The 55,774-nt window shown below is 59.5% G+C and carries 54 protein-coding genes; 31 read left to right on the plus strand and 23 right to left on the minus strand.

The window, feature by feature from the left end; all coding sequences use genetic code 11:
* Positions 1–47 precede the first annotated feature (47 nt).
* Genes gatB through gatC form a run of 3 tightly spaced genes read right to left on the minus strand, consistent with a single transcriptional unit; the run spans position 48 to position 3,259 of the window.
* The gene (gene gatB / locus PMI30_RS19055) at positions 48–1,493 is read right to left on the minus strand and encodes an Asp-tRNA(Asn)/Glu-tRNA(Gln) amidotransferase subunit GatB (protein ID WP_008008595.1); all 1,446 of its coding nucleotides are present in this window, start codon (positions 1,491–1,493) and stop codon (positions 48–50) included.
* Between the two features lie 10 nt (positions 1,494–1,503).
* Positions 1,504–2,955 carry an Asp-tRNA(Asn)/Glu-tRNA(Gln) amidotransferase subunit GatA gene (gene gatA, locus PMI30_RS19050; RefSeq protein WP_008008597.1) on the minus strand — a complete coding sequence of 484 codons (1,452 nt, stop codon included), beginning with the start codon at positions 2,953–2,955 and terminating at the stop codon, positions 1,504–1,506.
* A gap of 16 nt (positions 2,956–2,971) precedes the next feature.
* A complete protein-coding gene (gatC, locus tag PMI30_RS19045; RefSeq protein WP_007901429.1) occupies positions 2,972–3,259 on the minus strand; it encodes an Asp-tRNA(Asn)/Glu-tRNA(Gln) amidotransferase subunit GatC in 288 nt (95 codons plus the stop codon).
* 210 nt (positions 3,260–3,469) lie between these two features.
* Here gatC and mreB point away from each other — a divergent pair, with 210 nt between their 5' ends.
* From mreB to tldD, 8 genes are all read left to right on the plus strand, one after another.
* The gene (gene mreB / locus PMI30_RS19040; protein WP_002555108.1) at positions 3,470–4,507 is read left to right on the plus strand and encodes a rod shape-determining protein MreB; all 1,038 of its coding nucleotides are present in this window, start codon (positions 3,470–3,472) and stop codon (positions 4,505–4,507) included.
* 143 nt (positions 4,508–4,650) lie between these two features.
* Positions 4,651–5,796, plus strand: coding sequence for a rod shape-determining protein MreC (gene mreC, locus PMI30_RS19035; protein WP_081501268.1), 1,146 nt, complete (start codon positions 4,651–4,653; stop codon positions 5,794–5,796).
* Positions 5,796–6,287, plus strand: a complete 492-nt coding sequence (mreD, locus tag PMI30_RS19030; RefSeq protein ID WP_008008600.1) for a rod shape-determining protein MreD — start codon at positions 5,796–5,798, stop codon at positions 6,285–6,287. Before mreC ends, mreD begins: the two co-directional genes overlap by 1 nt.
* Positions 6,288–6,376: 89 nt before the next feature.
* Positions 6,377–6,973, plus strand: a complete 597-nt coding sequence (locus tag PMI30_RS19025; RefSeq protein ID WP_008008602.1) for a Maf family protein — start codon at positions 6,377–6,379, stop codon at positions 6,971–6,973.
* A 57-nt stretch (positions 6,974–7,030) separates the two neighbouring features.
* Positions 7,031–8,488, plus strand: a complete 1,458-nt coding sequence (rng, locus tag PMI30_RS19020; RefSeq protein WP_008008603.1) for a ribonuclease G — start codon at positions 7,031–7,033, stop codon at positions 8,486–8,488.
* A gap of 75 nt (positions 8,489–8,563) precedes the next feature.
* Positions 8,564–12,367, plus strand: coding sequence for a YhdP family protein (locus tag PMI30_RS19015; RefSeq protein ID WP_008008605.1), 3,804 nt, complete (start codon positions 8,564–8,566; stop codon positions 12,365–12,367).
* A 179-nt stretch (positions 12,368–12,546) separates the two neighbouring features.
* Positions 12,547–13,401, plus strand: coding sequence for a carbon-nitrogen hydrolase family protein (locus PMI30_RS19010; RefSeq protein WP_008008607.1), 855 nt, complete (start codon positions 12,547–12,549; stop codon positions 13,399–13,401).
* 12 nt (positions 13,402–13,413) lie between these two features.
* Positions 13,414–14,856, plus strand: coding sequence for a metalloprotease TldD (gene tldD, locus PMI30_RS19005; RefSeq protein WP_007901504.1), 1,443 nt, complete (start codon positions 13,414–13,416; stop codon positions 14,854–14,856).
* A gap of 48 nt (positions 14,857–14,904) precedes the next feature.
* Here the strand turns inward: tldD and yjgA are convergent, their stop codons facing one another.
* On the minus strand, positions 14,905–15,429 hold the full coding sequence (gene yjgA / locus PMI30_RS19000) for a ribosome biogenesis factor YjgA (protein WP_007901505.1): 525 nt from the start codon (positions 15,427–15,429) through the stop codon (positions 14,905–14,907).
* A 108-nt stretch (positions 15,430–15,537) separates the two neighbouring features.
* Between yjgA and pmbA the strand changes: the two genes are divergently transcribed.
* The 6 genes from pmbA (at position 15,538) to PMI30_RS18970 (ending at position 20,909) form a co-directional block, all read left to right on the plus strand.
* Positions 15,538–16,884: a metalloprotease PmbA gene (gene pmbA, locus PMI30_RS18995; RefSeq protein WP_008008609.1), complete on the plus strand. Its 1,347-nt coding sequence runs from the start codon at positions 15,538–15,540 to the stop codon at positions 16,882–16,884.
* Positions 16,885–17,127: 243 nt separating this feature from the next.
* Positions 17,128–17,523 (plus strand): hypothetical protein, encoded by a 396-nt coding sequence (locus PMI30_RS18990; RefSeq protein WP_008008612.1) that lies wholly within the window; start codon positions 17,128–17,130, stop codon positions 17,521–17,523.
* Positions 17,516–18,892: a class II fumarate hydratase gene (locus tag PMI30_RS18985; protein ID WP_008008614.1), complete on the plus strand. Its 1,377-nt coding sequence runs from the start codon at positions 17,516–17,518 to the stop codon at positions 18,890–18,892. The genes PMI30_RS18990 and PMI30_RS18985 overlap by 8 nt, the downstream gene beginning before the upstream one ends.
* A 27-nt stretch (positions 18,893–18,919) precedes the next feature.
* On the plus strand, positions 18,920–19,357 hold the full coding sequence (locus tag PMI30_RS18980; RefSeq protein ID WP_008008616.1) for a hypothetical protein: 438 nt from the start codon (positions 18,920–18,922) through the stop codon (positions 19,355–19,357).
* A gap of 1 nt (position 19,358) precedes the next feature.
* Positions 19,359–19,970 carry a superoxide dismutase gene (locus tag PMI30_RS18975; protein ID WP_008008619.1) on the plus strand — a complete coding sequence of 204 codons (612 nt, stop codon included), beginning with the start codon at positions 19,359–19,361 and terminating at the stop codon, positions 19,968–19,970.
* A gap of 45 nt (positions 19,971–20,015) precedes the next feature.
* Entirely contained in the window at positions 20,016–20,909 is an 894-nt protein-coding gene (locus tag PMI30_RS18970; protein WP_008008620.1) for a ZIP family metal transporter, read from the plus strand.
* A gap of 105 nt (positions 20,910–21,014) precedes the next feature.
* On the opposite strand, the gene PMI30_RS18965 is transcribed toward PMI30_RS18970, so the two are convergent.
* The 10 genes from PMI30_RS18965 to PMI30_RS18920 all read right to left on the minus strand — a co-directional run bounded on the left by PMI30_RS18965 (position 21,015) and on the right by PMI30_RS18920 (position 28,043).
* Positions 21,015–21,290, minus strand: coding sequence for an HPr family phosphocarrier protein (locus PMI30_RS18965; protein ID WP_008008621.1), 276 nt, complete (start codon positions 21,288–21,290; stop codon positions 21,015–21,017).
* A gap of 15 nt (positions 21,291–21,305) precedes the next feature.
* Entirely contained in the window at positions 21,306–22,163 is an 858-nt protein-coding gene (rapZ, locus tag PMI30_RS18960) for an RNase adapter RapZ (protein WP_008008622.1), read from the minus strand.
* A gap of 2 nt (positions 22,164–22,165) precedes the next feature.
* A complete protein-coding gene (gene ptsN, locus PMI30_RS18955; RefSeq protein ID WP_007901530.1) occupies positions 22,166–22,630 on the minus strand; it encodes a PTS IIA-like nitrogen regulatory protein PtsN in 465 nt (154 codons plus the stop codon).
* Positions 22,631–22,642: 12 nt separating this feature from the next.
* The gene (hpf, locus tag PMI30_RS18950) at positions 22,643–22,951 is read right to left on the minus strand and encodes a ribosome hibernation-promoting factor, HPF/YfiA family (RefSeq protein ID WP_003178005.1); all 309 of its coding nucleotides are present in this window, start codon (positions 22,949–22,951) and stop codon (positions 22,643–22,645) included.
* 74 nt (positions 22,952–23,025) lie between these two features.
* Positions 23,026–24,519 carry an RNA polymerase factor sigma-54 gene (locus PMI30_RS18945; RefSeq protein ID WP_032835202.1) on the minus strand — a complete coding sequence of 498 codons (1,494 nt, stop codon included), beginning with the start codon at positions 24,517–24,519 and terminating at the stop codon, positions 23,026–23,028.
* A gap of 185 nt (positions 24,520–24,704) precedes the next feature.
* Positions 24,705–25,430 (minus strand): LPS export ABC transporter ATP-binding protein, encoded by a 726-nt coding sequence (lptB, locus tag PMI30_RS18940; RefSeq protein ID WP_007901537.1) that lies wholly within the window; start codon positions 25,428–25,430, stop codon positions 24,705–24,707.
* Positions 25,430–25,978 (minus strand): lipopolysaccharide transport periplasmic protein LptA, encoded by a 549-nt coding sequence (gene lptA / locus PMI30_RS18935; protein ID WP_008008623.1) that lies wholly within the window; start codon positions 25,976–25,978, stop codon positions 25,430–25,432. The genes lptB and lptA overlap by 1 nt, the downstream gene beginning before the upstream one ends.
* Positions 25,965–26,537, minus strand: a complete 573-nt coding sequence (gene lptC, locus PMI30_RS18930; RefSeq protein ID WP_008008624.1) for an LPS export ABC transporter periplasmic protein LptC — start codon at positions 26,535–26,537, stop codon at positions 25,965–25,967. Before lptC ends, lptA begins: the two co-directional genes overlap by 14 nt.
* Before the next feature lie 7 nt (positions 26,538–26,544).
* Positions 26,545–27,069, minus strand: coding sequence for a KdsC family phosphatase (locus tag PMI30_RS18925; RefSeq protein WP_008008625.1), 525 nt, complete (start codon positions 27,067–27,069; stop codon positions 26,545–26,547).
* A complete protein-coding gene (locus PMI30_RS18920) occupies positions 27,069–28,043 on the minus strand; it encodes a KpsF/GutQ family sugar-phosphate isomerase (RefSeq protein WP_008008626.1) in 975 nt (324 codons plus the stop codon). Before PMI30_RS18920 ends, PMI30_RS18925 begins: the two co-directional genes overlap by 1 nt.
* A gap of 278 nt (positions 28,044–28,321) precedes the next feature.
* Between PMI30_RS18920 and PMI30_RS18915 the strand changes: the two genes are divergently transcribed.
* From PMI30_RS18915 to hisC, 10 genes are all read left to right on the plus strand, one after another.
* The gene (locus PMI30_RS18915) at positions 28,322–29,131 is read left to right on the plus strand and encodes an ATP-binding cassette domain-containing protein (protein WP_008008627.1); all 810 of its coding nucleotides are present in this window, start codon (positions 28,322–28,324) and stop codon (positions 29,129–29,131) included.
* Entirely contained in the window at positions 29,131–29,928 is a 798-nt protein-coding gene (mlaE, locus tag PMI30_RS18910; protein ID WP_008008628.1) for a lipid asymmetry maintenance ABC transporter permease subunit MlaE, read from the plus strand. The genes PMI30_RS18915 and mlaE overlap by 1 nt, the downstream gene beginning before the upstream one ends.
* Positions 29,928–30,395, plus strand: a complete 468-nt coding sequence (gene mlaD / locus PMI30_RS18905; protein ID WP_007901560.1) for an outer membrane lipid asymmetry maintenance protein MlaD — start codon at positions 29,928–29,930, stop codon at positions 30,393–30,395. The genes mlaE and mlaD overlap by 1 nt, the downstream gene beginning before the upstream one ends.
* A gap of 11 nt (positions 30,396–30,406) precedes the next feature.
* Entirely contained in the window at positions 30,407–31,060 is a 654-nt protein-coding gene (locus PMI30_RS18900; protein WP_008008629.1) for an MlaC/ttg2D family ABC transporter substrate-binding protein, read from the plus strand.
* Entirely contained in the window at positions 31,057–31,362 is a 306-nt protein-coding gene (locus tag PMI30_RS18895) for an STAS domain-containing protein (protein WP_008008631.1), read from the plus strand. Before PMI30_RS18900 ends, PMI30_RS18895 begins: the two co-directional genes overlap by 4 nt.
* Before the next feature lie 114 nt (positions 31,363–31,476).
* Positions 31,477–31,716, plus strand: a complete 240-nt coding sequence (locus PMI30_RS18890) for a BolA family protein (RefSeq protein ID WP_007901566.1) — start codon at positions 31,477–31,479, stop codon at positions 31,714–31,716.
* Positions 31,717–31,738: 22 nt separating this feature from the next.
* A complete protein-coding gene (gene murA / locus PMI30_RS18885; protein ID WP_007901567.1) occupies positions 31,739–33,004 on the plus strand; it encodes a UDP-N-acetylglucosamine 1-carboxyvinyltransferase in 1,266 nt (421 codons plus the stop codon).
* Between the two features lie 128 nt (positions 33,005–33,132).
* Positions 33,133–33,768: an ATP phosphoribosyltransferase gene (hisG, locus tag PMI30_RS18880; protein WP_007901570.1), complete on the plus strand. Its 636-nt coding sequence runs from the start codon at positions 33,133–33,135 to the stop codon at positions 33,766–33,768.
* A gap of 124 nt (positions 33,769–33,892) precedes the next feature.
* Entirely contained in the window at positions 33,893–35,230 is a 1,338-nt protein-coding gene (hisD, locus tag PMI30_RS18875) for a histidinol dehydrogenase (protein ID WP_008008633.1), read from the plus strand.
* A gap of 2 nt (positions 35,231–35,232) precedes the next feature.
* Entirely contained in the window at positions 35,233–36,285 is a 1,053-nt protein-coding gene (gene hisC, locus PMI30_RS18870; RefSeq protein WP_008008634.1) for a histidinol-phosphate transaminase, read from the plus strand.
* Positions 36,286–36,403: 118 nt separating this feature from the next.
* Here hisC and PMI30_RS18865 read toward each other — a convergent pair whose 3' ends face one another.
* From PMI30_RS18865 to algW, 3 genes are all read right to left on the minus strand, one after another.
* Positions 36,404–37,123, minus strand: coding sequence for a DUF4198 domain-containing protein (locus tag PMI30_RS18865; RefSeq protein ID WP_008008635.1), 720 nt, complete (start codon positions 37,121–37,123; stop codon positions 36,404–36,406).
* Positions 37,124–37,136: 13 nt separating this feature from the next.
* The gene (locus PMI30_RS18860) at positions 37,137–39,242 is read right to left on the minus strand and encodes a TonB-dependent siderophore receptor (RefSeq protein ID WP_008008636.1); all 2,106 of its coding nucleotides are present in this window, start codon (positions 39,240–39,242) and stop codon (positions 37,137–37,139) included.
* Positions 39,243–39,352: 110 nt separating this feature from the next.
* Complete coding sequence (gene algW, locus PMI30_RS18855; RefSeq protein WP_008008637.1) at positions 39,353–40,513, minus strand: Do family serine endopeptidase AlgW; 1,161 nt, start codon at positions 40,511–40,513, stop codon at positions 39,353–39,355.
* A 103-nt stretch (positions 40,514–40,616) separates the two neighbouring features.
* On the opposite strand from algW, the gene PMI30_RS18850 reads away from it, so the two are divergent.
* The 3 genes from PMI30_RS18850 (at position 40,617) to cysN (ending at position 44,459) form a co-directional block, all read left to right on the plus strand.
* Entirely contained in the window at positions 40,617–41,375 is a 759-nt protein-coding gene (locus PMI30_RS18850) for a Nif3-like dinuclear metal center hexameric protein (protein WP_008008638.1), read from the plus strand.
* A 258-nt stretch (positions 41,376–41,633) separates the two neighbouring features.
* A complete protein-coding gene (gene cysD / locus PMI30_RS18845) occupies positions 41,634–42,551 on the plus strand; it encodes a sulfate adenylyltransferase subunit CysD (protein WP_008008639.1) in 918 nt (305 codons plus the stop codon).
* A gap of 9 nt (positions 42,552–42,560) precedes the next feature.
* Positions 42,561–44,459: a sulfate adenylyltransferase subunit CysN gene (gene cysN / locus PMI30_RS18840; protein ID WP_008008640.1), complete on the plus strand. Its 1,899-nt coding sequence runs from the start codon at positions 42,561–42,563 to the stop codon at positions 44,457–44,459.
* Positions 44,460–44,611: 152 nt separating this feature from the next.
* Here the strand turns inward: cysN and PMI30_RS18835 are convergent, their stop codons facing one another.
* The 3 genes from PMI30_RS18835 to PMI30_RS0129620 are packed head-to-tail and all read right to left on the minus strand — an operon-like array spanning position 44,612 to position 48,019.
* Positions 44,612–45,520 carry an acyltransferase gene (locus PMI30_RS18835; protein WP_008008641.1) on the minus strand — a complete coding sequence of 303 codons (909 nt, stop codon included), beginning with the start codon at positions 45,518–45,520 and terminating at the stop codon, positions 44,612–44,614.
* Positions 45,521–47,620 carry a phosphate acetyltransferase gene (gene pta / locus PMI30_RS18830; protein WP_008008642.1) on the minus strand — a complete coding sequence of 700 codons (2,100 nt, stop codon included), beginning with the start codon at positions 47,618–47,620 and terminating at the stop codon, positions 45,521–45,523.
* A 60-nt stretch (positions 47,621–47,680) separates the two neighbouring features.
* On the minus strand, positions 47,681–48,019 hold the full coding sequence (locus PMI30_RS0129620; protein ID WP_032835205.1) for a DUF3565 domain-containing protein: 339 nt from the start codon (positions 48,017–48,019) through the stop codon (positions 47,681–47,683).
* On the opposite strand from PMI30_RS0129620, the gene PMI30_RS18825 reads away from it, so the two are divergent.
* The 3 genes from PMI30_RS18825 (at position 47,988) to PMI30_RS18815 (ending at position 50,409) form a co-directional block, all read left to right on the plus strand.
* A complete protein-coding gene (locus PMI30_RS18825; RefSeq protein ID WP_007901600.1) occupies positions 47,988–48,473 on the plus strand; it encodes an FKBP-type peptidyl-prolyl cis-trans isomerase in 486 nt (161 codons plus the stop codon). The two genes, PMI30_RS0129620 and PMI30_RS18825, sit on opposite strands and share 32 nt — an antisense overlap.
* Before the next feature lie 124 nt (positions 48,474–48,597).
* The gene (locus tag PMI30_RS18820; RefSeq protein WP_008008643.1) at positions 48,598–49,080 is read left to right on the plus strand and encodes a glutathione peroxidase; all 483 of its coding nucleotides are present in this window, start codon (positions 48,598–48,600) and stop codon (positions 49,078–49,080) included.
* Between the two features lie 225 nt (positions 49,081–49,305).
* A complete protein-coding gene (locus PMI30_RS18815; RefSeq protein ID WP_008008644.1) occupies positions 49,306–50,409 on the plus strand; it encodes an NADH:flavin oxidoreductase in 1,104 nt (367 codons plus the stop codon).
* 114 nt (positions 50,410–50,523) lie between these two features.
* Here the strand turns inward: PMI30_RS18815 and PMI30_RS18810 are convergent, their stop codons facing one another.
* The 3 genes from PMI30_RS18810 to cysZ form a co-directional block, all read right to left on the minus strand.
* The gene (locus PMI30_RS18810) at positions 50,524–51,723 is read right to left on the minus strand and encodes a glycosyltransferase family 4 protein (RefSeq protein ID WP_008008645.1); all 1,200 of its coding nucleotides are present in this window, start codon (positions 51,721–51,723) and stop codon (positions 50,524–50,526) included.
* Positions 51,724–51,831: 108 nt separating this feature from the next.
* Positions 51,832–53,415 (minus strand): family 20 glycosylhydrolase, encoded by a 1,584-nt coding sequence (locus PMI30_RS18805; protein ID WP_008008646.1) that lies wholly within the window; start codon positions 53,413–53,415, stop codon positions 51,832–51,834.
* 235 nt (positions 53,416–53,650) lie between these two features.
* Positions 53,651–54,409, minus strand: a complete 759-nt coding sequence (gene cysZ / locus PMI30_RS18800) for a sulfate transporter CysZ (RefSeq protein WP_008008647.1) — start codon at positions 54,407–54,409, stop codon at positions 53,651–53,653.
* 315 nt (positions 54,410–54,724) lie between these two features.
* On the opposite strand from cysZ, the gene trxB reads away from it, so the two are divergent.
* Entirely contained in the window at positions 54,725–55,681 is a 957-nt protein-coding gene (trxB, locus tag PMI30_RS18795) for a thioredoxin-disulfide reductase (protein ID WP_008008648.1), read from the plus strand.
* Positions 55,682–55,774 lie beyond the last annotated feature (93 nt).

Consider the following 55,774-nt stretch of genomic DNA (forward strand, 5'->3'; position numbering starts at 1 on the left):
GCTCCCACAAGGGGTAGAGCCAGGCTTTAAAACTGGCTCCATTGCGGTCAGCCTTCGAGCTTGCTTTTCAGCAGTTCGTTGACCTGTTGCGGGTTGGCCTTGCCTTTGGAGGCTTTCATGGCCTGGCCGACGAAGAAACCGAACATCTTGCCGCGTTTGGCTTCGTCTGCCGCGCGGTATTGTTCGACCTGCTCGGCGTTGGCCGCGAGCATTTCGTCCAGCACTGCCGAGATTGCGCCGGTGTCGGTCACTTGCTTGAGGCCGCGCTTGTCGATGATCTCGTCCGCGCTGCCTTCACCGTTGGCCATGGCTTCAAAAACCACCTTGGCGATCTTGCCGGAGATGGTGTTGTCCTTGATGCGCAGCAGCATGCCGCCCAGTTGCTCGGCCGAAACCGGCGACTGGTCGATGTCCAGGCCTTGCTTGTTCAACAGGCTGCCCAGTTCAACCATCACCCAGTTGGCCGCCAGTTTGGCGTCGCCACCGATGCTCACGACTTTCTCGAAGTAATCGGCTTGCTCGCGGCTGGTGGCCAGGACGCTGGCGTCGTAGACCGACAGACCGAACTGTTCCTGGAAACGCTCGCGTTTCTGCGGTGGCAGTTCCGGCAGGGTGGCGCGCACATCGTCGAGGAACGAGTCTTCGATGACCACCGGCAGCAGGTCCGGATCGGGGAAGTAACGGTAGTCGTTGGCTTCCTCTTTACTGCGCATCGGACGGGTTTCGTCCTTGTTCGGATCGTACAGGCGGGTCTGCTGGATCACCTTGCCGCCGTCTTCGATCAGCTCGATCTGGCGCTGCACTTCACTGTTGATTGCCTTCTCGATGAAGCGGAACGAGTTGACGTTCTTGATCTCGCAGCGCGTGCCGAATTCAACCTGGCCCTTTGGACGGATCGACACGTTGCAGTCGCAGCGCAGCGAGCCTTCGGCCATGTTGCCGTCGCAAATGCCGAGGTAGCGCACCAGCGCGTGGATCGTCTTGACGTAAGCCACGGCTTCCTTGGCGCTGCGCATGTCCGGTTCGGACACGATTTCCAGCAGCGGCGTGCCGGCACGGTTCAGGTCGATGCCGGTGGCACCATTGAACTCTTCGTGCAGGCTTTTACCGGCGTCTTCTTCCAGGTGCGCACGGGTCACGCCGACACGTTTGATCGTGCCGTCTTCCATGGCGATGTCCAGGTGGCCCTTGCCGACGATCGGCAATTCCATCTGGCTGATCTGGTAGCCCTTGGGCAGGTCCGGGTAGAAATAGTTTTTGCGGGCGAACACGTTGTGCTGACCGATCTCGGCATCAATGGCCAGACCGAACATCACCGCCATGCGCACCGCTTCCTGGTTCAGCACCGGCAATACGCCGGGCATGCCGAGGTCTACCAGGCTGGCCTGGGTGTTCGGCTCGGAGCCGAAGGTGGTGGAGCTACCGGAAAAGATTTTCGACCGGGTGGTGAGCTGGGTATGAATCTCCAGCCCGATCACGACTTCCCATTGCATGTGTTTCTCCTCAGAAGCCGGTTGGGGTGCGGGTATGCCAGTCAGTGTTCAACTGATACTGGTGCGCAACGTTGAGCAAGCGGCCTTCCTGGAAATACGGGGCGAGCAACTGCACGCCGACCGGCAGGCCATCGACAAAACCTGCAGGCATGGACAAGCCCGGCAGACCGGCGAGGTTAGCGGTGATGGTGTAGACGTCTTCCAGGTACGCAGCGACCGGGTCGCTGTTCTTGGCGCCGAGCTTCCAGGCCGGGTTCGGCGTGGTTGGGCCGAGGATGATGTCGACCTCATTGAAGGCCGCCATGAAGTCGTTCTTGATCAGGCGACGGATTTTCTGCGCCTTCAGGTAGTAGGCGTCGTAGTAACCGGCCGACAGCGCGTAAGCACCGACCATGATCCGGCGCTGCACTTCCGGGCCGAAACCTTCGCCACGGGAACGCTTGTACAGGTCTTCCAGGTTTTTCGGGTCTGCGCAGCGGTGGCCGAAACGCACGCCGTCGAAACGCGACAGGTTGGAAGACGCTTCCGCCGGGGCGATCACGTAGTACGCAGGAATTGCGTGCTGCATGTTCGGCAGGCTGATTTCCTTGATCACGGCGCCGAGCTTTTTCAGCTCTTCAACGCTGGCCATGACCAGGTCGGCGATGCGTGGGTCCAGACCTGCGCTGAAGTATTCCTTCGGCACGCCGATGCGCAGGCCTTGCAGCGAGCCGTTGAGGCCGGCGCTGTAATCAGGCACGGGTTCGTCGATGCTGGTGGAGTCCTGCGGGTCGAAACCGGCCATGCCTTGCAGCAGGATCGCGCAGTCTTCGGCGGTGCGGGCCAATGGACCGCCCTGATCGAGGCTGGATGCGTAAGCGATCATGCCCCAGCGCGAAACGCGACCGTACGTCGGTTTCAGGCCGGTGAGGTTGGTCAGCGCGGCAGGCTGACGAATCGAACCGCCGGTGTCGGTGCCCGTCGCCGCTGGCAACAGACGAGCGGCAACCGCAGCCGCCGAACCGCCAGACGAACCGCCCGGGACGTGTTCCAGGTTCCACGGGTTTTTCACCGCGCCGTAGTAGCTAGACTCGTTGGCCGACCCCATGGCGAATTCGTCCATGTTGGTCTTGCCCAGGGTCACGGCCCCGGCAGCAGCCAGTTTGGCGACCACGGTGGCGTCGTACGGTGCTTTGAAGTTGTCGAGCATCTTCGAGCCGCAGCTGGTGCGGATGCCCTGGGTGCAGAACAGGTCTTTGTGGGCGATCGGCGCGCCGAGCAGGGCGCCGCTCTCACCGTTGGCCCGACGAGCGTCAGCGGCTTTCGCCTGCTGCAGCGCCAGGTCTTCGGTGAGGCTGATGAAACTGTTGAGCTGCGGGTCAAGCTGGGTGATACGCGCCAGCAGGACTTTGGTCAGCTCTTCGGAAGAAAACTTTTTATCGGCGAGTCCGCGGGCGATCTCGGCCAGAGTCAATTGATGCATTGCAGGCTCTTTCCCTTTAGTCGATGACTTTCGGAACCAGATACAGGCCGTTTTCGACCGCTGGTGCGATGGACTGATAGGCCTCGCGATGATTGGTTTCGGTCACGACGTCTGCACGCAGGCGCTGGCTCGCTTCCAATGGGTGGGCCAGCGGCTCGATACCGTCGGTATTGACCGCTTGCATTTCGTCGACCAGCCCGAGAATGCTGTTCAGGGCCGAAGTGATGTGTGGAAGATCGGCATCATTGAGACCAAGGCAGGCCAAATGAGCGATTTTTTCCACGTCGGAGCGTTCAAGCGCCATGGGATTCTCCAGTGGAAAACAGAACGGACGGCGTCCGTGTGTTAGATTGTCGGAACACTACCGCATTTCTACGGTCTCAAGGCCGCGATTGTGGGGCTTGGTGCACAGAAAAGCCGCCAATTTAACATATTGGCGCCTTGCCCAAAATCCCTGTCGTTGTTAGAGTTTGCCGCACTTTTTTACCCACGCGTTGCCTAGGGTCCCTTTCCCATGTTCAAGAAACTGCGTGGCATGTTTTCCAGCGATCTCTCCATTGACCTGGGCACTGCCAACACCCTTATTTACGTGCGCGAGCGCGGTATCGTCCTGAATGAGCCCTCCGTTGTGGCTATTCGGACACACGGTAACCAGAAAAGTGTCGTTGCTGTCGGCACCGAGGCCAAGCGCATGCTCGGCCGTACGCCGGGCAACATTGCTGCCATTCGTCCGATGAAGGACGGTGTGATCGCCGACTTCAGCGTCTGCGAAAAAATGCTGCAGTACTTTATCAACAAGGTTCACGAAAACAGTTTTCTGCAGCCTAGCCCTCGTGTGCTGATCTGCGTTCCATGCAAATCCACCCAGGTTGAGCGTCGTGCCATCCGTGAATCGGCCCTTGGTGCCGGTGCCCGTGAAGTGTTCCTGATCGAAGAGCCGATGGCTGCTGCGATCGGTGCCGGCCTGCCAGTCGAAGAAGCTCGTGGTTCGATGGTTGTCGATATCGGTGGCGGTACCACTGAAATCGCGCTGATCTCCCTCAACGGTGTGGTTTACGCTGAATCCGTACGGGTTGGCGGCGACCGCTTCGACGAGGCGATCATCACCTACGTGCGTCGCAACTACGGCAGCCTGATCGGCGAATCCACCGCCGAGCGCATCAAGCAGGAAATCGGCACGGCCTACCCGGGCGGCGAAGTTCGTGAAGTCGACGTTCGTGGCCGTAACCTGGCCGAAGGCGTTCCACGCGCATTCACCCTGAACTCCAATGAAGTGCTGGAAGCTCTGCAAGAGTCCCTGGCCACCATCGTTCAGGCTGTGAAAAGTGCGCTGGAGCAATCGCCTCCGGAGCTGGCATCGGATATCGCCGAACGTGGTCTGGTACTGACCGGTGGTGGCGCCTTGCTACGCGACCTCGACAAGTTGCTGGCCCAGGAAACCGGTCTGCCGGTGATCGTCGCCGAAGACCCGCTGACCTGCGTTGCTCGTGGCGGTGGCCGTGCATTGGAAATGATGGATAAACACACCATGGATCTGCTTTCCAGCGAATAAGTCGCCGGATCGCCTCTATGCTGTTGAGCGCGCAGGCAGCACTTTGCAGTGCTGCCTGTTGGCGTTTATCTTCTGTCAGTCTGCATCCAGGCCGGTTTGATGCCGTATGAATAAAGAGAACATTTGCCTGGGAGGAGCGGCTTATTAAACCGCTTTTCACCAAAGGCCCCTCACTGGGCGTGCGCTTGTTGGTGCTGGCCGTGCTATCGGTCGCGCTGATGGTGGTCGATGCCCGCTTCACACTGCTCAAGCCAGTGCGTAGCCAAATGTCGCTGGTGCTGATGCAGTCTTACTGGATCACCGACCTGCCGCAGCGGCTATGGCAAGGTGTGGCCAGCCAATTTGGCAGCCGTACCGAACTGGTCGCCGAAAACGAAAAACTCAAAACCGAAAACCTGCTGTTGCAGGGCCGCATGCAAAAGCTGGCAGCCCTCACCGAGCAGAACGTTCGGCTGCGCGAGTTGCTCAACTCTTCCGCGCTGGTCAACGAAAAGGTCGAAGTGGCCGAGTTGATCGGCATGGACCCCAACCCCTTTACCCATCGCATCATCATCAATAAAGGTGAGCGCGACGGTGTGATCCTTGGTCAGCCGGTACTCGATGCCCGCGGCCTGATGGGTCAGGTGGTGGAGTTGATGCCGTACACCTCCCGCGTACTGTTGCTGACTGACACCACTCACAGCATTCCGGTGCAGGTGAACCGTAACGGTCTGCGAGCGATTGCCAGCGGCACCGGTAACCCGGAACGCCTGGAGCTGCGTCACGTGGCCGATACCGCCGACATTAAAGAAGGCGATCTGCTGGTCAGCTCCGGCCTGGGCCAGCGTTTCCCGGCGGGCTACCCGGTGGCGACGGTCAAGGAAGTGATTCACGATTCCGGTCAGCCATTCGCCATCGTTCGTGCGGTGCCGACCGCCGCGTTGAACCGCAGTCGTTATCTGTTGCTGGTGTTCACTGACGGTCGCACAGCCGAGGAGCGCGCCAACGAAGCCGCGCAGGCTCAGGAAGCTCTGGACCAGCACGGCGGTGGCCCGATCATTCCAGCGACCGTGCCGAAACCGGCCGCGTCGGTGATACCGGCTGCTGTCGCTGCTCCGGCCGTTCCAGCGGCTGCACCTGTTGCTGCGCCTGCTGCCGCGACCCCGGCAAAACCTGCCGCTGCCCATGCTGCCAGCAAGCCACCGGCATCGGCACCCGCCGCCAAACCACCGGTGGCCCAACCTGCTACCGTGAAGCCTGCTGCCAAACCGCCTGTCTCCGCGCCGGCCACCACTGGGGGAAGAGAATAATGGGCGGTACTACTTCATCCCGAAATGGCTGGATAGTCTGGTTGACCTTCGCCATCGGCATGCTGCTCAGCGTCTCGCCGCTGCCGCAATTCATGGAAATCCTGCGTCCTCTATGGCTGGCCTTGCTGTTGGCCTTCTGGGCGTTGGCCCTGCCGCAGAAAGTCGGCATGGTGACCGCCTGGTGCCTGGGGCTGGCCGAAGACGTGCTGTATGGCACGTTGCTGGGTCAGAACGCGTTGATCCTCACGCTCATTACGTTCCTGGTGCTGTCATTGCAACAGCGCCTGCGCATGTTCCCGATGTGGCAACAGAGCCTGGTGATTCTGGTGATCTTCGGCCTCGCCCAACTGGTTCAGTTGTGGCTGAGCGCCCTGACCGGCAATCGTCAGCCGACCCTGGCGCTGGTGTTGCCGGCACTGGTCAGCGCGTTGCTCTGGCCATGGATCAGCTACGGTTTGCGCGGTTTGCGTCGACGCTACAAAATCAATTAATTCGGTCAGGCATGTGCTCGCACCGGTGCCCTGTCTCGACAAAAAGGAACAGTATTTGTGAGACAGGGCGCTAGCAGGGAGATGTCTTGATGAAACAGCTGTACCTCGCCTCAGGCTCGCCGCGTCGGCGTGAACTGCTCACGCAAATCGGCGTGTCGTTCTCCGTCATCAGCGCGGACATCGATGAAACCCCTTTACCTGAAGAATGCCCATTGGCCTATGTCGAGCGTCTGGCGCGCGGCAAGGCCGAGGCCGGGCATGGCACAGTCGTGTCCGACGCCGATTTCTGCGTGCTGGGTGCCGACACCGCCGTGGTGCTGGACGGGAAAATTCTCGGCAAGCCGGTGGACGAAGCCGACGCATGCGCCATGCTTATGCTGTTGTCCGGGCGCGAACATGAAGTGCTGACCGCGATTGCGGTGCGCAATGGCGAGCGTTGCGAGTCTTTGGTGGTGCGCAGCCTGGTGCGTTTTCGCAACATCGACCCCGACGAAGCAGCGGCCTATTGGGCCAGCGGCGAACCCCGGGACAAGGCCGGCGGCTACGGGATTCAAGGGGTGGGCGCGGTGTTCGTCGCCGGGCTCAATGGCAGCTACTCGGCGGTGGTCGGATTGCCGTTGTGCGAAACCTTCGAGCTACTCGGCCATTTCGGCATACCCTGTTGGCAAACCCTTAACGCGCGCTGAGCGTCGTACTGACAAGATGCGGCCATTATCGTGAACATGCCTGAACGAGACCCTGCCATGAGTGAAGAGATCCTGATCAACATCACGCCGATGGAATCGCGCGTGGCGGTGGTCGAAAACGGTGTCCTGCAAGAGGTCCACGTCGAGCGCACGCAAAAGCGCGGGATCGTCGGCAACATCTATAAAGGCAAGGTCGTGCGGGTATTGCCGGGCATGCAGGCAGCCTTCGTCGATATCGGACTGGACCGTGCCGCGTTCATTCATGCCTCGGAAATTTCCCTGCGCGAAGGCCCTGCGGTGGAGAGCATCAGCGCGCTGGTTCATGAAGGTCAGAGCCTGGTGGTACAAGTCACCAAGGACCCGATCGGCTCCAAAGGCGCACGCCTGACGACGCAACTGTCGATTCCATCGCGCTATCTGGTGTACATGCCGCGCACCGCCCACGTCGGCATTTCCCTGAAGATCGAGGACGAAGCCGAGCGCGAACGCCTCAAGCAAGTGGTCACCGACTGCGTCGCCAAGGAAGGCATCAAGGAAGCCGGCGGTTTTATTCTGCGTACCGCTGCCGAAGGGGCCGGGGCCGATGAAATCCTCATGGACATCCGCTACCTGCGCAGGCTCTGGGACCAGATCAACGAACAGATCAAGACCATCAGCGCGCCGAGTGTGATTTACGAAGACCTCGGCCTGGCGTTGCGGACCTTGCGTGACCTGGTGAGCCCGAAGATTGAAAAGATCCGCATCGACTCCCGGGAGACCTTCCAGAAAACCACGCAGTTCGTCGCTGAGCTGATGCCGGAAATCGCCGACCGTCTGGAGCATTACCCCGGCGAACGGCCGATCTTCGACCTGTACGGTGTCGAAGACGAAATCCAGAAAGCCCTGGAACGCAAGGTGCCGCTCAAGTCCGGCGGCTATCTGGTGGTTGATCCGGCGGAAGCCATGAGCACCATCGACGTCAATACCGGGGCCTTTGTCGGTCATCGCAACCTCGAAGAAACCATCTTCAAGACCAACCTCGAAGCCGCCACCGCCATTGCCCGTCAGTTGCGCCTGCGTAACCTGGGCGGGATCATCATCATCGACTTCATCGACATGGAAGATGAAGAACATCAGCGTCAGGTATTGCGCACGCTCGAGAAGCAACTGGAACGCGATCACGCCAAGACCAACATCATCGGCATTACCGAGTTGGGCCTGGTACAGATGACCCGCAAGCGCACCCGCGAAAGTCTTGAGCAAGTGCTGTGCGAACCGTGCAGCAGCTGCCAGGGTCGCGGCAAACTCAAGACTCCGGAAACCGTGTGCTACGAGATCTTCCGCGAAATCCTGCGTGAGGCCAGGGCCTATCAGGCCGAAGGCTATCGGGTGCTGGCAAATCAGAAAGTGGTCGACCGTTTGCTCGATGAAGAGTCAGGCAACGTCGCCGAGCTCGAAGGCTTTATCGGACGCACCATTCGGTTCCAGGTGGAAACCATGTATTCCCAGGAACAATACGACGTGGTGTTGCTCTGAATCGTTGTGTTTCAACTCCACTAGAACGGCTGGCCTCAGCTTTTTGCAGTATTTTTGCCATGGGAGCCAACTGACATGGACCGTCTGACACGCATTTTGGCCGCACTGACCCGCTGGGGTCTGGGCCTGTGTGCGTTGGTTTTGGTGCTGATGGCGCTGTTCGTCAGTCTCGGCCGGGAGCTGACGCCGCTGGTGGCCGAGTACCGTGCCGACGTCGAAGACAAAGCCGGCGATGCCTTGGGCATGCCCCTGCAGATCGGCAAGCTGGAAGGCAACTGGAGCGGCCTCGCTCCGGTTCTGCTGGCCCATGATGTGATGGTCGGCGAGGGTTCCAATGCCTTGCGCCTGGATCAGGTGCGCGCGGTGCCGGATCTCTGGGCCAGCCTGCTGGCGCGCGAAGTGCGCATCGCACACCTGGAACTCAACGGCCTGAAGATCAGCCTCAAGGAAGGTGAGGACGGTCATTGGGCGCTGGAAGGGTTGCCGGTGCAGCAGGACCAGCCGCTGGACCCGGAGCAACTGCTCCATCGCATGCAGATGGTCCAGCAGTTGTCGGTGCTCGACAGCCAGATCACCTTGCAGCCGTTGGGAGAGTCGCCGCTGACCCTGACCTACGTCGGCCTGAATCTGAAAACCGGTCCATCCCGCCAGCGGCTCGATGCCCGTCTGACCCTGCCCGACGGCCAGCCGGTGGCGATGAGCCTGCGCACCCGTTTGCGCGCAGCCCAATGGAAGGACGGCGAAGCGGACGCTTACTTGAGCCTGCCGCAAAGCGATTGGTCGAAATGGTTGCCCGAGCGCCTGACCCAGCAATGGAATTTTTCCGAGATCAAGGCCGGTGGCGAGCTCTGGATGAACTGGAGCAAAGGCACCCTGCAACGCGCCGCGATTCGTTTGAACGCGCCGCAACTCAAGGGCGCCTATGCCGAGCGCAAGCCGATCCAGATCAACAATCTGGCGCTTAACGGGTATTTCCAGCGCAGTTCCAAAGGCGTTTTGGTGACCCTGGATTCTCTGGCGATGAACCTGGGTGACACCCGCTGGGAATCGAAACTGCAATTTCAACAAACTGCCGCGACAGACAAGACGCCAGAGCTCTTGCATCTGCAAGCCGACCGTCTGGATCTCACACCGCTCACTCCGCTGTTGAACGCACTGGGTCCGCTGCCCGAAGGTGTCGCCACGGCGGTCGAGCGGCTCAAGGTCACCGGAGTTTTGCGCAACGTGTTGATCGACTTCCGCCCAGCCGCTACCGATGACAGCAAATTCAGCTTTGCCGCCAATCTGGAAAAGGTCGGCTTCGACGCTTATCGCGGTGCACCGGCGGTGCGAAATGTCAGTGGCAGCATCAGCGGCGACCTCGGGCAGGGCGAGCTGCGCATGGACAGCAAGGATTTTTCCCTGCACCTGGACCCGATTTTCGCCAAGCCATGGCAATACATTCAGGCCAACGCCCGGTTGACCTGGAAACTCGACAAAGAAGCTTTCACCCTGATCTCGCCGTACCTGAAGGTGCTGGGCGAGGAGGGCAAGATTGCCGGCGATTTCCTGATACGCCTGCATTTCGATCACACCCAGGAAGACTACATGGACCTGCGGGTCGGCCTGGTCGACGGCGACGGTCGCTACACCGCCAAGTACCTGCCGACGGTTCTCAGCCCGGGGCTGGACGAATGGCTACGCACGGCGATTCTCAAGGGCGCGGTGGATGAAGGCTTCTTCCAGTACCAGGGTTCGCTGAACCACGGCGCCGCCGAAACGGCTCGCAGCATCAGCCTGTTTTTCAAGGTCCACGATGCCGAGCTGGCGTTTCAGCCGGGCTGGCCGCATGTCAGCAAGGTCAGCGGTGATGTGTTCATCGAAGACAGCGGTGTGCGGATCCTCGCGAGCAAGGGCCAATTGCTCGACACTCAGGTCAGCGACGTCTACGTCAATATTCCCCGTGTACCTGCCGGGCAGAACACTCATCTGTTCCTCGACGGCGCGTTCGCTGGCGGGTTGGGCGATGGCCTGAAGATTCTGCAGGAAGCGCCCATCGGCACCGCCGACACGTTTGCCGGTTGGGAAGGCGAGGGTGATCTGCAAGGCAAGCTCAAACTCGATATCCCGCTGGTCAAAGGCGAGCAGCCGAAAATCCTCGTCGACTTCAAGACTGACAAGGCCCGCTTGAAACTTAGCGAGCCGACTCTGGAATTGACGCAACTCAAGGGCGATTTCCGTTTCGACAGCACCAAGGGGCTGAGCGGGCAAAAGATCACGGCTCGAGCGTTCGACAAGCCAGTGACCGCACAGATATTCGCTGAAGGCAGCCCGGGCAAGCTCAACACTCGGGTCACCGCGTCGGGTGAGGTCGAGGTCAAGAAACTCACCCAATGGCTGAACGTCACTCAGCCGTTGCCGGTGACGGGGATGATCCCTTATCAGTTGCAGCTGAACCTTGATGGCGCCGACAGTCAATTGATGGTCAGTTCCAACCTCAAGGGCGTGGCGGTGGATTTGCCGGCGCCGTTCGGCATGGCGGCCGATGTCGGGCGCGACACCGTGTTCCGCATGACCCTGCAAGGCCCGGAGCGGCGTTACTGGGTCAACTACGGTGAACTGGCGAACTTCACGTTTGCGGCACCGACCGGCAATTTCGCCGACGGTCGCGGCGAGTTGCTTCTCGGTGGCGGCAATGCCGTGTTACCCGGCGCCAAAGGTTTGCGCGTGCGTGGTGTACTGTCCGAGCTGGATGTCGCTCCCTGGCAGGATCTGCTGACCAGGTATGCCGGTCAGGATCCAGGTGGCAGTGCCAAACAGTTGCTCAGTGGCGCGGATTTGAAGGTTGGCAAACTCACTGGTTTCGGCACCACCCTCGATCAGGCATCGGTGCAGTTGACACGTAAACCGGCCTCGTGGGCCTTGCAACTCGACAGTCAGCAGGCCAAGGGCAGTGTCGGTATTCTCGATGCGAAAGCCGCACCGATTGCGGTCAATCTGCAATACGTACGTTTGCCGGCACCAGACCCTACGGTGCTGGCTGACGAGAATTCGCCGGACCCGCTGGCCACCGTGGACCCGACGAAGATCCCGGCGCTGGATATCACCATCAATCAGCTGTTCCAGGGGCAGGATCTGGTGGGCGCCTGGCATTTGAAAGTCCGGCCGACCGCAAAGGGAGTTGCCTTCAATACCCTGGATCTGGGCCTCAAGGGCATCCTCTTGCAGGGCAGCGGTGGCTGGGAAGGCACGCCGGGTAATTCCAGCAGTTGGTACAAGGGCCGAGTCAGTGGCAAGAACCTTGCCGACGTGCTCAAGGGCTGGGGGTTTGCGCCGAGCGTCACCAGCGAAGAGTTTCACATGGATGTCGACGGTCGCTGGCCTGGGTCACCGGCGTGGCTGGCGACCAAGCGCTTCTCCGGCAGCCTTGATGCGTCACTGAATAAAGGTCAGTTTGTTGAAGTCGAGGGCAGCGCTCAGGCGTTGCGGGTATTTGGCCTGCTCAACTTCAACTCCATCGGCCGCCGCTTGCGCCTGGACTTTTCCGACCTGTTCGGCAAAGGCTTGAGCTATGACCGGGTCAAAGGCTTGCTGGTCGCAAGTAACGGGGTCTACGTGACCCGTGAACCCATTCTGCTGACCGGTCCGTCGAGCAATGTGGAGCTCAACGGCACGCTGGACCTGGTGGGTGATCAGGTCGATGCCAAGTTGTTGGTGACTTTGCCGGTGACCAACAACCTGCCGATTGCGGCACTGATCGTCGGTGCACCGGCCGTCGGCGGGGCGCTGTTCCTGATCGATAAGTTGATTGGTGACCGCGTGGCGCGCTTTGCCAGCGTCAAATACACCGTCAAAGGCCCATGGAAAGAACCGAAAATCACTTTCGACAAGCCTTTTTGAATTCTTTTGAAAAAGCACTCTTTGGGCCTATGGAGTAGCATGTCCGTACGTTCGAATGCGCCTGTAGGAGCGAGGCTTGCCCGCGAACCGACGCACTGCGGTGCGTCAGGAAAGACGCCTTCGCGGGCAAGCCTCGCTCCTACAGGGGGTCATGTGTTGTTTTGAGTAAGGAAATGGCCATGTCTGTAGCGGTGATTCAAATGGTCAGCCAGAGCGATGTGCTGGCCAATCTGGCCCAGGCCCGTCGTCTGCTTGAGCAGGCGGCGACCGGTGGTGCGCAGCTAGCCGTGCTGCCGGAAAACTTCGCTGCCATGGGCCGTCGCGACATTGCCGACATCGGCCGCGCCGAAGCCTTGGGCGAAGGCCCGATCCTCCCGTGGTTGAAACAGACCGCCCGCGACCTCAAGTTATGGATAGTGGCCGGCACATTGCCGTTGCCGCCGGTGGATCAACCGACGGCCAAAGTGCATGCATGCTCGTTGCTGGTGGATGATCAGGGCGAGACTGTGGCACGGTACGACAAGCTGCACCTGTTCGACGTGGACGTGGCGGACAATCGCGGGCGTTATCGCGAATCCGATGACTATGCTTATGGCAGTGGTGTGGTGGTTGCCGACACACCGGTGGGCCGGGTCGGGCTGACGGTTTGTTACGACCTGCGTTTCCCGGAGCTGTACAGCGAATTGCGTGCGGCCGGCGCGGAGTTGATTACTGCACCGTCGGCCTTTACCGCGGTGACCGGCGCGGCCCATTGGGACGTGCTGATTCGCGCGCGGGCTATCGAGACTCAGTGCTATGTGCTCGCGGCCGCCCAGGGTGGGACGCATCCGGGGCCACGAGAAACCTTTGGTCATGCCGCGATTATCGACCCATGGGGGCGTGTGCTGGCGCAACAGGATCAAGGCGAGGCCGTGCTGCTGGCCGAACGCGACAGCAGCGAACAGGCGTCCATCAGGGCGCGGATGCCGGTGTCCACTCACCGGCGCTTTTTCTCGCAGGGCGCCCAGCGACCTGCATCAGAACGACGAATTTAAGGCGTAAAGCATATGAGCGAGTTGTTGTCCTCCGTCAGTGAACACCTCCTGGCGCCCGGCGGCGTAACGATCGAGAGCCTGCAAGGTGTGCTCGGCGATCTGGCCGGCCCGGGCATCGATGCCGCCGACCTGTATTTCCAGGGGCAAATTTCCGAGTCCTGGGCACTGGAGGACGGGATCGTCAAGGAAGGCAGCTTTAACCTCGACCAGGGAGTCGGCGTGCGTGCGCAATCGGGTGAAAAAACCGGTTTCGCCTACAGCAATGCGATCACCCTCGAAGCACTGGGCGCGGCTGCCCGTGCGGCCCGTTCGATCTCCCGGGCCGGGCAGAACGGCACTGTGCAGGCATTCACCACCCAGGATGTCGCCCAATTGTATGGGCCGGATAACCCGCTGGAAGTGATGACCCGTGCCGAGAAAGTAGAGCTGCTCAAGCGTATCGACGTGGCGACCCGTGCCCTCGACCCGCGTATCCAGCAAGTCACTGTGAGCATGGCCGGGGTCTGGGAACGGATTTTGATTGCTTCCACCGACGGCGGGCTGGCGGCGGATGTGCGGCCGCTGGTGCGTTTCAACGTCAGTGTGATCGTCGAGCAGAATGGCCGTCGTGAGCGTGGCGGTCATGGCGGTGGCGGTCGTACCGATTACCGCTATTTCCTCAGCGACGACCGCGCCATGGGCTATGCCCGCGAAGCGTTGCGTCAGGCGCTGGTGAATCTGGAAGCGATCCCGGCCCCGGCCGGTACGTTGCCGGTGGTGTTGGGTTCCGGTTGGTCCGGCGTGTTGCTGCATGAAGCTGTCGGTCATGGCCTGGAAGGCGATTTCAACCGCAAGGGCAGTTCGGCCTACAGCGGGCGCATGGGCGAGATGGTTGCCTCGAAGCTCTGCACCATCGTCGATGACGGCACCCTCGCCGGGCGCCGTGGTTCGCTGAGCGTCGACGACGAAGGCACACCGACCGAGTGCACCACGCTGATCGAAAACGGTGTGCTCAAAGGTTATATGCAGGACAAGCTTAATGCGCGCCTGATGGGCGTGGCCCGCACCGGTAACGGTCGTCGCGAATCCTACGCGCACCTGCCGATGCCGCGCATGACCAACACCTACATGCTGGCGGGCGAAAGCGATCCGGCGGAAATCATCGCTTCGGTGAAGCGCGGCATCTACTGCGCCAACCTCGGCGGCGGTCAGGTGGACATCACCAGCGGCAAGTTCGTGTTCTCCACCAGCGAGGCGTACCTGATCGAAGACGGCAAGATTACTGCCCCGGTCAAAGGCGCGACGTTGATCGGTAACGGCCCGGAAGCCATGAGCAAAGTGTCGATGGTCGGTAACGATCTGGCGCTGGACAGCGGTGTGGGGACGTGTGGCAAGGATGGGCAGTCGGTGCCGGTGGGTGTCGGCCAGCCAACGCTGAAAATCGATGCGATCACTGTGGGTGGCACAGGATCTTGAGGGATGGAGCTTCGGGTGAACCGCGTAGCGACTCACCCGATTCGGGACTTAACGCAGACCGCGTTGAGTCTCGTCCAGCTCACGGATGTACTTGAAGATTTTACGGCTCGAGGCCGGTGGCTTGTTGGTCGCCAGTTCGTGCTGGGCCTGACGGATCAGGGAGCGCAATTGCTGACGATCAGCTTCCGGGTAGTCGAGCACGAACTTCTCCAGGACTGCATCGTCGCCCGCGATCAAGCGATCGCGCCAGCGTTCCAGGCCATGGAAACGTTCGTTGTACTGCCGAGTGGAGGCATCCAGTTGATCGAGCAGAGTCAGAATGGCGTCAGTGTCCTGATCGCGCATCAGTTTGCCGATGAACATAAGGTGCCGTTTACGCGCGATATTCGCGGTGTGCTTGGGAGCATCGGCCAGGGCCCGGCGCATAGCGTCGGTCAACGGCAGTTTTGCCAGCAAGTCAGGCTTGAGTGTTGTAAGGCGCTCGCCAAGGTCAACCAGAGCATGCAGCTCGCGTTTAACCTGGGATTTGCTTTTTTCTCCCGTATCGAGGGAGTCGTCGTAAGAATCAACCATGGTGGCCGTCCGCAAAGAAACGCCGCCATGATAACCAGTCGGGGGCCGCTTGTCCGGCCCGGTCGCTCGAAGGCCCCAGCCGAAAGCAGAATTTGAGTGGAGAACAGCATGAGTGCAGTTGAAAGCGTCGGCCCACAAGCGTTGCCGGCACTGCAAGAACAAGTCGAGCAGATCATCGCTGAAGCCAAGCGCCAGGGGGCCAGTGCCTGTGAAGTGGCCGTGTCGCTGGAGCAGGGCTTGTCGACCACGGTGCGTCAGCGGGAAGTCGAAACCGTTGAGTTCAATCGCGATCAGGGCTTTGGCATCACCTTGTATGTGGGGCAGCGAAAAGGCTCGGCCAGCACCTCGGCCAGCGGTTCGGAAGCGATTCGCGAAACCGTCGCCGCCGCGCTGGCCATTGCCAGGCATACCTCCGAAGACGAAGCCTCGGGCCTGGCGGATGCCGCGTTGATGGCCAAGGATCTGCAGGATTTCGACCTGTTCCACCAATGGAATATCACCCCGGAGCAAGCCATCGAGCAGGCCCTGGCCTGTGAAGCAGCGGCGTTTGCCGCCGACAGCCGGATCAAGAATGCCGACGGCACCACCCTCAGCACTCACCAGGGCTGCCGGGTTTACGGCAACAGCCACGGTTTTATCGGTGGTTACGCGTCGACTCGTCACAGCCTCAGCTGCGTGATGATCGCCGAAGCCGATGGCCAGATGCAGCGCGATTACTGGTACGACGTGAACCGTCAGGGCAATTTGCTGGCCTCACCTGAGAGCATCGGCCTGCGTGCCGCGCAACGGGCGGCGAGCCGTCTGGGGGCGCGTCCGGTGCCGACCTGCGAAGTGCCGGTGCTGTTTTCCGCAGAACTGGCCGGTGGCTTGTTCGGCAGTTTCCTGTCAGCGATCTCCGGTGGCAGTCTGTACCGCAAATCCTCGTTCCTCGAAGGCACGCTGGGGCAGAAGCTGTTCCCGGAATGGCTGACCATCGATGAACGTCCGCACCTGATGCGCGCCCTGGGCAGTTCGGCCTTCGACGGCGATGGCCTGGCGACCTACGCCAAGCCGTTCGTGGAGAAGGGCGAGTTGGTGTCCTACATACTCGGCACCTACTCCGGCCGCAAGCTGGGCATGCCGAGCACCGCCAATGCCGGCGGCGTGCACAACCTGTTCGTCACCCACGGCGACGAAGATCAGGCAGCCTTGCTGCGCCGCATGGGCCGTGGCCTGCTGGTCACCGAACTGATGGGGCAGGGCCTGAACATGGTCACTGGCGATTATTCCCGGGGCGCGGCGGGTTTCTGGGTCGAGAACGGCGAAATCCAGTTCGCGGTCCAGGAAGTGACCATCGCCGGCAACATGCGCGACATGTTCAAGCAGATCATTGCTGTTGGTAATGACCTGGAATTGCGCAGCAACATTCGCACCGGTTCGGTGTTGATCGAGCGGATGACGGTGGCGGGTAGCTAAGCCCTTACCGGTACAAAAAAGGCGCGCCACCGTTGGGTGGCGCGCCTTTTTTATGCGCCTTGCAATGTTCCCCTGTGGGAGCGAGCCTGCTCGCGATAGCGATGTGTCAGTCGACAAAGTTGGCGAATGTTCCGCCAATATCGCGAGCAGGCTCGCTCCCACATGATCGGTGTGGGCTGCAGACCTTGTTTTGGTTCTCATTATCATCTAATAATAAATCTCATTACCGAATGAGCCCGGATCATGAGTTCTGCCTTGCACGAGCAGCCTTACCTCGAAAGCTGGCGCTGGATGAGTCGCCAGATCCGTTGCGCCATGGACCCTGACGAGCCGCGCCTGATTGAACATTACCTGGCCGAAGGCCGGTATCTGGCGTGTTGCACGGCCACCTCACCCTGGACCATCGCCGAAACCTCTTTCCGTTTGCTGCTCGACACCGCCGTCGATGTCGCGCTGCCCTGGCACTGGCGCAGCTTGTGTCTCGACCAGGCCTGGCGACCGCTACGCGATCTCGAACGTCAATCACTCTGCAAATGCCGCCTCAAACGTTGGCAAAGCTACGCGTGGCAATTGGCGACCTGCGAGTTGCGACCTTCGATTCCTCTCATAGAACTGGTGCAAGGATCTCCTGATGAATAACACACGTATCGAACGCGACAGCATGGGCGAGTTAAATGTCCCGATTGACGCTTTGTACGGCGCGCAAACCCAGCGCGCGGTGGATAACTTCCCGATCAGCGGCAAACCGATGCCCGTGCAGTTCATCCGGGCGCTGATTCTGGCCAAGGCCGCAGCCGCCCGAGCCAACGTCGAACTCAAACAGATCAGCGAATCCCAAGGCAAAGCCATCGTCGACGCCGCTCAAGGCCTGCTTGAAGGCGACTTCATGCAGCACTTCCCGGTGGATATCTTTCAGACCGGTTCCGGCACCAGTTCCAACATGAACGCCAACGAAGTGATCGCCACCTTGGCTAGCCGCTTGTTGGGCGAGCCGGTCAATCCCAACGATCACGTCAATTGCGGCCAAAGCAGCAACGACATCATTCCGACCACCATCCATGTCAGCGCCGCATTGAGCTTGCATGAGCAGTTGCTGCCGGCGCTGGTGCATCTGGTGCAGGTGATCGAACACAAGGCCGAGCAGGTTCATCCGTTCGTCAAAACCGGGCGTACCCATTTGATGGACGCCATGCCTGTGCGCATGAGTCAGGTGCTCAATGGTTGGGCGCAACAGCTCAAGGCCAATATCGGTCACCTGCAGGATCTGCTGCCAAGCCTGCAATCGGTGGCCCAGGGCGGCACGGCGGTGGGTACCGGGATCAATGCCCATCCGCAGTTTGCGGCGCGTTTCAGCCAGCAACTCAGCCAACTGACCCAGGTGCAGTTCACGCCGGGCAAGGACCTGTTTGCGCTGATCGGCTCGCAGGACACGGCGGTCAGCGTTTCAGGGCAGCTCAAGGCCACAGCGGTTTCCTTGATGAAAATCGCCAATGACCTGCGCTGGATGAACTCCGGCCCGTTGGCCGGGCTCGGTGAAATCGAACTCGAAGCCTTGCAGCCCGGTTCGTCGATCATGCCCGGCAAGGTCAATCCGGTGATCCCGGAAGCCACCGCGATGGTCGCCGCTCAGGTGATTGGCAACGACACGGTGATCACCGTCGCCGGTCAGTCGGGCAATTTCGAGCTGAACGTCATGCTGCCGATCATCGCCCAGAACCTGCTGAGCAGTATCGAGTTGCTGGCCAACGCCAGCCGTCTGCTGGGCGACAAGGCTATTGCCAGCTTCAAGGTCAACGAGGCCCGGCTCAAGGAAGCGCTGTCGCGCAATCCGATTCTGGTCACAGCACTTAACCCGATCATTGGTTACCAAAAAGCCGCTGAGATTGCCAAGAAGGCTTATCAGCAGGGCCGGCCGGTGATCGATGTCGCCCTGGAACACACCGACCTGACGCGCAGCCAACTGGAAGAATTGCTCAACCCAGAGAAGCTCACCGCAGGCGGCGTGTAATCACCGCTACCGCTTTGGAGGCTCACCATGGAGCACTGGAAACGCACGATCGAAAGAGCAAATCGCTGTTTCATGCTGGGCGAGCTGGTCGATGCCCGCGAGGCATATTTGCAGGCATTGGCCTTGGCCCAGGTGTTGTTCGAGCGCTGGGCCGATGCCGACGAAGCGGTGGCGGCTTGCGTGATTTCCCACCATAACCTGGCGGACCTGCACTTGCGTCTGAACCAGCCGGAGGAGAGCGCCGAGTATTTGTGCGCGATCCATCAACGACTGTTGCAGACCATGCAGGACCCGCGACTGGCGCCGGCTTTGCGGGAAGCCGCGCTGCGCCAGAGCAGCAAAACCTATGTCGAGTTGCTGAATTTCATCAGCGATCACGGCGAGTATCCGCGCACCCAGCGTTTGCTACACCGCGAGACGTCGCCCGCGCATCAGCCTGCGCCCTTACAACATGGAGTTCATTGAAATGGCTTTTACCTTGCCTGCCTTGCCGTACGCCTATGACGCCCTGGAACCGCACATCGATGCGCAGACCATGGAAATCCACTACACCAAACACCACCAGACTTACATCAACAACCTCAACGCCGCGGTCGAAGGCACCGAATTTGCCGAATGGCCTGTGGAAAAACTGGTGGCGGCGGTCCAGCAATTGCCGGAAAAACTTCGCGCGGCGGTGATCAATCAGGGCGGTGGGCATGCCAACCATTCGTTGTTCTGGGAAGTCATGACGCCCAGCGGCGGTGGTCAGCCTGAAGGTGCGCTGGCCAAGGCGATCGACGAGCAATTGGGTGGTCTCGACAACTTCAAGGAGGCTTTCACCAAAGCTGCGCTGACCCGTTTCGGCAGCGGTTGGGCCTGGTTGAGTGTGACACCGCAAAAGACCTTGATCGTTGAAAGCAGCGGCAACCAGGACAGCCCATTGATGAACGGCAATACGCCGATTCTCGGCCTGGACGTTTGGGAACACGCTTATTACCTGCGCTATCAGAACCGCCGCCCGGAATACATCAATGCGTTCTACAACGTGATCAATTGGCCCGAAGTCGCCGCGCGTTATCAGGCTGCGCTGGTTTAGTTGAGAACGCCCCCTAAGTCTCTATAAAACAATCCAGGGCTGACTATGGGCACTGAAACACTGGCGGTCGGAAGTGGACGGATGTTTCGTTACGCACTGGGATCGCTGTTACTGCTGGCGGGCATGACGTTATTGGCTGCTCAAGGGCTGAGCTGGCTGGACCTCGAACCGAAACTTCAGCGCGCCCTGCAAGGCGGGGCGATTTGCGCCTTGGGCACAGCTTTGGGCGCGGTGCCGGTGCTGGTGATTCGGCGGATGCCCCAGGCAGTCAGCGATACGCTGCTGGGTTTCGGGGCCGGAGTGATGCTCGCGGCGACGGCGTTTTCACTGATCGTGCCGGGCATTGCCGCGGCTGAAAGCCTCGGGCTGACGCCTTGGGCGGCCAGTGGCCTGATCAGTTTTGGCATCATGCTGGGGGCATTCGGGCTGTTTCTGGTGGATCGCAAGGTGTCCGGCGCTACGCCAGAAATGCTCGTGGGGACACTGGAGCGATCGGTGATTGCACCGCGGATCTGGTTGTTTGTGTTCGCCATCATCGCCCACAACATCCCCGAAGGCATGGCGGTCGGCGTCTCGGCCGGTGGTGGCATGCCTGACGCCGACAGCCTGGCCATGGGCATTGCCTTGCAGGATGTACCGGAAGGGCTGGTGATTGCTTTGGTATTGGCCGGAGCAGGGATGTCGCGGGTCAAGGCGTTCCTGGTCGGTGCTGCGTCAGGGTTGGTCGAGCCGGTCTTCGCACTGTTGTGCGCCTGGCTGGTGAGCCTGGCCGAACTGTTGTTGCCGTTGGGTCTGGCACTGGCGGCCGGTGCGATGCTGTTGGTGGTGACTCACGAAGTCATCCCCGAATCGCGACGCCATGGTCACGACAAACTGGCCAGCCTTGGGCTGCTGATCGGGTTTTGTCTGATGATGGTGATGGATACGGCGTTGGCTTGAAAAACAGGATCAAAAGATCGCAGCCTCGTTTCACTCGACAGCTCCTACAAGGATCGGCATACCGTAGGAGCTGTCGAGTGAAACGAGGCTGCGATCTTTTGACTTTTATCCGCCTTCGTCGAAGTAACGGTTGATCAAGTCTGTCAGCGCATCCAGCGCTTTTTGCTCATCTTCGCCTTCGGTACTGATATAGATTTTGGTGCCCTTGCCTGCGGCGAGCATCATCATTGCCATAATGCTTTTGCCATCGACCGTGGATTCCGGCGTGCGTCCTACCCGGATCGTGCAATCCTTGAACTCACCGGCGACCCCAACGAATTTTGCAGACGCGCGGGCATGCAGGCCCAGCTTGTTGATGATTTCGATTTCCAGAGCAGGCATCGCGATGTGAATCCTTTAGCTGAGGTCGCGGTGGCGAACCTGGACGTTCTTCAGGGTTTTTTGCAGGACCTGACCCAGACGTTCGGTCAGGTAGACAGAGCGGTGATGCCCGCCGGTGCAGCCAATGGCAATGGTGACGTAAGCGCGGTTGCTGGCGGCAAAGCGGGGCAGCCATTTGAGCAGGTACGAGGAAATGTCCTGGAACATCTCTTCGACGTCAGGCTGTGCCGCCAGGTACTCGGCCACCGGTTGATCGAGCCCGGATTGTGCCCGTAGCTCTGGCTTCCAGTAAGGGTTGGGCAGACAGCGCACGTCGAACACCAGATCGGCGTCCACCGGCATGCCCCGCTTGAACCCGAAAGATTCCACCAGGAACGCAGTGCCCGGTTCCGGTTGATTCAGCAGGCGCAGCTTGATGGTATCGCGTAGCTGATACAGGTTCAGATTGGTGGTATTGACCTTGAGGTCGGCCAGATCGGCAATCGGCCCCAGCAGATTGGTTTCGTCCTCTATCGCCTCCGCCAGCGAGCGATTGGCGCTGCTCAGCGGGTGACGACGGCGAGTTTCCGAAAAGCGTTTGAGCAAGGTTTCTTCGTCAGCGTCCAGGTACAGCACATCGCACTGGATATGCCGGCTGCGGACCTCTTCCAGCAATTCGGGGAACCGTGACAGGTGGCTCGGCAGGTTGCGTGCATCAATGGACACGGCCACCAGCGGTTGTGCCAGTTCGGTGTGAATCAGCGCGCGTTCGGCCAGTTCCGGCAGCAAGCCGGCAGGCAGGTTGTCGATGCAGTAGTAGCCGTTGTCCTCGAGCACATCGAGGGCGGTGCTTTTACCTGAGCCGGAGCGGCCACTGACGATGATCAGGCGCATGATTAGTGACCGTTCTGCTCGTCCAGGACAACCTGATACAAGGCTTCGTTGCTCGGGGCGCTGCGCAGTTTTTCACGCACTTCCTTGCGATCCAGCATGCTGGCGATCTGGCGCAGCAACTCCAGGTGCGCATCGGTGGCGGCTTCCGGGACCAGCAGCACAAACAGCAGGTCAACCGGGGCGCCATCAATGGCGTCGAAATCGATAGGGGCTTCCAGGTGCAGCAGCGCGCTGATTGGCGAGGTGCAGCCTTTGAGCCGGCAGTGGGGGATGGCGATGCCGTTGCCGAAACCGGTAGAACCGAGTTTCTCACGGGCAATCAGAGCCTCGAAGACGTCCTGCATTTCCAGATCCGGTACTTCGCGGTGGATAAGGTTGGCAATTTGCTCGAGGGCTTTCTTTTTACTGCCACCCGGCGCGTTCACTTGGGAACGGCCGGGGGTCAGGATGGTTTCTAGTCGGATCATGGATTGGGGGTGTTAACGACCGGTCGCGCCCTGGAGGAGGCTCTGGGTCTTTTCCTTATGCTTTTTAAGTTGGCGATCCAGCTTGTCGGTCAGCAGGTCGATGGCGGCATACATGTCCGTATGCTCGGCATTGGCGACCACTTCTCCGCCGGGAATATGCAGCGTGGCTTCGATCTTCTGCAGCAGTTTTTCGACGTTCATCGTGACTTGCACATTGGTGATCTTGTCGAAATGCCTCTCTAATCGGTCGAGTTTTTCGCCGATGTAGGTGCGCAGGGGTTCGGTCACTTCCAGTTGGTGTCCACTGATGTTGACTTGCATACAGCTTCTCCTTCGTTGCCAGTGCATAAAGCGGTAGATCAGATGATCTACCACTGGAACGCTGTGGCGTGGCTCTACATCAACCGCTTGCGTTCGCTCGAAGGCGCGATCCCGAGGGATTCGCGGTACTTGGCGACGGTGCGGCGAGCCACCTGAATGCCTTGTGCCTCCAGTAAACCAGCGATCTTGCTGTCACTCAACGGCTTTTTCTGATTTTCCGCGGCAACCAGTTTTTTGATGATCGCGCGGATCGCCGTGGACGAGCATTCACCGCCTTCTGAGGTACTGACGTGGCTGGAAAAAAAGTATTTCAGTTCATAGATGCCCCGCGGGGTATGCATGAATTTTTGCGTGGTCACCCGTGAAATCGTCGATTCATGCATGCCCACCGCTTCGGCGATGTCATGCAGCACCAACGGCTTCATGGCTTCGTCACCGTACTCCAGAAAGCCGCGTTGATGCTCGACGATCTGGGTGGCGACTTTCATCAGGGTTTCATTGCGGCTTTGCAGGCTCTTGATGAACCAGCGAGCTTCCTGCAACTGATTGCGCATGAAGGTGTTATCAGCGCTGGTATCGGCGCGGCGCACGAAACCGGCGTATTGGGCGTTGACCCGCAGGCGTGGCACCGATTCCTGATTCAACTCCACCAGCCAGCGCTCGTTGTCCTTGCGCACGATCACGTCGGGAACGACGTATTCGGCTTCGGTGGACTCGATTTGTGATCCTGGGCGCGGGTTGAGGCTCTGGACCAATTCGATGACCTGACGCAGTTCATCTTCCTTGAGCTTCATGCGGCGCATCAGCTGGCTGTAGTCGCGGCTGCCGAGCAAGTCGATGTAATCGGTGACCAGGCGCTTGGCCTCGGCCAGCCAAGGGGTCTTGGCGGGCAGCTGGCGCAGTTGCAGCAGCAGGCATTCACCGAGGTTGCGGGCGCCGATGCCAGCGGGTTCGAATTGCTGGATGCGGTGCAGGACGGCTTCGATTTCGTCCAGTTCGATGTCCAGTTCCGGGTCGAACGCCTCGAGGATTTCCTCAAGGGTTTCGTCCAGGTAGCCCTGATTATTGATGCAGTCGATCAGGGTCACGGCGATCAGGCGATCGGTGTCGGACATCGGTGCCAGGTTCAGTTGCCAGAGCAAATGGCTTTGCAGGCTTTCGCCGACCGATGTACGGGTGGTGAAATCCCACTCGTCGTCATCGTTGCTCGGCAGGCTGCTGGCGCTGGTCTGGTAGACGTCTTCCCAAGCGGTATCGACGGGCAATTCGTTAGGAATGCGCTCGTTCCAGTCGCCTTCCTCGAGGTTATCCACCGTTGGGGCGGTTTCCTGGTAGGAGGGTTCCTGAATGTCGGCGTTGGGTTTCTGTTCGGCGCTATCGGCCAAGGGGTCGGCGTTATCGAAGTCGTCGCCTTCTTCCTGGCGTTCGAGCATCGGATTGGACTCCAGGGCCTCCTGGATTTCCTGTTGCAGGTCCAGGGTCGACAATTGGAGCAGGCGGATGGCCTGTTGCAGCTGCGGTGTCATCGTCAGCTGCTGGCCCATTCTCAAGACTAGCGATGGTTTCATGGCAGGGGCTTAACACCTTATTCGCCGGCGCACATGCGCCATCCACTACAGGGCGCCGAAGCGCCAAACATAAGCAAATTATATGCCTGAAACTGAAGTGTTTGCCTAGAGCGCTGTAACAATAAAAACTTATTGATTTTTTATTGAAGTGCGCGCGCTCCAGGCGACCCGGGGCATCTCAGTGCCTACAGGCGGAACTCATGACCCAGATACACTTCCTTGACCAGTTCATTGGCCAGGATAGTGGCGGAGTCACCTTCAGCGATCAGTTGGCCATCGTTGACGATGTAGGCGGTTTCGCAGATATCCAGGGTTTCGCGGACGTTGTGGTCCGTGATCAGCACACCAATGCCTTTGGCCTTGAGGTGATGAATGATCTGCTTGATGTCGCCTACCGAAATCGGGTCCACACCGGCGAAGGGTTCGTCGAGGAGGATGAATTTCGGATTGGTGGCCAGCGCCCGGGCAATTTCCACGCGGCGGCGTTCACCACCGGACAGGCTCATGCCGAGGTTGTCGCGGATGTGGTGGATGTGAAATTCCTGCAGCAGGCTTTCCAGCTCTTTGCGACGACCGGCCTTGTCGAGTTCCTTGCGTGTCTCGAGGATGGCCATGATGTTGTCGGCCACCGACAGTTTGCGGAAGATCGACGCTTCTTGCGGAAGATAACCGATACCCGCCTTCGCACGACCGTGCATCGGCTGGTGGCTGACATCCAGATCGTCGATCAGTACGCGACCCTGATCGGCCTGTACCAGGCCGACAATCATGTAGAAACAGGTGGTTTTACCGGCGCCGTTAGGGCCAAGCAGGCCGACGATCTGACCGCTGTCGATGGACAGGCTGACGTCGCGCACGACCTGACGGCTCTTGTAGCTCTTGGCCAGATGCTGAGCTTTCAGAGTTGCCATTACTGGGCCTTTTGCTCGTCGGTTTTCTTCTTCGGCTGGATCACCATGTCGATGCGAGGACGTGCCTCGGTGACCTTGTTACCCGTGGCGCGACCGGCGCTCGCAAGCTTTTTAACCGTGTCGTAGACGATTTTCTCGCCTTGGGTGGTGTTGTTGTCCTTGTCGACGACTTTTGCCTTGTCGATCAGCACGACGCGGTTTTGTGCGGCGTGGTACTGGATGGTCACACCCCAGCCCTGAACAGGCTTGGTGTCGCCAGCGGTCTGCAGTTGCTCAAAGTAGGCGAGGTTGCCCACCGAAGTCACCACGTCGATGTCGCCGGTCGGGGTGCGGGTGATGGTCACGGTATTGCCGGTGACCTTCATCGAGCCCTGGGTGATGATCACATCACCTTTATAGGTGGCAACGCCATTCTTGTCGTCCAGTTGGGCATCGTCGGCCTGAATGCGGATAGGCTGCTCTTGATCGTTCGGCAGAGCCCAGGCGCTCACGCTTCCCAGTGCTGCGCCCAGACTGAGCAAAATAGGGAGAGTTTTAACGAGCCTCATACTGTCCTCTTACGTTCGATAGCAGGTGTATCCTGCTTTCTTTCAAGTACGCTTTCATTCCGTTGCCTGTCGATACACCGCCAGCGCCGTCGATTCTAACGGGTTGATCGGTCTGCGCATATTGCTGCTGCGGGAACACGGTCATACGGGTGGTGGTAATCAGGGTTTTACGGTTTTTTTCGTCGAAACGGGTGATACGTACCGAATCAATCAGCTCGACCTGAGTGCCGTCCGGGTTGACTTCGCCGCGCTCGCTCTGGACGTGCCAGGGGAATTCGGTGCCACGGAACATATTCAGATCAGGATTGGTCAGCAACGTCACTTCGGTCGCTTTCAGGTGTTCGACCTTGTCCGACGTCATTTCATATTGCAGTTTGCCGTCGGGCAGGTATTGCACGCTATGGGCGTTGACGGCGTAATAGTCGATCGCGCTTTCATCGACCTTCACCACCGGTTTGTCGAGGAAGCGTTCCGGGCTGATATTCCAGTAGCCGACCGCCGCAAAAATCGCTGCGATGCAACCGAACATCAGGATGTTGCGAATCTTTTTGCTCAGCATGATGGGCTCACAGGTATGCGGCGTTGGCCGCATCGAGGCGGCCCTGGGCGCGCAGGATCAATTCGCAGAATTCGCGAGCAGCACCCTCGCCACCACGGGCCTGGGTGATGCCGTGGGCGTGTTCGCGCACGAAACTGGCAGCGCTGGCCACCGCCATGCCCAGGCCGACACGGCGAATCACCGGCAGGTCTGGCAGGTCGTCGCCAAGGTAGGCCACTTGCTCATAGCTCAGGTTGAGCTGGGCAAGAAGTTCGTCGAGCACCACCAGTTTGTCTTCGCGACCCTGATAAAGGTGTGGAATGCCGAGGTTCTTCGCACGCCGTTCAACCACCGGGGTCTTGCGGCCGCTGATGATAGCGGTCTGCACGCCGGCTGCCATCAACATCTTGATGCCCTGGCCGTCGAGGGTGTTGAAAGTCTTGAATTCGCTGCCGTCTTCGAGGAAGTACAGGCGTCCATCGGTCAGTACGCCGTCGACGTCGAATACCGCCAGTTTGATCTGTTTGCCGCGTTGCAGCAGGTCCGTGCTCATTACATTACTCCCGCACGCAGCAAATCGTGCATGTTCAAGGCGCCGACGGGGCGGTCTTCGCTGTCGATCACTACCAGTGCGTTGATCTTGTGGTCTTCCATGATTTTCAGGGCCTCGGCGGCGAGCATCTCGGCGCGGGCGGTCTTGCCGTGGGCGGTCATCACTTCATCAATGGTCGTGCTGTGGATATCAATCGTGCGGTCCAGCGTGCGGCGCAGATCGCCGTCGGTGAAGATCCCGGCGAGCTTTCCATCCGCGCTCAGTACAACGGTCATGCCCAACCCCTTGCGGGTCATTTCCATCAAGGCATCCTTGAGCAGCGTACCGGACATCACTTGCGGTAATTCGGTGCCGGCATGCATGACATTTTCCACTTTCAGCAACAAACGGCGGCCAAGGGCACCACCCGGGTGGGAAAAGGCAAAGTCTTCAGCGGTAAAACCGCGAGCTTCAAGCAAGGCAACGGCTAGAGCGTCGCCCATGACCAGTGCCGCGGTGGTCGATGAGGTGGGGGCCAGATTCAGCGGACAGGCTTCGTGTTCGACGCTTACATTGAGGTTGACTTCCGCAGCCTTGGCCAGCGGCGAATCGGGGTTGCCGGTCAGGCTGATCATCTGAATGCCCTGGCGCTTGATCAGCGGCAGCAAGGTGACGATTTCATTGGTGGAGCCGGAGTTCGACAGCGCCAGAATGATGTCATCACGGGTGATCATGCCCATATCGCCATGGCTGGCCTCGGCCGGGTGCACGAAGAAAGCCGTGGTGCCGGTGCTGGCGAGGGTGGCGGCAATCTTGTTGCCGATGTGCCCCGATTTGCCCATGCCGACCACGACCACCCGGCCTTTGCTAGCCAGAATCATCTCGCAAGCACGTACGAAATCTGCATCGATATGGGGCAGCAAGCCTTGTACGGCTTCCAGTTCGAGGCGGATGGTGCGTTGTGCGGATTGAATCAGGTCGCTGGATTGGTTCATGTCGGAAATCGAATAGTCTGATGAAAAGGCGGCGATTATAACGGTAATGATCAAAACCCTCACGCGAGTTCGTTGCAGTTTGTCATTACTTGTTACCGAATCATCTCTAAATAGATGATTTCAGACGGTCATGTTGCTGAACATGCCCGGCTTGGGCCTTGGGCGCTTGAGCTTTGCAGTGATATAGTTCGCCGCCAGTTCGGCCTGCCCGGGGGAGGTATGTGCTTTCGCCAGAAAGCCAGGCGTCCGAGTGAGAGGCTGCATCGCAAGGAGTTTAGATGAGTGCCGATAACGCCTACGCGGTCGAGCTGAAGGGACTGACCTTCAAGCGCGGTTCGCGCAGCATTTTCAATAACGTCGATATTCGCATACCGCGCGGCAAGGTCACCGGCATCATGGGGCCTTCCGGGTGTGGCAAGACCACGCTGTTGCGGCTGATAGGTGCACAATTGCGCCCTGCCAGCGGCGAAGTCTGGGTCAACGGCCAGAACCTGCCGACGTTGTCGCGCAGCGATCTGTTCGATGCGCGCAAGCACATGGGTGTGTTGTTTCAGAGCGGCGCGCTGTTTACCGATCTTGATGTGTTCGAGAACGTCGCCTTTCCGCTGCGTGTTCATACCGGGCTGCCGGAAGAAATGATCCGCGACATTGTCCTGCTCAAATTGCAGGCCGTGGGCTTGCGTGGCGCCATCGACCTGATGCCTGACGAATTGTCCGGCGGCATGAAACGTCGCGTCGCGCTGGCCCGGGCAATTGCTCTCGATCCGCAAATCCTCATGTACGACGAGCCCTTTGTTGGCCAGGACCCGATCGCCATGGGCGTGCTGGTACGCCTGATCCGCCTGCTCAACGATGCGCTGGGTATCACCAGTATCGTGGTTTCCCACGATCTGGCCGAGACCGCGAGCATCGCCGATTACCTCATTGTGGTGGGTGACGGGCAAGTGCTGGGGCAAGGTACGCCCAAGGAACTGATGACCTCGGACGAACCACGTATTCGTCAATTCATGACAGGCGAACCCGACGGCCCGGTCGCATACCACTTTCCAGCGCCGGATTACCGCGCAGATCTTCTGGGGAAGCGCTGATGCGCAAGATTTCACTGATAGAAAGAGTGCGCCGCTTCGGTTACGCCGGCATCGATGTGCTGGCGGTATTCGGGCGTTCGGCGCTGTTCCTGTTCCATGCCTTGCTCGGTCGTGGCGGCATCGGCGGCGGTTTTGGCCTGCTGGTCAAGCAGCTGCATTCGGTGGGCGTGATGTCCCTGGTGATCATCGTGGTCTCCGGGGTATTCATCGGCATGGTGCTGGCGCTGCAGGGCTTTAACATTCTGTCCAGCTACGGTTCGGAGCAGGCCGTCGGGCAGATGGTTGCGCTGACGCTGTTGCGTGAACTGGGTCCGGTGGTCACGGCCTTGCTGTTCGCCGGACGCGCGGGTTCGGCACTGACCGCCGAAATCGGCAACATGAAGTCCACCGAACAGTTGTCCAGTCTGGAAATGATCGGGGTCGACCCGCTCAAGTACATCATTGCCCCGCGCCTGTGGGCCGGCTTCATTTCCCTGCCGGTGCTGGCAATGATTTTCAGCGTGGTGGGCATCTGGGGCGGTTCGTGGGTGGCCGTCGACTGGCTGGGTGTCTATGAAGGCTCCTACTGGTCGAACATGCAAAACAGCGTGACGTTTGTCGACGATGTGCTCAACGGCATTATCAAAAGCATCGTTTTTGCCTTCGTCGTGACCTGGATCGCCGTATTCCAAGGCTATGACTGCGAGCCCACTTCCGAGGGGATCAGTCGTGCCACTACCAAGACCGTGGTGTATGCCTCTTTGGCTGTACTCGGCCTGGACTTTATTCTGACCGCCTTGATGTTTGGAGATTTCTGATGCAAAACCGCACCCTGGAAATCGGTGTCGGCCTTTTCTTGCTGGCTGGCATCCTGGCTTTGCTGTTGCTTGCGTTGCGGGTCAGTGGTCTGTCCCCTAGTGCAACCACCGAAACTTATAAACTTTATGCGTATTTCGACAATATCGCCGGTTTGACTGTCAGAGCTAAAGTGACCATGGCCGGTGTGACCATCGGCAAGGTCACGGCGATCGATCTGGACCGCGACAGCTTCACCGGTCGGGTGACCATGCAACTGGAAAAGCGCGTAGATAATCTGCCGACTGACTCCACTGCATCTATCCTGACCGCTGGCCTGCTGGGTGAGAAATACATCGGTATCAGCGTGGGAGGGGAGGAAACCCTGCTCAAGGAGGGTGGAACCATCCACGATACGCAGTCGTCGCTGGTACTCGAGGACCTGATCGGTAAATTCCTGCTCAATACCGTTAGCAAAGACGCCAAATGAGGAGCTTTTGAATGATCTCTATCTTGCGACGTGGCCTGTTGGTAATACTCGCGGCCTTGCCGTTGATGGCTAACGCCGTGGCGGCGCCTTCCGCGCACGATCTGGTACAGGACACCACCACCCGGTTGTTGGCGGATCTTGCCGCCAACAAAGCAAAGTACAAGCAGGACCCGCAGGACTTTTATACGGCGCTGAATACCATCGTCGGGCCTGTGGTGGATGCCGAAGGTATTTCCAAGAGCATCATGACGGTCAAGTATTCACGCAAGGCCACGCCCGAGCAGATGCAGAAGTTTGTCGAGAACTTCAAAAAAGGCCTGTTCCAGTTCTATGGCAATGCTTTGCTTGAGTACGACAACCAGGGCATCGTCGTCGATCCTGCCAAGGATGAGTCAGGCGACCGTACCAGCGTTGGCATGACGGTCAAGAGCAGTAGCGGCGCGATCTATCCTGTGTCTTACACACTCGAGAAGATCAATGGCGAGTGGAAGCTGCGCAACGTGATCATCAACGGCATCAACATCGGCAAGCTGTTCCGCGATCAGTTCGCTGATGCGATGCAGCGCAATGGCAACGATCTGGACAAGACCATCAACGGTTGGGCCGGGGAAGTCGCCAAAGCCAAGGAAGCCACCGAACAATCTACCGAGAAGAAAACCCAATGAGTGAGTCGGCCATTCGCATGAGCGAATCCGGCGAACTGCTGCTCAGTGGCGTGCTGGATTACCGGACAGGCCCGAACCTGCGCCAGCAGGGGCAGGCGCTGATCAAGTCCAGTAATGCGGCGGCGCTGGTGGTTGATTGCTCGGCGGTGGAGAAGTCCAGCAGCGTCGGCTTGTCGCTGCTGCTGTGCTTCATGCGCGATGCTCAGGCGGCCGGCAAGGCCCTGAGCATTCGTGCGATACCCGAAGATATGCGTGAAATCGCTCAGGTCAGCGAGTTGACCGAGCTGTTGGCGCATCCCTGAACCGCATCTATAAAGAAGCCCCCCGTCAGAGTCCTGCTTCGCGGGGTTCGCAGGCGCGGGGCTTTTTTGTATGATGTCCGACCCGCGCGCACAGGGCGCCGATTGAGGTTGAGCATGCAGGCCGTAGAAGTGAAGAGCTTCCTTGAAGGAAAGCTGCCAAACACGAAGGTGGAAGTTGAAGGCGAAGGCTGCAATTTCCAGCTGAACGTGATTAGCGATGAACTGGCGGCGTTGAGCCCGGTGAAGCGTCAGCAGCAGGTCTATGCCCATTTGAACCCATGGATCACCGATGGCAGCATCCATGCGGTCACTATGAAATTTTTCAGCAGCGCGGCCTGGGCCGAGCGCACCTGAGCCCAAGGGCGTCGAGATTCTTATGGATAAATTGATTATTACCGGTGGCGTTCGTCTTGATGGCGAAATCCGCATCTCCGGGGCAAAGAACTCTGCCCTGCCGATCCTGGCTGCAACCCTGCTGTGCGATGGCCCGGTTACCGTTGCCAACCTGCCGCACCTGCACGACATCACCACCATGATCGAGCTGTTCGGTCGCATGGGCATCGAGCCGGTGATCGACGAGAAGCTCAGCGTCGAAATCGACCCGCGCACCATCAAGACCCTGATTGCGCCGTACGAACTGGTGAAAACCATGCGTGCCTCGATCCTGGTGCTGGGCCCGATGGTTGCCCGTTTCGGCGAAGCCGAAGTCGCACTGCCTGGCGGTTGCGCCATCGGTTCGCGTCCGGTCGACCTGCACATCCGTGGCCTCGAAGCCATGGGCGCGGTCATCGACGTAGAAGGTGGCTACATCAAGGCCAAGGCCCCTGAGGGTGGCCTGCGCGGTGCGCACTTCTTCTTCGACACCGTCAGCGTGACCGGTACCGAGAACATCATGATGGCGGCCGCTCTGGCCAAGGGTCGTAGCGTGCTGGCGAACGCCGCTCGCGAGCCTGAGGTCATCGACCTGGCGAACTTCTTGAACGCCATGGGCGCCAAGATCACTGGCGCCGGCACCGACACCATCACCATCGATGGCGTCGAGCGTCTGCACCCGACCACTTACAAGGTGATGCCTGACCGTATCGAGACCGGCACCTACCTGGTGGCGGCGGCGGTGACCGGCGGTCGTGTGAAGGTCAAGGACACTGATCCGACCATCCTCGAAGCCGTTCTGGAAAAACTTCGCGAATCGGGTGCTGAAATCACCTGCGGCGAAGACTGGATCGAGCTGAACATGCACGGCAAGCGGCCAAAAGCCGTTAACGTGCGGACCGCTCCATACCCGGCGTTCCCGACCGACATGCAAGCGCAGTTCATCTCCCTCAACGCCATTGCCGAAGGCACTGGTGCGGTGATCGAGACGATCTTCGAAAACCGCTTCATGCACGTTTACGAACTGCACCGCATGGGCGCTCATATCCAGGTCGAAGGCAACACCGCCATCGTCACCGGCATCGAAAAGCTCAAGGGCGCGCCAGTAATGGCCACCGACCTGCGTGCTTCGGCCAGCCTGGTGATCTCGGCGCTGATCGCCGAAGGCGATACCCTGATCGACCGCATTTACCACATCGACCGTGGTTACGAGTGCATCGAAGAGAAACTGCAGATGCTCGGCGCGAAAATCCGCCGCGTACCGGGCTAGTTTCTGCTGCATGGGCGCAGGGACGCGCCCGTTGAATTCGTTTCAAGTCGAGCCTGTTTCAGGCTCGATGTGTGTCCGGCGCCATTTGCGACCGGGCATGAGTACCTTGATAAGGACTGACGTTTCCCATGTTGACTATCGCACTGTCCAAGGGCCGCATCCTTGACGACACCTTGCCGCTTCTGGCTGAAGCGGGCATCGTGCCGACCGAGAATCCGGACAAGAGCCGCAAGCTGATCATCCCCACGACCCAGGCCGATGTGCGCCTGCTGATCGTGCGCGCCACCGATGTGCCGACCTACGTCGAGCATGGTGCCGCCGACCTGGGCGTCGCCGGTAAAGACGTGCTGATGGAATATGGCGGCCAGGGTCTGTACGAGCCTCTGGATCTGCGAATTGCCCTCTGCAAGCTGATGACCGCCGGCCGTGTCGGCGATGTCGAGCCCAAGGGCCGTCTGCGGGTGGCGACCAAATTCGTCAACGTCGCCAAGCGTTACTACGCCGAGCAGGGCCGTCAGGTCGACATCATCAAGCTCTACGGCTCGATGGAGCTGGCGCCGCTGATCGGTCTGGCAGACAAGATCATCGACGTGGTCGACACCGGTAACACCCTGCGTGCCAATGGCCTGGAACCCCAGGATTTCATTGCCGACATCAGCTCGCGGCTGATCGTCAACAAAGCTTCGATGAAAATGCAGCACGCCCGTATCCAGGCGTTGATCGACACCCTGCGCAAGGCAGTGGAGTCTCGACACCGCGGCTGATTTACCTGCGCGACCGCAAGGCGCGCCGTCTATCCGCCTCATAGCCAGAATTCTCAGGTGCCCAAGCGGATCGAATGTTAGCTTCGGGCGCCTGAGTTTTTGCCATTCCTATGAGGCTCTCGCTATGACCGCACCGACTGCAATTCGCCGACTCAACGCTGCTGACCCGGATTTTGCACATCATCTGGATCATCTGCTGAGCTGGGAAAGTGTGTCTGACGACTCGGTCAATCAGCGGGTGCTGGACATCATCAAGGCTGTTCGCGAGCGTGGCGACGCGGCGCTGGTGGAATTCACCCAGAAGTTCGACGGCCTGCAAGTCGCCTCCATGGCAGACCTGATCCTGCCGCGCGAACGCCTGGAACTGGCATTGACCCGCATCACCGTGCCTCAGCGCGAAGCGCTGGAAAAAGCCGCAGCCCGCGTGCGCAGCTACCACGAAAAACAGAAACAGGATTCCTGGAGCTACACCGAAGCTGACGGCACAGTGCTGGGCCAGAAGGTCACGCCGCTGGATCGCGCCGGTCTGTATGTGCCGGGCGGCAAGGCGTCGTACCCGTCCTCGGTGTTGATGAACGCGATTCCGGCCAAGGTTGCAGGCGTGACCGAAGTGGTCATGGTCGTGCCGACTCCACGCGGCGAAATCAACGAGCTGGTGCTGGCCGCAGCCTGCATTGCCGGGGTTGACCGGGTGTTCACCATCGGTGGCGCCCAGGCAGTTGCGGCGCTGGCTTACGGTACCGAAAGCGTGCCGAAGGTTGATAAGGTTGTTGGCCCTGGCAACATCTATGTCGCCACCGCCAAGCGCCACGTGTTCGGTCAGGTCGGCATCGACATGATCGCCGGCCCGTCGGAGATCCTCGTCGTGTGTGACGGTCAGACCGATCCGGACTGGATTGCCATGGACCTGTTCTCCCAGGCCGAGCACGACGAAGACGCCCAGGCGATTCTGGTCAGCCCGGACGCCGAGTTCCTCGACAAGGTCGCCGCCAGTATCGCCAAACTGCTGCCGACCATGGAGCGCGCCGAGATTATCGAGACTTCGATCAATGGTCGCGGTGCGCTGATCAAGGTTCGCGACATGGAACAAGCCATCGAAGTGGCCAACCGCATTGCGCCAGAACACCTGGAATTGTCGGTTGCCGATCCGCAGGCCTGGTTGCCGCAGATCCGCCACGCCGGCGCGATCTTCATGGGCCGTCACACGTCCGAAGCCCTGGGCGACTATTGCGCAGGTCCAAACCACGTGTTGCCGACGTCCGGCACCGCGCGCTTCTCTTCGCCACTGGGTGTTTACGACTTCCAGAAACGTTCGTCGATCATCTTCTGCTCCGAGCAGGGTGCCTCCGAACTGGGCAAAACTGCTTCCGTGCTGGCCCGTGGCGAGTCGCTGACCGCTCACGCGCGGAGCGCCGAATACCGCATCGTTGACGAAGACTCTCTACAAGGGCAGGGCAACTGAACATGAGTAAATTCTGGAGTCCCTTCGTCAAGAACCTGGTGCCTTACGTGCCGGGCGAACAGCCTAAACTGGCGAAACTGGTGAAGCTCAACACCAACGAAAACCCGTACGGTCCATCGCCAAAAGCCTTGGCCGCGATGCAGGCCGAACTGAACGATAACCTGCGTCTGTACCCGGACCCGAACAGCGACCTGCTCAAGCAGGCTGTTGCCAAGTACTACGGCGTGCAGGGCAATCAGGTGTTCCTCGGCAACGGTTCAGATGAAGTCCTGGCGCACATTTTCCACGGTTTGCTGCAACACGATCAGCCGCTGCTATTCCCGGATATCAGCTACAGCTTCTACCCGGTTTACTGTGGGTTGTACGGCATCGCATTCGACGCGGTGCCGCTGGATGAGCAATTCCAGATCAACCCGGCGGACTACGCCAAGCCGAACGGCGGGATCATTTTCCCCAACCCGAATGCGCCGACCGGTTGCCTGCTGGCGCTGGACGCGGTTGAGCAAATCCTCAAGGCCAGCCCGGATTCGGTGGTCGTGGTGGATGAGGCTTACATTGATTTCGGCGGTGAAACGGCGATCACGCTGGTGGACCGTTATCCGAACCTGCTGGTGACTCAAACCCTGTCCAAGTCCCGTTCACTGGCCGGCCTGCGGGTTGGTCTGGCGGTGGGGCATCCGGACCTGATCGAGGCCCTGGAGCGGATCAAGAACAGCTTCAACTCCTACCCGCTGGATCGTCTGGCGATTGTGGGGGCCGCGGCAGCGTTCGAGGATCGCGAGTATTTCGACAAGACCTGCCGGTTGGTCATCGACAGTCGCGAAAAGGTGGTCACGCAGCTGGAGGCAAAGGGGTTTGAGGTGTTGCCGTCGGCGGCAAACTTCATTTTCGCCCGTCACCCGAAGCATGATGCGGCAGGGCTGGCGGCGAAGTTGCGCGAACAGGGCGTCATCGTTCGGCACTTCAAGCAGGAGCGGATTGCCCAGTTCCTGCGTATTTCCATCGGCGCGCCGGAGCAGAATCAGGCACTGATCGACGGTCTCGGCGACCTCTAATCCACCGCTGACCCTTGTAGGAGCGAGGCTTGCTCGCGAAGAACGATGACACGGTTTACCTGTTACACCGAGTTATCGTTCTTCGCGGGCAAGCCTCGCTCCTACAGGGGTTGGTGGGTTATTCGTGATGCGGTTCGCCAAGGAAGGTCAGTGACGTGAACAACCCGCGTGTCGCCACATCCGGATTGTCCTTCAGCGAAATCTCCATCTGCGCCGCAATCACGTTCAATCCTTCATTACGCACCAATACTTGCGCCCGGCCCTCTGCGTCGGTCTCGGTGCTCAAGGTATTCGGCGCGCTGCGATAGTCACCCACCAACTTCACACCCGCCGCCGGCTTACCGTCCAATAGCACTCGAACCGGCAACGATTTACCCGGCCCGACCGTCAGCGGATCGACCTCCGGCAGAATCAGCAATTTCATCTGATCGAGCTTCGGCAACTTCGCCCCCGGCTGGTATATCGCCAGGCTGTATTTGAAGGTTTGGGTCGACTCAATGGCCCCCGGTACTTTGCTGCGCCCTTCATTGATCCATTTTTTATCCGCCGTCTGCGACCACATGCCATTGTTCAGCGCCACCGCCATCACCGCCGGTGGTTTCAACGGCTGCAGGCGGGCGTGGTCGGCCAGCCGTTGCACGTTCACCGGGATCATTTTGCCGCCGACGTCATAAGCCCACGCACCACTGATTTTCTGCGCCTTGAAGGCGTTGTCTTCGGCGCCATGGCCGTAGATGACTTCGATGTTGCCGCGACGTTCTTCGGTCCAGAGACCGTGGGCCGAGACTTGGCCGGCACACAACAGACTGAGTAGCGCCAGGGATTTTAGGTGTTGCATGGTGGACGTCCTTTTACAGGTTGAGTGTCAGGCTGACGGTGAAATTGCGCGGCTCGCCGGGGTTGACCCAGTAGTTGCTGTAGGAGCGCTCGAAGTATTTCTCGTCGAAAAGATTGTTCAGGTTCAGGCCTACGGTGACGTTTTCGCTGGCCTTGTAATGGGCCAGCAGGTCGACGGTGTGGTAGGCCGGCAGTTCGAAATCGCTGCCGGCTTCACCCGAGCGATCGCCGACATAGGTGAACGCTGCACCTAGGTCCGAACCGCGCAAATGGCCATCCTGAAATTCATAAACGCCCAGCACACTGCCGCTGCGTTTGGCCACACCGAGAATTCGGCTGCCGGTGGGAATCACCTTGTCGCCTTGGGTGACTTCGGCGTCGATGTAAGCGAAAGCACCGATTACTCGCACGGCATCGGTGACTTGCCCGGTGACTTGCAGGTCGACACCCTGGCTTCGGGCCTTGCCCATGGCGCGGCTGGAATCGGTGCTTGGATCGAGCGCCAGGACGTTTTCCTTTTCGATATGGAAGGCGGCGAGGGTGGTGCTCAAGCGATCGTCGAACAGCTCGCTCTTGATCCCGACTTCATAACCGACGCCTTCTTCCGGGTCGAAGGATTTGCCGGCGGCGTCCAGACCGTTGTTCGGTTTGAACGAGGTGGAGGCGTTGGCGAACACCCCCACTTCAGGCGTCAGTTGGTAGAGCAGGCCGGCTCGCTGGGTCAGCGCGTCGTGGCGCTGGCGGCTGGTGGCGTTGCGGCTGTGATCGTCGATGTTTTGTTCGAAATGCTCGAAGCGCGCACCGAGCATGCCGCGCAGTTTGTCGGTGAAGACGATCTGGTCCTGAAGGTTCAGCGCCTGGCTTTCGACGTGCTCGAAGAAGTCGGTCCCGGAGCGTGCGCCATTGGGTTTCGGTTGGCCGTAGATCGGTCGATAGATATCGATGGCGTAGGGGCCGCCGGCAATGGTCGTGACCCGTTCGTTCTTGCGGAAATTCTCGTATTCGCTGCCGATCAGCAGTTCGTGTTGCCAGCTGCCGATGTCGAACAAACCGCGCAGTTCGAGTTGGGTGATGCTGTCGTGCCAGTTGGTATCGCGCTCGCGGTAGCGACGGTTGATGGTGTGGCCGTCGGCGTTCAAGGGACGGTTTTCGGAGGCGAAGCCCCAGAGCTTGCCTTCCTTGTAATGGCTGGCGAGGCGTAGTTTCCAGCGGTCGTTGAGCTGATGTTCGAGGGCGGCTTGCAGCAGATTGTTGTGGTTGTCGATGTTGCCGTCGTTGGGTTCTCCAAGGAAGGTCGAACGGGAGACGCCGCTCCATTTATTGTTCGGCGCGACGATACCGCGATCGAAGGTCGAGCTGTGGCGCACGAACTCGCTCTCCACCAACAGGCTGGTGTCCGGGTTCAGTTGCCAGCTGAACGAAGGCGCAACGAACACACGCTGGCTGTCGACGTGATCGCGGAAACTGTGGTTGTCCTCGACAGCCAGGTTCACCCGGGACAGAACGTTGCCGTCATCATCCAGCGGCGTGTTGACGTCCACGGCGGTGCGATAGCGATCCCAACTGCCGGCACTGGTTTGCAGTGTGGTGAAAGCTTCGGGCTGGGGTTTCTTGGTGACGATGTTCACCGTACCGCCCGGATCGCCACGACCGTAGAGGCTGGCGGCCGGGCCTTTGAGCACTTCGATACGTTCGATGTTGGCCACGTCCGGTGTGCTTGGATAGCCTCGGTTGGCGCTGAAACCGTCCTTGTAGAACTCCGAAGTAGTGAAGCCGCGCACGCTGTATTCGTAGAGCGTCAGGCCGCCGAAGTTGTTCTGTTTCGACACGCCGCCGGCAAATTCCAGTGCGCGTTCGACGCTGGTGCTGCCCAAGTCCTTGAGCACACTGACGGGAATCACACTGATCGATTGCGGGATATCGCGAAGGGCGGTGTCGGTTTTGGTTGCGCTGGAGGAGCGCGTGGCGCGGTAACCCTTCACCGGGCCAGTGGGGGATTCGTAGTCGGAGGTGACGCTGATGGCGTCCAGTTCAACGGTTTGCGATTCTTCGGCGAAGACCGGATCCCCCAGCAAACCGAGGGCCAGGCCTGCGAGGTAAGCCATTGTTCGAGACGACATGTTATGTTGTTCCAATAGTGATATTGAAACAATATAACATGCCTAATGAGAATGTCTGCTGTTAACAGCTTCAGAGTAATGGAGCTGCTGAGGGCGCAGCTCCTACCGGCTTACTCTTCTTCTTTTTCCTTGATTGGAGCGGGTGGCGGACGCAGACCGATTTCTGCCGTGAGCTTGAGCTCTTTGCCGTTGCGCATCACCTGAATGGTGACCTTGTCGGTCGGCTTGATCCGTGCCACCTGGTTCATCGAGCGGCGACCATCGCCGGCCGGTTCACCGTCGATGCTGAGGATCACGTCGCCCAGTTGCAGGCCGGCCTTCTGTGCCGGGCCATCACGGAAAATCCCCGCGACCACAATCCCCGGACGCCCGGACAGACCAAACGATTCCGCCAGTTCCTGACTCAACGGTTGCACTTCGATGCCGAGCCAGCCGCGAATCACCTGGCCATGTTCGATGATCGACTTCATCACTTCCATCGCCAATTTGACCGGGATCGCGAAGCCGATGCCCTGAGAACCGCCGGACTTGGAGAAGATCGCCGTGTTGATGCCGGTCAGGTTGCCGTTGGCGTCCACCAGCGCACCGCCGGAGTTGCCGGGATTGATCGCGGCGTCGGTCTGGATGAAGTCTTCGTAGTTGTTCAGCCCGAGCTGATTGCGCCCGGTGGCGCTGATGATGCCCATGGTCACGGTCTGGCCGACACCGAACGGGTTGCCGATGGCCAGGGCCACGTCGCCAATACGGATATTGTCGGAACGGCCGACGGTGATCGACGGCAGGTTTTTCAGGTCGATCTTCAACACCGCAAGGTCGGTTTCCGGGTCGCTGCCGATGACTCGGGCCAGGGTTTCACGGCCATCCTTGAGCGCCACCACGATCTGGTCGGCACCACTGGTCACGTGGTTGTTGGTCAGCAGGTAACCTTCCGGGCTCATGATCACGCCCGAACCGAGGCTCGACTCCATGCGTTTCTGCTTGGGCGAGTTGTCGCCGAAGAAGCGGCGGAACTGCGGATCTTCGAACAGCGGATGGCTGGGCTTGTTGACCACTTTGGTGGTGTACAGGTTGACCACTGACGGCGCGGCCGTGGTCACCGCGTCGGCATAGGACACCGGACCCTGCTGCAGACCGATGGTTTGCGGGGCTTGCTGCAGATTGACGTCCAGGCTCGGTAGCCCGACCCATTGCGGGTAACGCTGCATAATCAATAGAGCAACAAGCACACCGGCCAACAGCGGCCAGCCGGAAAAACGCAGCGCCTTGAGCATTAAGCACGTCCTACAGAGGTTGCAGGCGGTGTGAGACCGCCCATAATGTCGCGCATTATACGAGGCCGCGCGCGCCTCTGAACGGGATATTTAGGAGTCTTTTATGGCCGTCGCCCTGAGCACCCTGGTCGAAGAAGCCGACCGCTACCTGGCAAGTGCGAAGATCGCCGATTACTGCCCCAATGGTTTGCAGGTCGAAGGCCGGCCGCAAGTGATGCGCATCGTCAGCGGCGTTACCGCCAGCCAGGCGTTGCTGGACGCCGCGGTAGAGGCCCAGGCCGATCTGGTGCTGGTGCATCACGGCTATTTCTGGAAAGGCGAGAACCCGTGCATCACCGGCATGAAGCAGCGTCGGTTGAAAACCCTGCTCAAGCACGACATCAGCCTGCTGTCCTATCATTTGCCGCTGGATCTGCACCCGGAAGTCGGCAACAACGTGCAGCTTGCCCGGCAACTGGATATCACTGTTGAAGGCCCGCTGGATCCGGACAATCTGAAAGTTGTTGGCCTGGTCGGCTCGTTGAACGAACCGATGACCCCTCGCGATTTCGCCCGTCGCGTGCAGGAAGTCATGGGGCGCGAGCCGTTGCTGATCGAAGGCAGCGAGATGATTCGTCGGGTCGGCTGGTGCACCGGTGGCGGCCAGGGTTACATTGATCAGGCGGTGTTGGCTGGCGTCGATCTGTACCTCAGCGGCGAGGCCTCCGAGCAGACGTTCCACAGCGCCCGGGAAAACGATATCAGCTTCATCGCCGCCGGCCACCATGCCACCGAGCGTTATGGTGTGCAGGCTTTGGGCGATTACCTGGCGCGACGTTTCGCCCTCGAGCACATCTTCATCGATTGCCCGAACCCTATCTGATTTCAAAACTGAATGGGGTTGCCCTGTAGGAGCGAGGCTTGCCCGCGAAGAACGATAACGCGGTTCATCAGGAATACCGCGTTATCGTTCTTCGCGGGCAAGCCTCGCTCCTACAGGGGCCGTTGTGCCAAACGAGGGGGTATATTCATATACCCTTTCGATCTAGCCAGCGTCCTGATTAGAAGGGGGCGCTGTGCTAGGATTCCCCGCTCGAACACGGCCCGCAGGCCGTCCATAAGATCGTTTTCGTGAGTAGCCATGGTCGACAAACTGACGCATCTGAAACAGCTGGAGGCCGAAAGCATCCACATCATCCGCGAGGTCGCCGCCGAGTTCGATAACCCGGTGATGCTGTACTCCGTCGGTAAAGACTCCGCCGTGATGCTGCACCTCGCGCGCAAGGCATTCTTCCCGGGCAAACTTCCGTTTCCGGTGATGCACGTTGACACCCAGTGGAAGTTCAAGGAAATGTACGCGTTCCGCGACCGCATGGTCGAAGAACTCGGCCTGGACCTGCTGGTGCACGTGAATCCCGAGGGTGTTGCGCAGGGTATCAACCCGCTCACCCACGGCAGCGCCAAGCACACCGACATCATGAAGACCGAAGGCCTGAAACAGGCCCTCGACAAGTACGGCTTCGATGCGGCATTCGGTGGCGCTCGTCGCGACGAAGAGAAATCCCGGGCCAAAGAGCGCGTGTATTCCTTCCGTGACACCAAGCACCGCTGGGACCCGAAAAACCAGCGCCCGGAGTTGTGGAACGTCTACAACGGCAAGGTCAACAAGGGCGAATCGATCCGCGTATTCCCGTTGTCGAACTGGACCGAGCTGGACATCTGGCAATACATCTACCTCGAAGGTATCCCGATCGTGCCGCTGTATTTCGCAGCCGAACGCGACGTTATCGAGATGAATGGCACCTGGATCATGATCGACGACGAGCGCCTGCTCAATCACCTGAGCGACGAAGACAAGGCGCGCATCGTCAAGAAGAAGGTCCGTTTCCGTACGCTGGGCGACTACCCGTTGACCGGTGCGGTCGAGTCCGAGGCCACCAGCCTGACCGACATCATTCAGGAAATGCTCCTGACGCGAACTTCCGAACGCCAGGGCCGGGTCATCGATCACGATGGCGCCGGTTCGATGGAAGAAAAGAAACGTCAGGGTTATTTCTAAGGGGTTGTCATGTCGCACGCATCTGATTTGATCAGCGAGGACATCCTCGCCTACCTGGGCCAGCATGAACGCAAGGAAATGCTGCGCTTTCTGACCTGTGGCAACGTCGACGACGGCAAGAGCACCCTGATCGGGCGCCTGCTGCACGACTCCAAGATGATCTACGAAGATCACCTGGAAGCCATTACCCGCGACTCGAAAAAAGTCGGCACCACCGGTGAAGACATCGACCTGGCGTTGCTGGTCGACGGCTTGCAGGCCGAGCGTGAGCAGGGCATCACGATTGATGTCGCCTACCGCTATTTCTCCACCGCCAAGCGCAAATTCATCATCGCCGATACCCCCGGCCATGAGCAGTACACCCGCAACATGGCCACCGGTGCATCCACCTGTGACCTGGCGATCATCCTGGTGGACGCCCGTTACGGCGTGCAGACCCAGACCCGTCGCCACAGCTTCATTGCCTCGTTGCTGGGCATCAAGCACATCGTTGTCGCCATCAACAAGATGGACCTCAACGGCTTCGACGAAAGCGTGTTCGAGTCGATCAAGGCCGATTACCTGAAGTTCGCCGAAGGCATCGCGTTCAAGCCGACCACCATGGCGTTCGTGCCGATGTCCGCTCTCAAGGGCGACAACGTAGTGAACAAGTCCGAGCGCTCGCCGTGGTACACCGGCCAGTCGCTGATGGAAATCCTGGAAACCGTCGAAATCGCCAACGACCGCAACTACACCGATTTGCGTTTCCCGGTGCAGTACGTCAACCGCCCGAACCTGAACTTCCGTGGTTTCGCCGGCACCCTGGCCAGCGGCATCGTGCACAAGGGCGACGAAGTCGTTGTGTTGCCGTCGGGCAAGAGCAGCCGTGTGAAATCCATTGTCACCTTCGAAGGTGAACTGGAGCATGCAGGTCCTGGTCAAGCCGTGACGCTGACCATGGAAGACGAAATCGACATCTCCCGCGGCGACTTGCTGGTGCATGCCGACAATCAACCGCAAGTGACTGACGCCTTCGACGCCATGCTGGTGTGGATGGCCGAAGAGCCGATGCTGCCGGGCAAGAAATACGACATCAAGCGCGCCACGACTTACGTGCCGGGTTCGATCACCAGCATCGTCAATCGCGTTGACGTGAACACCCTGGCCGAAGGTCCCGCCAGCTCGCTGCAGCTGAACGAGATCGGTCGGGTCAAGATCAGCCTCGACGCCGCCATCGCGCTGGACGGTTACGACAGCAATCGCACCACCGGTTCGTTCATCGTCATCGATCGACTGACCAACGGCACGGTCGCGGCCGGCATGATCATCGCCCAACCGTTGATCCATGGCACCAGCACCCATCACGGCAAACTGGCTCACGTGGCTACCGAAGAACGTGCCCAGCGCTTTGGTCAGCAACCGGCCACCGTGTTGTTCAGCGGCCTGTCGGGCGCCGGCAAAAGCACCCTGGCCTACGCGGTTGAACGCAAGCTGTTCGACCTGGGTCGTGCGGTGTTTGTACTCGATGGCCAGAACCTGCGTCACGACCTGAACAAAGGTCTGCCACAGGATCGCGCCGGGCGTACCGAGAACTGGCGTCGTGCGGCGCACGTTGCGCGTCAGTTCAACGAAGCCGGTTTGTTGACCTTGGCAGCCTTTGTTGCGCCGAGCGCTGAAGGTCGTGAGCAAGCCAAGGATCTGATCGGCAAGGAGCGTCTGCTGACGGTCTACGTCCAGGCCTCGCCAACGGTCTGTGCCGAGCGTGATCCGCAAGGTTTGTATGCGGCGGCCGGGGATAACATCCCGGGCGAATCCTTCCCGTACGACGTGCCGCTGAATGCCGATCTGGTGATCGACACCCAGTCGCTGTCGCTGGAAGAAAGCGTCAAGCAAGTGCTGGATCTGCTGCGTAAACGTGGCGCGATCTAAGCGTTAGCTGCAAATAAAAAGCCCGCGGATGAGTGATCGCCTGCGGGCTTTTTTGTGTCTGGGAGAACGCCTTCGCGGGCAAGCCTCGCTCCTACAGAGCAAAGGAACCTGTAGGAGCGAGGCTTGCCCGCGAATAGGCCGGTGCAGACACCTCAAACCTTGGCGGGATACTCGCGGTGCATCTGCCCCAGCAGCGCATCCTTGTCATTCCACAGCTGATTGATCCAACCCTGAAACTCCAGGCGATACACACCGTCCTGGTCGTAGTTCTTGCCAACGAACTGCGGTGGAATCTTCAGCTCCTGAAAGTGCACCACCACCTCCGCAACGTTCCCACAGAGCAAATCCCAATAACCCGGACGCCCGGCCGGATAGTGAATGGTCACATTGACGATGGCTTCCAACTGGTCGCCCATGGCGTCCAGCACGAAGGCAATGCCACCCGCTTTCGGCTTGAGCAGGTAGCGGAACGGTGAGCTCTGCTGTACGTGCTTGCCCTCGGTGAAGCGCGTGCCTTCGACGAAGTTGAAAATCCCCACCGGGTTGTTGCGGAACTTGTCGCAGGTCTTGCGGGTGGTTTCCAGGTCTTTGCCTTTCTTCTCTGGATGCTTTTCCAGATAGGCCTTGGAGTAACGCTTCATGAACGGAAAACCGAGCGCCCACCACGCCAGGCCAATTACCGGCACCCAGATCAGTTGCTGTTTGAGAAAGAACTTCAGCGGGCGGATGCGACGGTTGAGCACGTACTGCAACACCATGATGTCGACCCAGCTCTGGTGGTTGCTGGTGATCAGGTACGAGTGCTGATAGTCCAGGCCTTCCAGCCCGCTGAGCTGCCAGCGCGTATGCCCGAGCAGGTCCATCCAGGCCTTGTTGTTGCTGATCCAGGTTTCGTGGATGTGGCTCATCAGCCAGTCGGTGAAACGCTGGGCGACGGGGAAGGGCAGCAGCAGTTTGAAGATCGCCACCACGAACAGCGGCGTGCAGCAGACAATCGTGTTCAGCGCCAACAACAGCGAGGCGATCACGCCGCGCACGGGTGCAGGTAGAAAATCCAGCATTTAAACATCCATAGGTCGGTTGGCAGCTTGGATCGCGGTCAACGCGATGGTGTAAACGATGTCATCGACCTGCGCGCCGCGCGGCAAGTCGTTCACCGGTTTGCGCAGGCCTTGCAGCATCGGCCCGAGGCTGACGCAGTCGGCGCTGCGCTGCACGGCTTTGTGGGTGGTGTTGCCGGTGTTCAGGTCGGGGAACACGAACACCGTGGCACGCCCGGCCACCTGGCTGTTCGGCGCCAGTTGCCGCGCCACGGTTTCGTTGGCGGCGGCGTCGTACTGCAACGGGCCGTCGATCAGCAGCGAGTTTTGCTGTTCGTGGGCGAGCAATGTGGCCTCGCGAACCTTCTCGACTTCTTCACCGCTGGCCGACTCACCGCTGGAATAGCTGATCATCGCCACGCGCGGAATGATGCCGAACGCCGCGGCCGAATCGGCGCTTTGCAAGGCGATCTCGGCCAGTTCGCTGGCGCTCGGGTGCGGGTTCATCACGCAGTCGCCGTAAACCAGCACTTCTTCCGGAAACAGCATGAAGAACACCGAAGACACCAGCGTGCAGCCCGGCGCGGTCTTGATCAGTTGCAGGGCCGGGCGGATGGTGTTGGCGGTAGAGTGAATGACCCCGGACACCAGCCCGTCGACTTCATCCAGCGCCAGCATCATGGTGCCGATCACCACGGTGTCTTCCAGTTGTTGCTCGGCCATCGGCGCGTTGAGGCTTTTAGTCTTGCGCAGCGCAACCATCGGCTCGACGTAACGCTCACGGATCAGGTCCGGGTCGAGGATTTCCAGCCCAGGCGGCAACTCGATGCCTTGGGCGCGGGCGACCGCTTCGACGTCCGCCGGTTTGGCCAGCAACACGCAGCGGGCAATGCCGCGCGCCTGACAGATCGCCGCGGCCTGCACGGTCAACGGCTCGCTGCCTTCGGGCAACACGATGCGCTTGTTGGCGGCCTGGGCGCGCTGGATCAGTTGATAACGGAACACCGCTGGCGACAGGCGCATTTCCCGTGGCGTGCCGCAACGCTGGTGCAGCCAGTTGGCGTCGAGGTGGCTGGCGACGAAATCGGTGATGATTTCCGCACGTTCGCGGTCGTCGATCGGGATTTCCTTGTTCAAGCCGTTCAACTGGTTGGCGGTGTCGTAGGAACCGGTGCTGACCGACAACACCGGCAAGCCGGCCTGCAAGGCGCCACGGCACAAATCCATGATGCGCGGGTCGGGCAGGGTGTCGCTGGTCAGCAACAGGCCGGCCAGAGGCACGCCGTTCATCGCCGCGAGGCTGACGGCGAGGATGATGTCGTCGCGATCGCCGGGGGTTACCACCAGCACACCGGGTTTGAGCAGCTCCACGGTATTGCGCATGGTACGCGCGCAGATAATGATTTTGGTCATGCGCCGGGTTTCGTAATCGCCGGCGTTGAGCACCTGGGCGCCCATCAGGTCGGCCACGTCGCGGGTGCGCGGTGCGTTCAGTTCCGGTTGATACGGGATGCAGCCGAGCAGGCGGAAGTCGCCACTGCGCAGCAACGGCGAGTGCTCCTTCAGGCGCGAGGCGAAGGCCTCCATGCTTTCGTCGGTCTTGACCTTGTTGAGGATCACGCCCAGGACTTTCGGGTCTTTCGGTCCGCCGAACAATTGCGCCTGCAACTCCACCCGACCGGACAATTCAGTCAGCACTTCGTTTTCCGGTGCCGAGACCAGAATCACATCGGCGTCCAGGCTCTTGGCCAAATGCAGGTTGACCCGCGCCGCGTAACTGGCGCTGCGGGTCGGGACCATGCCTTCGACGATCAGCACGTCCTTTCCGACAGCGGCTTGCTGATAAAGGGTGATGATTTCTTCGAGCAGTTCGTCCAGCTGACCGTCGCCGAGCATCCGCTCAACGTGGGCCAGGCCCAGTGGCTGAGGCGGTTTCAAACCGTGGGTGCGGGCCACCAGTTCGGTGGAGCGTTCAGGGCCCGTGTCGCCCGGGTGCGGCTGGGCAATCGGTTTGAAAAAGCCGACTTTGAGACCGGCCCGCTCAAGCGTACGCACCAGCCCCAGGCTGATGGAGGTCAGACCCACACCAAAATCGGTGGGTGCGATAAAAAAAGTTTGCATGCGGATTCTCTAAGGGTGCATGGCAATGGTGAGCACCTATGGCTGGTGTTCTACCGAATTTCAGTCGCCAAGGTTATCGCTAACCGAGCCTTGTGCGCACCAACCACAATCAAAGGGCTGGCCTATTTTTTCATTACGCAGCAAAGGGTCCAGCACCCAGGCCCGGGATTGCCACGGCGGCTGGTGCCGCAGGTGTTGGGTATGGCCGCAGGAAAGCTCGGCCACCCAGTGTCCGTCTTCGTCCTGATGAAAACCTGTGACGGTCGAGGCTTTCATCGCGACCCGTCTGTCCGGGTTGTGTTCGCTTTCGGGCGATTGCTTCGCTAAACTTGGACATTCATCTTTCTTATGCAAAAGGTCTCGCCCCATGCTGATCGCCGCCAATAAGGCTGTCTCCATCGACTATACCCTGACCAACGACGCTGGTGAGGTCATCGACAGCTCCGCCGGCGGCGCGCCGCTGGTCTACCTGCAAGGCGCAGGTAATATTATCCCGGGCCTGGAAAAGGCACTGGAAGGCAAAGCAGTCGGTGACGAACTGACTGTCGCCGTAGAACCTGAAGATGCCTACGGCGAATACGCTGCCGAACTGGTCAGCACCCTGAGCCGCAGCATGTTCGAAGGCGTCGACGAACTGGAAGTGGGCATGCAGTTCCACGCTTCCGCGCCGGACGGCCAGATGCAGATCGTCACCATTCGCGATCTGGACGGCGACGATGTCACTGTCGACGGCAACCACCCGTTGGCCGGTCAGCGCCTGAATTTCCAGGTCAAGATCATCGATATCCGTGACGCCAGCCAGGAAGAAATCGCTCATGGTCACGTCCATGGCGAAGGTGGCCATCACCACTGATTTTCTGCGCTAAGCTTTGAGAGCTGGAGAGGCGCCCGAGGGGCGCCTTTTTTAGTCCGCGGCTGTCCCCGGTGGCACCGCCAAGTGGCTGTTTTGAGAAGAACACTGGAATTTGGAGTTCGTCATGAGTGCTTTTCACGACCTTAAACTGACAGCCCTGGATGGTCAGGAGCTACCTTTGGCGCCCTTCAAGGGGCATGTCGTGCTGGTGGTCAACGTTGCCTCCAAATGTGGTTTGACCCCACAGTACGCGGCGCTGGAAAACCTCTACCAGCAATACAAGGACAAGGGCTTCAGTGTGCTGGGCTTGCCGTGCAACCAGTTTGCCGGGCAAGAACCGGGCACCGAGCAGGAGATCCAGGCATTCTGCAGCCTCAACTATGGCGTGACCTTTCCGTTGTCCAGCAAGCTGGAAGTCAACGGTCATGAGCGTCATCAGTTGTATCGTCTACTGGCGGGCGAAGGCGCGGAATTTCCGGGCGACATCACCTGGAACTTCGAGAAATTCCTGCTGGGCAAGGATGGTCGTGTGCTGGCGCGGTTCTCGCCGCGTACGGCGCCGGATGATCCGACCGTCGTTCATGCGATTGAAAAAGCGCTGAGCTGACATCCCCCTCTGTAGGAGCGAGGCTTGCCCGCGAAGACGCCATGTCATTCAACATTGATATCGACTGACATGACGCCTTCGCGGGCAAGTCGGATCGCCGCACCGCTCGCTCCTACAATGTTTTCTGTCTTTTGATCCTTAATCACTTAAATCAATAGTGCTGTTCAAGGCTTGGCAGTCTCCATATTATCGCCGTCATAAAGTCTATATCCCGTGGAGCGTCCCATGCCCGTCAAAGCCCTGTTCAAGCCTTTTCACCTAGGCGCTCTCGAGTTGCCGACACGCGTCGTCATGGCGCCGATGACTCGCTCGTTTTCGCCGGGCGGCGTGCCCAATTCCAAAGTGATCGAGTACTACCGTCGTCGCGCCGCTGCCGGGGTTGGGCTGATCATCACCGAAGGCACCACCGTCGGTCACAAGGCCTCCAACGGCTATCCGAACGTGCCGCACTTCTATGGTGAAGCGGCATTGGCCGGCTGGAAGAAAGTCGTCGATGCGGTGCATGCCGAGGGCGGGAAAATCGTTCCGCAACTGTGGCATGTGGGCAGCGTGCGCCGCATCGGCACTGAGCCGGATGCCAGCGTGCCGGGTTACGGCCCGTCAGAAAAATTGAAGGACGGTCAGGTCGTGGTTCACGGCATGACCAAGGAAGATATCCAGGACGTGATCGCCGCGTTCGCCCAAGCCGCCAAGGATGCTCAGAGCATTGGCATGGACGGTGTGGAAATCCACGGTGCCCACGGTTATCTGGTGGACCAGTTTTTCTGGGAAGGCAGCAATCAGCGTACTGACGAATACGGTGGCAGCCTGGCGAACCGTTCGCGCTTCGCCATCGAACTGATTCAAGCGGTGCGTGCAGCGGTCGGCGAGGGTTTCCCGATCATCTTCCGTTTCTCCCAGTGGAAGCAGCAGGACTACACCGCACGTCTAGTACAAACCCCGGAAGCGTTGGGTGAGTTCCTCAAGCCGTTGTCCGACGCTGGCGTGGATATTTTCCACTGCTCGACACGCCGTTTCTGGGAGCCGGAGTTCGACGGTTCCGAGCTGAACCTGGCCGGTTGGACCCGCAAGCTCACGGGCAAGCCAACCATCACCGTCGGCAGCGTCGGCCTGGACGGTGAGTTCCTGCAATTCATGGTCAACACCGACAAGATTGCGCAACCGGCCAGCCTGGAAAAACTGCTGGAGCGGTTGAATAACGATGAGTTCGATCTGGTGGCAGTGGGTCGTGCATTGCTGGTGGACCCGGACTGGGCGCAGAAAGTGCGGGACGGTCGTGAGCAGGACATTCTACCGTTCAGCCGTGAAGCGTTGATGACGCTGGTTTAAGCGGCATCCGGGCGGGCCTCTTCGCGGGCAAGCCTCGCTCCTACAGGTTAGCGTCGCCCGCAATATTGCGAACGACACAAACCCTGTAGGAGCGAGGCTTGCCCGCGAAGCTTTTCAAGGCAACAACGCTGCATCAGGCAGGGATTGCCCCTGCAAACAAGCCCCCCGCAACTGCCCCTCGAACTGCTCGATAATCGCCGCCCAACCCTGGCGGCTCGCATGCTGGCGTGCATTAAGGCGCACGCAGCGCAAGGTTTCGCGTTCCTCCAGCAGCCAACGTGCGGCATCGCAGAACGCCTCTTCATCCCCGGGCATGGCCAGTACGCCGTTGTAGCCATGGCGAATATGCTGGGCCGCCGCAGCCTGATCGTAAGCGACCACCCCCAGCCCCGAGGCCAATGCCTCAAGCACCACATTGCCGAAGGTTTCGGTCAGGCTTGGAAACAGAAACACATCCCCCGACGCATAGTGACTGGCCAAGGCTTCGCCGCGTTGTGAGCCGCAGAAAATCGCTTCGGGCAATTCCTTTTCCAGCATCGATCTTTGCGGACCATCACCGACCACAATCAATTTCATTTTGCGCTGTGGATAAGTCATTTTCAGCGTGTCGAAACTGCGCTTGAGCAAGCCAAGATTCTTCTCCTGGGCCAAGCGCCCTACGTGGATGAAAGCAATATCATCCTCGGCCAGTCCCCATTGCTCGCGCAGCGATTTCAACCGTTTGGCCGGATGAAACAACTGGCTGTCGACACCTCGAGAGAGCAGCGCCAGGCGCTCGAAACTGCGGCGTTCCAATTCCAGTCGCTGGCTGGCGCTGGGCACCAGGGTCAGGGTCGAGCGATTGTGAAACCAGCGCAGGTAGTGAGTCAGCAAGCGCGTCAGCAGCCCGAGGCCGTACTGGCTGGAGTACTGCTGAAAATTGGTATGAAAGCCGCTGACCACCGAAATCCCCAAGCGCCGCGCCGCGCGCAATGCGGACAACCCCAGCGGTCCTTCGGTGGCGATGTACAACACGTCCGGACGATGGCGTTTCCAGCGCCGCAGCAACTTGTGCATCGACGACTGACCCCATTGCAGGCCGGGATAACCCGGCAACGGCCAGCCTCGACACAACAGCAACTCATCGTTGCTGCCCATGAGCGGGTCGCCACCCTGACGTGGCCGCACCAACTCCACCTGATGCCCGCGCGCGCGCAAACCATCGAACAAGCGGCCAAGGGTATTGGCCACACCGTTGATTTCCGGAGGGAAGGTTTCGGTGATCAGGGTGATATGCAGAGCTGTCGTCATGACCTCAGTGTCGGCTGAGGCCATGTCGTCATTGTGACGGTGGGATGATGGATTTGTGACGAGATACCTGGCGGTGACGATTTGTGTTCATCGGACATCGCTCAGTAACCCTTGGACTCCAGGGCTCCGCTATTACCACGGCACTGGCGGTGGATGGGCTACGGCGCGGGCGATACACGACCGTGACTTATGGTCGATCGGGGCGTTCGGCGAGTCCCAGGTGCGCTGCCCCAATGGCAGTAACCACGATTTCAGCTGAGTCCACATTTCCTCGGGCGAACTGAACTCCGGCTTCTCGATCCACAAATGGATGCCTGCCCCCGCCATCGCCGGACTTTGCGCAGGAATTTCGGTGAAAGCACCTCCTGCCTTGTCCATGAAACGGTTGGCTCGCCAGACATCATAGATGCCATGAGGCGAATGTTTGGCGTGGAAGAGATTGTCCCAGGTTTTGTTGATAACGAAGTAGAAGTCACCGTGGGCGTTGATCACGGTATAGCCGGCATCCACCAACTCCTGCACGTTCATAAGTTTTCTCTCGCTGCCCCAGATGCTCCAGCATTCGATTTGCACATGTTTGTCCAAGGCGATGATTTGATTTTTTTGCACGGCTCCATCGTTCCAGACCCGGGCGATTTTGCCTTTCACCCTTACAAAATCCGCCAGTTCATTAACGAAGTACCTGACGGCATCCTCGGAGTTAGCCTCTGGATTACCTGAAGCATCACGTACGTATCGAGCCAATCGGGGCGTGTTGTTCGGGTTGATCGGACTTAGAAAGTATTCGTCTGCCCCCAAATGGACATATCGACTGTCTGGAAACATATCCAATAGGTCGCAGAACAGTGTTTTCAGAAAGTCCCGGGCGGCGGGGATGCTGAAGTCGAGGGCTTTCGAGACAACGGCACCGTTACTGAGCTCGAGTTGAAACCCTGGTCGGTCGCGCAATATCCAGCCCATATGCCCAGGCATATCCAGCTCTGGAATAACCTGGACATGATAAGCGGCGGCGGTGTCGAGCACGCGTTTCAGATCTGCTGCACTCCAGGCATCATCGCTGGAAATGTCCGGGAAGGAAGGGAACATTACCCTTACCCCCTCATTGTCGGTGAGGTGTAGATGCAGTGTGTTGAGCTGGTTCCACGCCATTTCCTGTATCAGACGGATCACCCACTCAGGACTGAACTGCCGACGCCCCATATCAATCATCACCGAGCGTTCGGCATAGACGGGGGCGTCGATCACTACGCCAGGGTCAAGCACCGTAGATACCCGAACCGCTTTGTGCAGGGTCGTCAGCGCACGGGCCATGGCTCCCGGATTTTGCGCGGTGACGCGAATGGAGCGAGTGATATCGATCCGGTAGACCTCACCTTCACCATTGGCGGGGATAGGTGTATCTGCGGTATCCGGAGTGGACAGTGTTAGCTCTACATCGCCATCACCCGCCGGAGGGATACCTTCCGATCTCAGTACGATTGCTGGTGGCCGTGTGAGTTCGGCTGCACCCGTGAAGCCGAATGCCAAGCGTGTTGCCAAAGGGTGAAGACGCTCATCGTCAATAAGTATTCGCGTGCTCGCACTGACTACAAATCCTGTATGAGGCTCAGCAAATCCTGCATAAGACTCGGCGTGAAGTACGGATGGACTCATGCTGAACCATGGGAAGCACTCATTTTCACTGTGGGGTTTGCGGCTTTCTGCAGCTGTTGTCATCGCTCTGATCTCCAAAAGTCGAGGGCGTCACTCAACCCTGACTACTTGAAGGTTTTTGACATGACTGAGCCCGAAGACTTATTGAATACCTGGCACTGGCGGCTGGCTACTGTCAGAAGTAACAGGTAAGAAAAGGGCGGTGGCTAAAACAGAGCAATGATCCTGCTGGATTGAAGGCCCGGGAAACAGGGATGAGACTCTCACGAGGTAGCACCCCTGTGCTCAAAGCCGGGCTCTAATCAGCAGGTCGTGTCACCAGATTTTCCGCGCCACGCTCACGCACCCAGAACAACGTTGCCCCGGCCACGGCCGCCGGCATCATCAGAATGTTGACCACCGGAATCAGCAACACCAGATAAACACTCCCGCCAAAACTCATGCTCTGCCAGCGTTTCTGCCGCAGCCAGGCGAGCATTTCGTTCCAGCCGAGTTTGTGGTTGTCCGCCGGGTAGTCGATGTATTGGATCGCCATCATCCACACCCCGAACAACAGCCACAGTGGCGCGGCGATGATGTTGACCACCGGGATGAACGACAGGATGAAAAGACCGATGGCCCTGGGCAGGAAGTAGCCGAGTTTGCGCATTTCCCGGGACAGGGTGCGCGGGATCATGGCGATCAGTTCGCCCCAGCTGAATGCCGGGAAGTCGTCGGTGCCGCGCACCACCACTTCGACTTTCTCCGCGAGGAAGCCATTGAATGGCGCGGCGATAACGTTGGCCAGCATGGTGAAGGTGAAGAACACCATCAACACCACCAATACGACGAATATCGGCCAGAGGATGTAGCTGAGAAAGCTCAGCCAATCAGGCAGGGACGGCATCAGCGTATCGACCCACATACTGAACTGATGGCCAGCCAAATAGATCAATCCGACGAACAACACCAGGTTGATCGCCAGTGGCAACAACACGAACAAGCGCAGGCTTGGGCTCAGGACCAGCTTGAGGCCCTCGCGCAGGTATTGCGGGCCAGACAGAACGGGGGCGGGCATAACGTGCTCCGAGCAAAGGGTAAACGCGCCGACCTTACCGGCTTTGCCAGACAGGCGAAAGCGCGGTAGCGGCATCGACATTAACTGTAACAAAGGCGTCTATATATTCACCTCGATGGGATAGAGACCGCCTATGAGCTGGATTGTTAAACCGTATTTCCTTAATCTTCGCCCCCTCGATACGCTGCACCCATTCTTTTACAGGACTGTCGAGCCCAAGCCTTCCCCAAGTGCTTTCAACGGTCCTTTTTTATTCCCGCCGGCAATCCGGCGTTCCGCGCCCAGTGTTTCGGGCCCGGTCAACAGGAGCAGGTCATGTCTGAAGTTCGTCATTCGCGAGTGATTATTCTCGGTTCCGGCCCTGCCGGTTACAGCGCCGCGGTCTATGCCGCCCGTGCCAACCTCAAGCCACTGTTGATCACCGGCATGCAGGCCGGCGGTCAACTGACCACCACCACCGAAGTCGACAACTGGCCGGGCGACGTCCACGGCCTGACCGGCCCGGCGCTGATGGAGCGGATGAAAGAGCACGCCGAGCGCTTTGAAACCGAGATCGTGTTCGATCACATCAATGCCGTCGACTTCGCTGCCAAGCCCTACACCCTGATTGGCGACAGCGCGACTTACACCTGCGACGCGCTGATCATCGCTACCGGCGCCAGCGCCCGCTACCTCGGCCTGCCGTCGGAAGAAACGTTCATGGGCAAAGGCGTCTCGGCCTGCGCCACCTGCGACGGCTTCTTCTATCGCAACAAGCCCGTGGCTGTGGTGGGTGGTGGTAATACGGCTGTCGAAGAAGCCCTGTACCTGGCCAACATCGCCAGCACCGTCACCTTGATCCACCGTCGCGAAACCTTCCGCGCCGAGAAGATCCTGATCGACAAGCTCAATGCCCGGGTTGCCGAAGGCAAGATCATCCTCAAGCTGAACTCGACCCTGGACGAAGTGCTGGGCGACAACATGGGCGTGACTGGTGCTCGCCTGAAGAACAACGATGGCAGCTTCGACGAGTTGAAAGTCGACGGCGTGTTCATCGCCATCGGCCACACCCCGAACACTTCGTTGTTCGAAGGTCAGCTGACGTTGAAAGACGGCTATCTGGTTGTGCAGGGCGGCCGTGACGGCAACGCCACTGCAACCAACCTCGAAGGCATCTTCGCCGCCGGTGACGTGGCTGACCACGTTTACCGTCAGGCCATCACCTCTGCCGGCGCCGGTTGCATGGCGGCACTGGATGCCGAGCGTTACCTCGACGATCTGCAGAACGCTTGATTCTGATTCTGTAGAAAGCAAAAAACCGGCTTCGGCCGGTTTTTTTGTGCCCGCGATTTATTGCCGATCAAAGTACCTGTGGGAGCGAGCCTG

This window comes from Pseudomonas sp. GM50 (assembly GCF_000282375.1).
Lineage (GTDB): Bacteria > Pseudomonadota > Gammaproteobacteria > Pseudomonadales > Pseudomonadaceae > Aquipseudomonas.

Excerpts from the sequence above, each read along its gene's own strand:
- gatB (WP_008008595.1), bottom strand. The coding sequence starts at position 1,493 with ATGCAATGGGAAGTCGTGATCGGGCTGGAGATTCATACCCAGCTCACC.
- gatA (WP_008008597.1), bottom strand. The coding sequence starts at position 2,955 with ATGCATCAATTGACTCTGGCCGAGATCGCCCGCGGACTCGCCGATAAA.
- gatC (WP_007901429.1), bottom strand. The coding sequence starts at position 3,259 with ATGGCGCTTGAACGCTCCGACGTGGAAAAAATCGCTCATTTGGCCTGC.
- mreB (WP_002555108.1), top strand. The coding sequence starts at position 3,470 with ATGTTCAAGAAACTGCGTGGCATGTTTTCCAGCGATCTCTCCATTGAC.
- mreD (WP_008008600.1), top strand. The coding sequence starts at position 5,796 with ATGGGCGGTACTACTTCATCCCGAAATGGCTGGATAGTCTGGTTGACC.
- PMI30_RS19025 (WP_008008602.1), top strand. The coding sequence starts at position 6,377 with ATGAAACAGCTGTACCTCGCCTCAGGCTCGCCGCGTCGGCGTGAACTG.
- rng (WP_008008603.1), top strand. The coding sequence starts at position 7,031 with ATGAGTGAAGAGATCCTGATCAACATCACGCCGATGGAATCGCGCGTG.
- PMI30_RS19015 (WP_008008605.1), top strand. The coding sequence starts at position 8,564 with ATGGACCGTCTGACACGCATTTTGGCCGCACTGACCCGCTGGGGTCTG.
- PMI30_RS19010 (WP_008008607.1), top strand. The coding sequence starts at position 12,547 with ATGTCTGTAGCGGTGATTCAAATGGTCAGCCAGAGCGATGTGCTGGCC.
- tldD (WP_007901504.1), top strand. The coding sequence starts at position 13,414 with ATGAGCGAGTTGTTGTCCTCCGTCAGTGAACACCTCCTGGCGCCCGGC.
- yjgA (WP_007901505.1), bottom strand. The coding sequence starts at position 15,429 with ATGGTTGATTCTTACGACGACTCCCTCGATACGGGAGAAAAAAGCAAA.
- pmbA (WP_008008609.1), top strand. The coding sequence starts at position 15,538 with ATGAGTGCAGTTGAAAGCGTCGGCCCACAAGCGTTGCCGGCACTGCAA.
- PMI30_RS18990 (WP_008008612.1), top strand. The coding sequence starts at position 17,128 with ATGAGTTCTGCCTTGCACGAGCAGCCTTACCTCGAAAGCTGGCGCTGG.
- PMI30_RS18985 (WP_008008614.1), top strand. The coding sequence starts at position 17,516 with ATGAATAACACACGTATCGAACGCGACAGCATGGGCGAGTTAAATGTC.
- PMI30_RS18980 (WP_008008616.1), top strand. The coding sequence starts at position 18,920 with ATGGAGCACTGGAAACGCACGATCGAAAGAGCAAATCGCTGTTTCATG.
- PMI30_RS18975 (WP_008008619.1), top strand. The coding sequence starts at position 19,359 with ATGGCTTTTACCTTGCCTGCCTTGCCGTACGCCTATGACGCCCTGGAA.
- PMI30_RS18970 (WP_008008620.1), top strand. The coding sequence starts at position 20,016 with ATGGGCACTGAAACACTGGCGGTCGGAAGTGGACGGATGTTTCGTTAC.
- PMI30_RS18965 (WP_008008621.1), bottom strand. The coding sequence starts at position 21,290 with ATGCCTGCTCTGGAAATCGAAATCATCAACAAGCTGGGCCTGCATGCC.
- rapZ (WP_008008622.1), bottom strand. The coding sequence starts at position 22,163 with ATGCGCCTGATCATCGTCAGTGGCCGCTCCGGCTCAGGTAAAAGCACC.
- ptsN (WP_007901530.1), bottom strand. The coding sequence starts at position 22,630 with ATGATCCGACTAGAAACCATCCTGACCCCCGGCCGTTCCCAAGTGAAC.
- hpf (WP_003178005.1), bottom strand. The coding sequence starts at position 22,951 with ATGCAAGTCAACATCAGTGGACACCAACTGGAAGTGACCGAACCCCTG.
- PMI30_RS18945 (WP_032835202.1), bottom strand. The coding sequence starts at position 24,519 with ATGAAACCATCGCTAGTCTTGAGAATGGGCCAGCAGCTGACGATGACA.
- lptB (WP_007901537.1), bottom strand. The coding sequence starts at position 25,430 with ATGGCAACTCTGAAAGCTCAGCATCTGGCCAAGAGCTACAAGAGCCGT.
- lptA (WP_008008623.1), bottom strand. The coding sequence starts at position 25,978 with ATGAGGCTCGTTAAAACTCTCCCTATTTTGCTCAGTCTGGGCGCAGCA.
- lptC (WP_008008624.1), bottom strand. The coding sequence starts at position 26,537 with ATGCTGAGCAAAAAGATTCGCAACATCCTGATGTTCGGTTGCATCGCA.
- PMI30_RS18925 (WP_008008625.1), bottom strand. The coding sequence starts at position 27,069 with ATGAGCACGGACCTGCTGCAACGCGGCAAACAGATCAAACTGGCGGTA.
- PMI30_RS18920 (WP_008008626.1), bottom strand. The coding sequence starts at position 28,043 with ATGAACCAATCCAGCGACCTGATTCAATCCGCACAACGCACCATCCGC.
- PMI30_RS18915 (WP_008008627.1), top strand. The coding sequence starts at position 28,322 with ATGAGTGCCGATAACGCCTACGCGGTCGAGCTGAAGGGACTGACCTTC.
- mlaE (WP_008008628.1), top strand. The coding sequence starts at position 29,131 with ATGCGCAAGATTTCACTGATAGAAAGAGTGCGCCGCTTCGGTTACGCC.
- mlaD (WP_007901560.1), top strand. The coding sequence starts at position 29,928 with ATGCAAAACCGCACCCTGGAAATCGGTGTCGGCCTTTTCTTGCTGGCT.
- PMI30_RS18900 (WP_008008629.1), top strand. The coding sequence starts at position 30,407 with ATGATCTCTATCTTGCGACGTGGCCTGTTGGTAATACTCGCGGCCTTG.
- PMI30_RS18895 (WP_008008631.1), top strand. The coding sequence starts at position 31,057 with ATGAGTGAGTCGGCCATTCGCATGAGCGAATCCGGCGAACTGCTGCTC.
- PMI30_RS18890 (WP_007901566.1), top strand. The coding sequence starts at position 31,477 with ATGCAGGCCGTAGAAGTGAAGAGCTTCCTTGAAGGAAAGCTGCCAAAC.
- murA (WP_007901567.1), top strand. The coding sequence starts at position 31,739 with ATGGATAAATTGATTATTACCGGTGGCGTTCGTCTTGATGGCGAAATC.
- hisG (WP_007901570.1), top strand. The coding sequence starts at position 33,133 with ATGTTGACTATCGCACTGTCCAAGGGCCGCATCCTTGACGACACCTTG.
- hisD (WP_008008633.1), top strand. The coding sequence starts at position 33,893 with ATGACCGCACCGACTGCAATTCGCCGACTCAACGCTGCTGACCCGGAT.
- hisC (WP_008008634.1), top strand. The coding sequence starts at position 35,233 with ATGAGTAAATTCTGGAGTCCCTTCGTCAAGAACCTGGTGCCTTACGTG.
- PMI30_RS18865 (WP_008008635.1), bottom strand. The coding sequence starts at position 37,123 with ATGCAACACCTAAAATCCCTGGCGCTACTCAGTCTGTTGTGTGCCGGC.
- PMI30_RS18860 (WP_008008636.1), bottom strand. The coding sequence starts at position 39,242 with ATGTCGTCTCGAACAATGGCTTACCTCGCAGGCCTGGCCCTCGGTTTG.
- algW (WP_008008637.1), bottom strand. The coding sequence starts at position 40,513 with ATGCTCAAGGCGCTGCGTTTTTCCGGCTGGCCGCTGTTGGCCGGTGTG.
- PMI30_RS18850 (WP_008008638.1), top strand. The coding sequence starts at position 40,617 with ATGGCCGTCGCCCTGAGCACCCTGGTCGAAGAAGCCGACCGCTACCTG.
- cysD (WP_008008639.1), top strand. The coding sequence starts at position 41,634 with ATGGTCGACAAACTGACGCATCTGAAACAGCTGGAGGCCGAAAGCATC.
- cysN (WP_008008640.1), top strand. The coding sequence starts at position 42,561 with ATGTCGCACGCATCTGATTTGATCAGCGAGGACATCCTCGCCTACCTG.
- PMI30_RS18835 (WP_008008641.1), bottom strand. The coding sequence starts at position 45,520 with ATGCTGGATTTTCTACCTGCACCCGTGCGCGGCGTGATCGCCTCGCTG.
- pta (WP_008008642.1), bottom strand. The coding sequence starts at position 47,620 with ATGCAAACTTTTTTTATCGCACCCACCGATTTTGGTGTGGGTCTGACC.
- PMI30_RS18825 (WP_007901600.1), top strand. The coding sequence starts at position 47,988 with ATGCTGATCGCCGCCAATAAGGCTGTCTCCATCGACTATACCCTGACC.
- PMI30_RS0129620 (WP_032835205.1), bottom strand. The coding sequence starts at position 48,019 with ATGGAGACAGCCTTATTGGCGGCGATCAGCATGGGGCGAGACCTTTTG.
- PMI30_RS18820 (WP_008008643.1), top strand. The coding sequence starts at position 48,598 with ATGAGTGCTTTTCACGACCTTAAACTGACAGCCCTGGATGGTCAGGAG.
- PMI30_RS18815 (WP_008008644.1), top strand. The coding sequence starts at position 49,306 with ATGCCCGTCAAAGCCCTGTTCAAGCCTTTTCACCTAGGCGCTCTCGAG.
- PMI30_RS18810 (WP_008008645.1), bottom strand. The coding sequence starts at position 51,723 with ATGGCCTCAGCCGACACTGAGGTCATGACGACAGCTCTGCATATCACC.
- PMI30_RS18805 (WP_008008646.1), bottom strand. The coding sequence starts at position 53,415 with ATGACAACAGCTGCAGAAAGCCGCAAACCCCACAGTGAAAATGAGTGC.
- cysZ (WP_008008647.1), bottom strand. The coding sequence starts at position 54,409 with ATGCCCGCCCCCGTTCTGTCTGGCCCGCAATACCTGCGCGAGGGCCTC.
- trxB (WP_008008648.1), top strand. The coding sequence starts at position 54,725 with ATGTCTGAAGTTCGTCATTCGCGAGTGATTATTCTCGGTTCCGGCCCT.